Origin of the sequence: Prevotella illustrans, assembly GCF_017426725.1 — a bacterium.
Classification (GTDB): Bacteria; Bacteroidota; Bacteroidia; order Bacteroidales; family Bacteroidaceae; genus Prevotella; species Prevotella illustrans.
Genome location: NZ_JAERMS010000022.1, coordinates 1 through 44,772, shown reverse-complemented (window position 1 = coordinate 44,772; position 44,772 = coordinate 1). Strand labels below are relative to the sequence as shown.

The 44,772-nt window shown below is 51.9% G+C and carries 26 protein-coding genes; 12 read left to right on the top strand and 14 right to left on the bottom strand.

Annotation, left to right across the window (positions count from 1 at the left end; all coding sequences use genetic code 11):
• Nucleotides 1-277: 277 nt before the first annotated feature.
• Nucleotides 278-553: an HU family DNA-binding protein gene (locus tag JHU38_RS07780; protein ID WP_107581863.1), complete on the bottom strand. Its 276-nt coding sequence runs from the start codon at nt 551-553 to the stop codon at nt 278-280.
• Nucleotides 554-768: 215 nt separating this feature from the next.
• Here JHU38_RS07780 and JHU38_RS07775 point away from each other — a divergent pair, with 215 nt between their 5' ends.
• From JHU38_RS07775 to metG, 7 genes are all read left to right on the top strand, one after another.
• Nucleotides 769-1,716 (top strand): rhomboid family intramembrane serine protease, encoded by a 948-nt coding sequence (locus tag JHU38_RS07775; protein ID WP_107581862.1) that lies wholly within the window; start codon nt 769-771, stop codon nt 1,714-1,716.
• An 8-nt stretch (nt 1,717-1,724) separates the two neighbouring features.
• Complete coding sequence (locus tag JHU38_RS07770) at nt 1,725-2,807, top strand: endonuclease/exonuclease/phosphatase family protein (RefSeq protein ID WP_107581861.1); 1,083 nt, start codon at nt 1,725-1,727, stop codon at nt 2,805-2,807.
• Nucleotides 2,808-3,057: 250 nt separating this feature from the next.
• On the top strand, nt 3,058-6,066 hold the full coding sequence (secDF, locus tag JHU38_RS07765) for a protein translocase subunit SecDF (protein ID WP_107581860.1): 3,009 nt from the start codon (nt 3,058-3,060) through the stop codon (nt 6,064-6,066).
• Between the two features lie 79 nt (nt 6,067-6,145).
• Nucleotides 6,146-8,647, top strand: coding sequence for a glycoside hydrolase family 31 protein (locus tag JHU38_RS07760; RefSeq protein ID WP_107581859.1), 2,502 nt, complete (start codon nt 6,146-6,148; stop codon nt 8,645-8,647).
• 327 nt (nt 8,648-8,974) lie between these two features.
• Entirely contained in the window at nt 8,975-9,487 is a 513-nt protein-coding gene (locus tag JHU38_RS07755; protein ID WP_107581858.1) for a hypothetical protein, read from the top strand.
• A 175-nt stretch (nt 9,488-9,662) separates the two neighbouring features.
• Nucleotides 9,663-10,127 (top strand): hypothetical protein, encoded by a 465-nt coding sequence (locus tag JHU38_RS07750; RefSeq protein WP_146157006.1) that lies wholly within the window; start codon nt 9,663-9,665, stop codon nt 10,125-10,127.
• Nucleotides 10,128-10,229: 102 nt separating this feature from the next.
• Nucleotides 10,230-12,293, top strand: coding sequence for a methionine--tRNA ligase (metG, locus tag JHU38_RS07745; protein ID WP_107581856.1), 2,064 nt, complete (start codon nt 10,230-10,232; stop codon nt 12,291-12,293).
• A gap of 752 nt (nt 12,294-13,045) precedes the next feature.
• Here metG and JHU38_RS07740 read toward each other — a convergent pair.
• The 8 genes from JHU38_RS07740 to JHU38_RS07705 all read right to left on the bottom strand — a co-directional run bounded on the left by JHU38_RS07740 (nt 13,046) and on the right by JHU38_RS07705 (nt 23,875).
• Nucleotides 13,046-13,930, bottom strand: a complete 885-nt coding sequence (locus JHU38_RS07740; protein WP_107582377.1) for a helix-turn-helix transcriptional regulator — start codon at nt 13,928-13,930, stop codon at nt 13,046-13,048.
• A gap of 77 nt (nt 13,931-14,007) precedes the next feature.
• Nucleotides 14,008-15,219 carry an AGE family epimerase/isomerase gene (locus JHU38_RS07735; protein WP_199222666.1) on the bottom strand — a complete coding sequence of 404 codons (1,212 nt, stop codon included), beginning with the start codon at nt 15,217-15,219 and terminating at the stop codon, nt 14,008-14,010.
• Nucleotides 15,220-15,237: 18 nt separating this feature from the next.
• Nucleotides 15,238-16,653 (bottom strand): MFS transporter, encoded by a 1,416-nt coding sequence (locus JHU38_RS07730; protein WP_107581854.1) that lies wholly within the window; start codon nt 16,651-16,653, stop codon nt 15,238-15,240.
• Nucleotides 16,650-17,813 (bottom strand): glycoside hydrolase family 130 protein, encoded by a 1,164-nt coding sequence (locus JHU38_RS07725; RefSeq protein ID WP_107582376.1) that lies wholly within the window; start codon nt 17,811-17,813, stop codon nt 16,650-16,652. The genes JHU38_RS07730 and JHU38_RS07725 overlap by 4 nt, the downstream gene beginning before the upstream one ends.
• Nucleotides 17,814-17,835: 22 nt before the next feature.
• On the bottom strand, nt 17,836-18,921 hold the full coding sequence (locus JHU38_RS07720) for a glycoside hydrolase family 26 protein (protein ID WP_107581853.1): 1,086 nt from the start codon (nt 18,919-18,921) through the stop codon (nt 17,836-17,838).
• Nucleotides 18,922-18,980: 59 nt separating this feature from the next.
• Complete coding sequence (locus JHU38_RS07715; RefSeq protein WP_107581852.1) at nt 18,981-21,296, bottom strand: glycoside hydrolase family 3 N-terminal domain-containing protein; 2,316 nt, start codon at nt 21,294-21,296, stop codon at nt 18,981-18,983.
• A gap of 12 nt (nt 21,297-21,308) precedes the next feature.
• Nucleotides 21,309-22,598 (bottom strand): glycoside hydrolase 5 family protein, encoded by a 1,290-nt coding sequence (locus JHU38_RS07710; protein WP_107581851.1) that lies wholly within the window; start codon nt 22,596-22,598, stop codon nt 21,309-21,311.
• Complete coding sequence (locus JHU38_RS07705) at nt 22,595-23,875, bottom strand: acetylxylan esterase (protein WP_107581850.1); 1,281 nt, start codon at nt 23,873-23,875, stop codon at nt 22,595-22,597. Before JHU38_RS07705 ends, JHU38_RS07710 begins: the two co-directional genes overlap by 4 nt.
• 942 nt (nt 23,876-24,817) lie before the next feature.
• Here JHU38_RS07705 and JHU38_RS07700 point away from each other — a divergent pair.
• The 4 genes from JHU38_RS07700 (at nt 24,818) to JHU38_RS07685 (ending at nt 32,893) form a co-directional block, all read left to right on the top strand.
• Nucleotides 24,818-28,102, top strand: coding sequence for a SusC/RagA family TonB-linked outer membrane protein (locus JHU38_RS07700; protein ID WP_107581849.1), 3,285 nt, complete (start codon nt 24,818-24,820; stop codon nt 28,100-28,102).
• A gap of 67 nt (nt 28,103-28,169) precedes the next feature.
• Entirely contained in the window at nt 28,170-29,879 is a 1,710-nt protein-coding gene (locus JHU38_RS07695) for a RagB/SusD family nutrient uptake outer membrane protein (RefSeq protein ID WP_369917249.1), read from the top strand.
• Between the two features lie 18 nt (nt 29,880-29,897).
• Entirely contained in the window at nt 29,898-31,184 is a 1,287-nt protein-coding gene (locus JHU38_RS07690) for a glycan-binding surface protein (RefSeq protein WP_107582375.1), read from the top strand.
• Between the two features lie 53 nt (nt 31,185-31,237).
• A complete protein-coding gene (locus JHU38_RS07685) occupies nt 31,238-32,893 on the top strand; it encodes a glycoside hydrolase family 26 protein (RefSeq protein WP_107581847.1) in 1,656 nt (551 codons plus the stop codon).
• A 15-nt stretch (nt 32,894-32,908) separates the two neighbouring features.
• Here JHU38_RS07685 and JHU38_RS07680 read toward each other — a convergent pair whose 3' ends face one another.
• From JHU38_RS07680 to JHU38_RS07660, 5 genes are all read right to left on the bottom strand, one after another.
• Entirely contained in the window at nt 32,909-35,146 is a 2,238-nt protein-coding gene (locus tag JHU38_RS07680; RefSeq protein ID WP_107581846.1) for a glycoside hydrolase family 3 C-terminal domain-containing protein, read from the bottom strand.
• Between the two features lie 89 nt (nt 35,147-35,235).
• Entirely contained in the window at nt 35,236-37,254 is a 2,019-nt protein-coding gene (locus JHU38_RS12415; RefSeq protein WP_232369883.1) for a DUF5121 domain-containing protein, read from the bottom strand.
• A gap of 12 nt (nt 37,255-37,266) precedes the next feature.
• Nucleotides 37,267-38,793, bottom strand: a complete 1,527-nt coding sequence (locus JHU38_RS07670; RefSeq protein ID WP_107581845.1) for a glycoside hydrolase family 30 protein — start codon at nt 38,791-38,793, stop codon at nt 37,267-37,269.
• 158 nt (nt 38,794-38,951) lie between these two features.
• Entirely contained in the window at nt 38,952-40,472 is a 1,521-nt protein-coding gene (locus JHU38_RS07665) for a RagB/SusD family nutrient uptake outer membrane protein (RefSeq protein WP_107581844.1), read from the bottom strand.
• A 39-nt stretch (nt 40,473-40,511) separates the two neighbouring features.
• A complete protein-coding gene (locus tag JHU38_RS07660) occupies nt 40,512-43,502 on the bottom strand; it encodes a SusC/RagA family TonB-linked outer membrane protein (RefSeq protein ID WP_107581843.1) in 2,991 nt (996 codons plus the stop codon).
• A 350-nt stretch (nt 43,503-43,852) separates the two neighbouring features.
• On the opposite strand from JHU38_RS07660, the gene JHU38_RS07655 reads away from it, so the two are divergent.
• Nucleotides 43,853-44,764 carry a hypothetical protein gene (locus JHU38_RS07655; protein WP_107581842.1) on the top strand — a complete coding sequence of 304 codons (912 nt, stop codon included), beginning with the start codon at nt 43,853-43,855 and terminating at the stop codon, nt 44,762-44,764.
• The last annotated feature ends 8 nt before the right edge of the window (nt 44,765-44,772 follow it).

Here is a 44,772-nt window from a genome sequence, read left to right as displayed (position 1 = left end):
AAGAGTTTTTTGTTAAACAGAGATGTGTATAAAGAGTAGTCCCTTTGGGAGGGCCGGGGTGGGTCATTACTTTTGCGAAAGCTATGCTTTGACCTCCTAAAAGGGCTGCTTTTACACGCTAAAAGCTATGCTTTAACCCGCTAAAAGCTATGCTTTTAGAACGGGAAATGATGTAAAAAGTTACTCGGTTTTGCTTCGGAAAAGGAGAAATATACAAACTAAAAAAGGCGACTCCCGCAGGAATCACCTTTTTTAACCGATCGTTATCGAAAAACGATTACTTGTTGACAGCAGCGGTAAGCTCCGCACCGGCCTTGAACTTGGCAACCTTCTTGGCTGCGATGGCAATCTTTTGCTTTGTAGCGGGATTGATACCCTCACGAGCCGGACGCTCGTTTACGCTGAAAGTACCGAAACCTACAAGCTGGATTTTGTCACCGGCTACGAGCGCGTCCTTAATAGCGGCTACGGTAGCGTCTAATGCTTTCTTCGCGTCAGCTTTGCTCAAGTTAGCACCTGCTGCAATCTTGTCAACTAATTCTGTCTTGTTCATAATTTGAAGTATTAAATGGTTATGTATTAATAGTTAGCGTCTTAACATTTCGCAAATATAGGGCATTCCTTTTATAATCCAAACAAAAAAATGAAAAAAGTGGCATAATTTTTGAAAATTTGTGCTTAAAGGCCGCTATTTGCAAGCTTTATACGATATTTTTCGTACTTTTGCCCCTATCTCTTTACGGATAAAACGAAATTAAAATTACAAGAATGCGAACGATTCCTACCATCACCAAAAACCTGCTGATCATCAATGTCATCATATTTCTGGTGAGCTATTTGGCCGGTGCCGACGCTTATGGAAACCTGAGATTGAACGACACGTTCGGTCTCCATTTCTTTCTGGCGCCCGACTTCCATATCTATCAGCTGCTCACCTACATGTTCATGCACGCCACCTTCACCCACTTGCTGTTCAATATGTTCGCGCTGTGGATGTTCGGCTGCGTGGTCGAAAACGTGTGGGGCCCCAGAAAGTTCCTCTTCTATTATATCTCGTGTGGCATCGGCGCAGGCCTGTTTCAGGAAGCGGCCCAGTTCGGCCAGTTCTACCTGCTGGCCGCCGACCAGATTCCCAATTTCTCGCTCGGCGATATCGGAATGGTGGCCGACAACAGTGCCGCCCTGCTCAATCTGTGGACCACGGTGGGCGCCTCGGGCGCCATCTACGCTATCCTGTTGGCTTTCGGAATGATATTCCCCGAAGAGCGAATCTTCATCTTTCCCCTGCCTATTCCCATCAAAGCGAAGTGGTTTGTGGCTCTCTACGCGGGTATCGAGCTCTTCTCGGCCATGGCCGGTACGGGTGGCAACGTGGCCCATCTGGCCCATTTAGGCGGAATGGTGTTTGGTTTCTTCATGATTCGCTACTGGCGAAAGCACCCTACCTCGGGCTACGGACGGGCGGGTGGCGAGGCCTTTTTCGACAACCTACACAACGCTTGGGAGCGACGCAGCCACCGTTCGTCGGCCGGCAAGTCCGACCGAGAGCCGTTTCATACCGGCAGTTCGCACGACAGCGACTGGGAATACAACGCCCGCAAACAGCGGGAACAGGAAGAGATAGACCACATTCTCGACAAGATTCGCCGTAGCGGATATGACAGTCTGACAGCCGAAGAAAAGCAAAAACTCTTCGACAGCAGCAACCGCAGCTGACCACACGCATGCTCAAGCAACTCAAGCACTTCACGCTGCACGCGATAGCCGGGGCCAACATCGCCACCATCGTACTCATGTTGCTGGTGGGTTATTCCGATAGGATCAATCCCGCAGAACATAATTACTTAGCTATCGTCGGCTTGGCCTTTCCCATTTTCCTCGTTCTGAACATGGGATTTATCATTCTATGGGTAATCTTCAAGCCCCGTGGCGTACTCATCCCTATGTTGGGCTACCTCGTTTGCTACGGTCCCATCCGTATCTACATGCCCCTCAACTCCGACACGAAGGTTCCCAAGGGAGCCATCAAGGTGATATCGTACAACGTCTGGAGCTTTGCGGGCTGGGAAACGCCGCCCGGCACCGACAACGCCATCCTTTCTTATCTGCACGATCAGAAGGCCGACATCCTCTGTCTGCAGGAGTCTTCGGGCAACGAATTGGGTCAGGCCCGCGTCGACGCCGTGCTCGACACGCTCTATCAGTACAAGGATACGGCCTGCGTAGGCAGCAGCCATAGCCTGACGACCTACAGCAAGTTTCCCATCCTGTCGCGCGAGCACATCCGTTATCCGTCGGTCGGCAACATGAGCATGGCCTACCAACTGAAAATAGGGCGCGACACCGTTATCGTCATCAACAACCATTTGGAGTCTACCGGTTTTTCGGCAGAGGAGAAGGAGCAGTTCGGCACGCTCGTCAGGGGCGAGTTGAAGGTAGATAAAGCCAAGAGCGAGTCGCGTCTCATCATCAACAAACTGGCTGCCGCCTCACGGAAGCGGGCACCCCAGGCCGACGCCGTGGCCCGCTATGTCAGCAAACACAACGGACGAAGCATCATCCTCTGCGGCGATTTCAACGACAGCCCCATCTCTTACACCCGACATAAGATTGCCGAAAACCTGACCGACTGCTACGTGAAGACCGGCAACGGACCGGGAATCAGCTACCACCATTCGCGTTTCTGGGTGCGCATCGACAATATCATGTGCTCCGCCCATTGGCAGCCTTATGCCTGCAAGGTCGACAAGAGCATAAAAATGAGCGACCACTATCCCATCATCTGTTGGCTGAAGCGAAAACCCTGACAGGCGTCGGGGGCAGAAAGGAGGCGCTGACGGGCTGTTGCGTTTCTGAAAAAAGTTGCTTTAAACGGCTAATCTACAATAGAATAGCCCATAGAAGCCGTGTAAATACTTAAAAAAATGAATATTAAAGCCCATTTTTTTTAAAACTCCGAAAAAATAATTATCTTTGCACGACTTCAATATATAAGGTTTATTAAAGTTAACGAAACGTAAGATTCGAAAAACAATAAATTAATAACATAACAAAAAAATGCAAAACAAAGGAATTGTAATTTGTACAGCCGTCCTCCTGACGCTTGCAAGCATTTTCTATCTTTCGTTCTCAGTTGCCACACATTATTATGACAGTGAGGCCGCGAAGTTGAAAGATCCCATCGCCCAGCAGGATTACAAAGATTCTGTGAAGTACTTAGGAATCTACTCTTACCAGAAGTGCTTGGAGACCCAGATCGGTCTCGGACTCGACCTGAAGGGCGGTATGAACGTCATCCTTGAGATTTCCGTGCCTGATGTTGTAGAAACATTGGCCGATCACAAGACCGACGCCGCTTTCACCAAGTCGATGAAAGAAGCCAGAACCGAGGAAGAGACCAGCCAGAAAGACTTTATCTCCCTGTTCGTAAATGCCTACAAGAAGAACGCTCCGGGCCATCGCCTGGCAGAGATCTTCGCTACCCAACAGTTGCAGGGTAAGGTTTCGCCGCAGAGCACCGACGCGGAAGTCGAGAAAGTGTTGCGCTCGGAAGTGCAGTCGGCCATCGACAACTCATTCAACGTTGTGCGCACCCGTATCGACAAGTTCGGCGTCGTTCAGCCCAACATCCAGAAACTCGAAGGCCAGACCGGCCGTATCATGGTAGAAATGCCGGGTATCAAAGAGCCGGAGCGTATGCGCAAGCTGCTCCAGGGTAGCGCCAACCTCGAATTTTGGGAGACCTACAACGCCGAAGAAATCATTCCTTATTTGCAACAGCTCGACAGCCGCTTAGCCAATGGTGGCGCCGAAGCCGACACTACCAAAGCCGACACGGCCAAGGTTGCCACACAGGACGCTGCCGCCAAAGCCGTTAAGAAGGCTGCTCCTCAATTTACTTTGAAGGAAAAGAGCGGCAAGACGAACATCACGGAGAGCTCCAACGCCCAGATGGAAGCCGCCAAGAAACTTCATCCGCTGTTGGCCATGCTCCAGACCACGGGCCAGAACTCTCTGGCTTTGGTAGGTTATGCCAGCGTCCGCGACACGGCTGCCATCAATAAGATTATCTATAGCCCTTTGGCTAAGCAAATACTGCCTTCCGACGTAAAACTCCTGTGGAGCGCCAAGCCGGCCGACGGTATTCAAGCCAAGAATATCTACGAACTCTACGCGCTGAAAATAACGTCCACCAGTGGTCGCGCTCCGCTCGAAGGCGATGTTGTGACCGACGCCAGCGACCAGTTCAACCACTTGACAGGCGCGCCGGAGGTTTCCATGACCATGAACTCTGAGGGCGCACGCCGCTGGGCAGCCCTCACCAAAGCCAATGTGGGCAAAGCCATCGCCATCGTATTGGACGACGTGGTTTATTCAGCTCCACGCGTTAACGGCGAAATCGACGGCGGTCAGTCGTCTATATCGGGCAACTTCACCATCGAAGATACCAAAGACTTGGCCAATACCTTGAAGTCGGGCCGTATGCCGGCCCCCGCCCGCATCGTTCAGGAAGAGGTTGTAGGTCCTACTTTGGGCGCCGCCTCTATCCAGCAGGGTATCGTTTCGTTCGTCATCGCTTTCGTTCTTCTGATATTCTACATGCTGGCCATGTACAATATTATCCCGGGTATGATTGCCAACTGCGCGCTGATCATCAACGTTTTCTTCACGTTAGGTATTCTGACGTCATTCCAGGCGGCCCTGACGATGAGCGGTATCGCCGGTATGGTGCTGTCATTGGGTACCGCGGTCGACGCCAACGTGCTCATCTATGAACGTATCAAGGAAGAGCTGCGCAGCGGCAAACAGATGAAGCAGGCCGTCAGCGCGGGCTACGGCAACGCCTTCAGCGCCATCTTCGACTCCAACCTGACGTCATTGATTACCGGTGTCATCCTCTACATGTTCGGTACAGGTCCTATTCAGGGTTTCGCTACCACATGGATCATCGGTATTGTCTGCTCGTTCTTCAGCGCCGTATATCTCACTCGCTTGGTTTACGAGTACAAACTGAACCACGACAGCTGGATGCACCTGAAGTTCTGGACACCTATTTCAGAGAATCTGATGCAGGGAACAAACTACAAGTTCATGTCGGCTTATAAGACAACGTTTGTCATCGCGGCAGCGGCCATCGTATTGTTCTGCGGCAGTTTCGTCGTAAGAGGCCTGGCCCGAAGCATCGACTTCACCGGCGGTCGCAACTATGTGGTGCAGTTTGAGAAGTCTACCGAACCCGAACAGGTACGCGAAGTGCTGGGGCATATCTTCCCCGGTTGCACTTCGAGCGCCCTTTCGCTGGGAACCGACAACAAGACCATTCGTATTTCGACCAACTATAAGATCGAGTCGAACAGTCCGACGGTTGACGATGAGGCCGAGACCATGCTCTACAACGGCTTGAAGAAGGCCGGCATGGTGAGCCAGAAGAGCGTAGACGATTTCAAGAATCCCGACGTTCGCCAGGGCGGTTCCATCATCAGCAGTTCGAAAGTAGGTCCTTCGGTGGCCAAGGATGTGACCAATGGCGCCATTATCAGCGTGCTCATCGCTCTGCTCGCCATCTTCCTCTACATCTTTGTGCGTTTCCGCAACATCGCCTTCTCCGTTGGTTCAACCGTGGCCTTGGCCCTCGACGCCATCACCGTGATCGGCTTGTTCTCGCTCCTGCAGGGCGTGTTGCCATTCTCGCTCGAAGTAGACCAGACGTTTATCGGCGCCGTACTGACCGTGATCGGTTACTCCATCAACGATAAGGTGGTTGTGTTCGACCGTATTCGTGAGAACCTCAAGCTCCATCCGAAGCAGGATATTCAGAACTTGTTCAACGACTCTATCAACCAGACTTTGGCCCGTACCATCAATACGTCGTTCTCTACATTGATCGTATTGCTCGTCATTCTGTTCCTCGGTGGTAAGAGTATTCAGCCGTTTGCCTTCGCCATGACCATGGGCGTTGTCTTCGGTACGCTGAGTTCTATCTTCATCGCTTCGCCTATCGCCTTCCTCGTGATGGGTCGCACCATCCGCAAGGAAGAAGCATTAGAGGTTGCGGAAAGCAAATAAATTCACATACCATTATATTATCGAGCCGCATGGAATCAGTTCTATGCGGCTCTTTTGCTTCTATCAATACACAAAACACATGAAAACCTTCTTCAAATCCTTATGCTTATGCGTCGCCGTAGGCCTGGCGTCGCAGGCAGCGGCACAGCGCAACGTGGCCTATCAGGACGACAACGCCCGGATTTCGCTCGTCACCGACGGCGTGGCCCGGCTGGAATACAGTCCCCAAGGCCGCTTCGTCGACGACTCGTCGTTCGTGGCCGTCAACCGCAACTACCGCCTCGTGGCGTTCAAAGTGAAGAAAAGCGGCAGGCAGGTGACCGTCAGCACCACACGAATGACCATCCGCTACACGGCCGGAACGGGCCGCTTCACCGACCGCAACCTCACCATCACGTCGGCCCGCAATGCGGCGGTGCCCTTTCGCTGGCATCCGGGCATGAAAGACGACCAAAACCTGCTGGGCACCTACCGCACACTCGACGGCTACGACGGCAACCTGCGCCACGGCAAGCCCATGCCCATCGAGAACGGACTGCTCTCACGCAACGGCTGGACGGTGGTAGACGACTCCGAAAGCTATCTCTTCGACCACTCCGAATGGCCTTGGCTGGCCAAAAGGCCCGACGGTGACGCCCAAGATCTGTACTTCATGGCCTATGGTCACGACTATAAGAAGGCACTGAAAGACTTCACGGCCTTTGCCGGACAGGTGCCCTTGCCACCCCGTTACGCCTTCGGCTACTGGTGGTCGCGCTACTGGTCATACTCCGACCACGAACTACGGCAGCTCGTCGACCGCTTCCACACCTACAATATACCGCTCGACGTGCTCGTCATCGACATGGACTGGCACTACACGGAGCCGGGCAAGGGCGGCTGGACGGGCTATACCTTCAACCGAAGGCTCTTCCCCGCGCCCGATAAATTCCTGCGCTGGCTGAAAAACGAACAACTTCAGATTACCTTCAACCTGCATCCTGCCGACGGAATCAAGCACTTTGAGGAAAACTATCCCGCCATGGCGCGCTGGATGGGCATTGACCCTGCCACGAAGCAAGACATCCCCTGGCAGGCTTCGAGCAAGCAATTCATGACGGGATGGCTCAACACCCAACTGCGACCGATGGAGAAAATGGGTGTCGATTTCTGGTGGCTCGACTGGCAACAGTGGAACAACGACAAAGAGTTTCCTCGATTGAGCAACACGTGGTGGATTAACTATGCCGTTTTCTCCGACATGCAACGCCACCGCGATACGCGGCCCATGCTCTACCACCGTTGGGGCGGACTGGGCAACCACCGCTATCAGATAGGCTTCTCGGGCGACGCGATCATCAGCTGGAAGTCGCTTGATTTCCAACCGTATTATAACAGCACGGCCTCCAACGTGCTCTATGGATTCTGGAGCCACGACATCGGCGGTCACATGGGAGCCGACTCCATCGACCCCGAAATGTACGTGCGCTGGATGCAGTTTGGCGCTCTCAGTCCCATCCTGCGGTCACATTCCACCAAGACGGCGGGCCTGAAGAAGGAGCCGTGGGTGTTTGACAACGCGCATTTCGAGATTCTTCGCGACATCATTCGCCAACGCTACGAGATGGCGCCCTACATTTACACGATGGCCCGCAAGACCCATGACGACGCCATATCGCTCTGCCGGCCCATGTACTACGACTATCCCGAAGCGCCCGAGGCCTACACGAACAAGAGCGAATACATGTTTGGCGACCAAATGCTGGTGCAACCCATCACGTCGCCCATGACCGACGGCGTATCGGTGCAGCGGGTGTGGCTGCCCGAAGGCACCGACTGGTATGAGGTTTCCACGGGTACGCTGCTCCGGGGCGGTCAAACCGTCAGCCGCCGCTTCCGTCTCGACGAATATCCGCTCTACGTCAAGGCGGGCAGTATCATCCCGTTGTATGAGAACGCACGGAACCTGCGTGGCAACGACACGCCGCTCGTCCTGGCCGTCTACCCCGGTACGCAGGGGCAATTCATCCTTTATGAGGACAACGGCAACGATAAACAATACGAATCGCGCAACGCCCGCACGCCGCTTTCGTGTCAACGACAGGGCGACCGCCTCACCGTCGACATCGGCGCGCGCCACGGCACATACGAGAGAATGCCTGTCAGCCGTGCCCTTAAAGTGAAAGTGATGGCGTCGGCCGTGCCCACGAAGGTGACGGTTGATGGCCAACCGGCCCGCTACAGCTATGACGGCAGCCGGCTGGCCCTCACGATCGACCTGGGCAACATAGACTGCGCACAACGCCATGTGGTTGAAATCACCTATCCCGCCGACGCCGCTGACGTGGCCGACGGACTGCTGGCCCGCATGCGCCACGCCACGCAGGCCATGGAATGGCTCAAGTATCAGGACGCCGGCATCGTTCTCAACGAGGGGCTCGGCACCATGGGCTCGCTCGGCGAAGCCCTCACCTACCGGCCCACGCAGTTCAATCAGCTCGTCAACGACTTCAACACCAACTTCAATCGCCTCACCGAGCTGTTGAAAGAAAATAAAATCCGTGAGGCCACGGCTAATGAATTTATCAAAAGAATGAGGTAAAGCCAACCTTCTACTTCCGCAAGCCACCCCCTTGCGGAAGTCTTTTTATAACTCAAGACCAAACTGTCTGATTTTCAATCAACTACCCATTATTTTCCAAAACGTTCTTTTCGGCATGTCATCGTGGCCCTTTTGCAATGCAAAAGCACTGCTTTAGGCCGCTAAAAGCAGCCCTTTCGTCGGCCCAAAGTAGTGCTTTTAAAATTATTTAATTCATATTTCCCCGTACCTATTGCTTTTTTTTGTTTATTTGCGTTTATAAAGTGCTGCGGTAGCGTTCCTTTTAGTGTATTATTTATGTTTTACCTATAAAGCATTTATTCAATCATGAGACTACTCCGAATCGTTTTCTACCTTTTTGCCGCCACACTATGCCTTACAACTTTTAGCGGCTGTAGCGGCGAAGACTCCTCTTCCGAAACCCTTTACCCTCAGAAAGTATCGCCTGAGATAACGAGTTTCTTCGAAACCCACTTGCCTGTTTCCGGAAATTCAGACTGCTTCTTTAAGCCCTTTAAAAAAGAAACAGACACCGTTGAAGTCCACATTGTCAATTCAATGGCCGAGCTTCAGCAGCTTTGTTATGCCCCCGTGGAGCTGCCGCAGATTGACTTTAGCAAGTCTATATTGGTCATAGGATGGAAAGAAGTTCCCAATCTGGGTTATGAAGTGGATACTCAAAAACTGCTTGTTTCACCGACCTTTGCTGAATTGTATATAGCAACGAAGCCTTTGGGGCCATGCTATCCGGCATTTAGCCACATGTTCTTTTGGGGATTTTATCCCAAAACAGATGTGGAAAAAGTAAAAGTACACGTTAAACTTAATCATCAGAATTAGCGGTGTTTAATGCTTCATAGCCAAAGCGGAACGTGATGAATAAGCCCTCATCTATCAAAAAAAGGTTAAAAGCCGACATGTCCGACGCAAGATTCCAATTCTTTCCTGTTTCTAAAATAGAACATCATACATAGATAAAAAGGAATAACTCCTATTTTTATAAACAATAGTCGTAATGAAAGTTATAAATCATTTACACATGATCGCAGCCGCTTGCACCATAGCCGTGATGGCAACCCTCCTTTCCTCATGCGGCAATGAATATTCAGACATGAAAGTACCACTTCTGAACAAAGATTTAGTCGTAGTGACCGGCAAGGTTGCCAAAGACACGATTTATTCCATGAATGGTGTTAATTTCAACATTGGCAGAGTATGGATAGAAAAAAGCGACGGTACAAGCTATATTGATACGCAGAAAAATAACCGGAACGAAATCAGTGATGGGCAAAACATAATAGGCAAGATTGAATACGCTGGTGATGAGATTTCCAAGATAGAGATTCCCGATTGGTGCGTCATCACCCGTTTCAAGAAAAAGAAGAAACAATATGCCTATGCCATTGAAGCCCTTGGCCGCAAAGATCTGCACATGTCGCTGATTCTGCCCTATGCAGGTGGGAGCATAGAGATAAAGTAAGGGTCGGGGTAGGTCGTCGGACAGGTCATTTTTCCCCGATTCTATCGCATATTTCATTGATTTAGAGTACCTTTGCAGCTAAATCAAAGATACAAACTTAACATGGAACAGAAAAATTATAAACGCACTACCGTCACCGCCGCGCTGCCATACGCCAACGGTGGCGTTCATATCGGCCACCTGGCCGGCGTGTATGTACCTGCTGACATCTACGTTCGCTACCTGCGGCTGAAGCGGCAAAGCGTCGTTTTCATCGGCGGAAGCGACGAGCACGGCGTGCCCATCACCATCCGTGCCCGTAAGGAGGGCGTTACGCCACAGGACGTGGTGGACCGCTATCACACGATGATCAAGGAGTCGTTCAAGGAGTTCGGCATTTCGTTCGACGTCTACAGCCGCACCACCAGCCCCACGCACAACAAACTGGCCAGCGACTTCTTCCGTAAGCTCTACGACGACGGCAAGCTCGTGGAGCAGGAGACCGAGCAATATTACGACGAGGAGGCCCATCAGTTCCTGGCCGACCGTTACATCATGGGCGAATGTCCCCATTGTCACAACACGGCTGCCTACGGCGACCAGTGTGAGAAATGCGGTAGCGACCTCAGCCCCATGGAACTCATCAACCCTCATTCCACCATCAGCGGCTCCAAGCCCGTAGTAAAGAAGACCAAGAACTGGTATTTGCCGCTGAACAACTACCAAGAATGGCTGAAGCAATGGATATTGGAAGGCCATAAGGAGTGGCGTCCCAACGTGTACGGGCAGTGCAAGAGCTGGCTCGACATGGATCTGCAGCCCCGTGCCATGACGCGCGACCTGGATTGGGGCATCCCCGTGCCCGTGGAGGGCGCCGAGGGCAAGGTGCTCTACGTATGGTTCGACGCCCCCATCGGCTATATCAGCAACACCAAGGAGCTGTGCGACCGTGAACCCGACAAGTGGGGACCGTGGGAAAAGTGGTGGAAGGACGACGACACGCGCTTAGTGCATTTCATCGGCAAGGACAACATCGTGTTCCACTGCCTCATTTTCCCCACCATGCTCAAGGCCCACGGCGGCTACATCATGCCCGACAACGTGCCGGCCAATGAGTTTCTCAACTTAGAGAACGACAAGATATCGACTTCGCGCAACTGGGCCGTATGGCTGCACGAATATCTGCGCGACTTCGAGGGCAAGCAGGACGTGCTGCGCTACGTGCTGACGGCCAACGCGCCCGAGACCAAGGATAACAACTTCACTTGGAAGGACTTTCAGGAGCGCAATAACTCCGAACTCGTGGCCATCTATGGCAACTTCGTCAACCGTGCGCTGCAACTGACCAAGAAATACTGGGACGGCATAGTGCCCGCCTGCGGTCCGCTGGAGGATGTCGATCGCCAGGCCATCGACGAGTTCCGGGACGTGAAAGCCAAGGTGGAGAGCTATCTCGACGTGTTCAAGTTCCGCGAGGCACAGAAGGAGGCCATGAACCTGGCCCGCATCGGCAACAAATACATCACCGAGTGTGAGCCTTGGAAGGTGTGGAAGACCGACCCGAAGCGCGTGGAGACCATCCTCAATATCTCGCTGCAGTTGGTGGCCAACTTAGCCATCGCCTTCGAACCGTTCCTGCCTTTCTCCAGCGAAAAACTGCGCCGGCTCATCAACATGCCCGAATTTGAGTGGAGCCGGCTGGGCGGCACGTCGCTGCTTGAGCCAGGACACCGGTTGGCCGAACCCGAATTGCTCTTCGAGAAGATCGAGGACGATGCCATCCTGCGACAGCTCGACAAGCTCGAAGCTACCCGAAAAGCCAATGAAGCGGCTGCCTACAAGGCTGAACCCATCAAACCGGAGGTGTCGTTCGACGACTTCGAGAAACTCGATATCCGCGTGGGCCATATCAAGGACTGCCGAAACGTGAAGAAGAGCAAGAAGCTCCTGCAGTTCACCATCGACGACGGCAGCGGCACCGACCGCACGATTCTCAGCGGCATTGCCGCCTATTACGAACCAGAACAGCTCATAGGCAAGGACGTACTCTTCGTGGCCAACTTCGCTCCTCGCAAGATGATGGGTATCGAGAGCCAGGGTATGATTCTATCCGCTGTCAACTTTGACGGCAGTCTCAACGTCACTACGACGCTCGGACAGGTAAAGCCCGGCAGCCAAGTGGGGTAGATGAGTTGACGAGTTGACAAGTTGACGAGTTAACGAGTAAAACAAGTTGACGAGTTAACAAGTTGATAGACCGGTTGGAATAAGTTTTTCTAAAGGCTGACTTGCGGCTACCGAGCTATGATTTTCATGTTTGTAAATGGCAGGGCGTGAGCCGTAGGGGCGTGATTTATCACGTTCCGCATTAATAATCAAGCATTATTTATTAAGCTCCGCTTTGCCAAACAAGCATTATTCATCACGTTCCGCATTGCCAAACAAGCATTATTTATCATGTTTCGCATTGGCAATCAAGCATTAAAGCACGGCTAATTTTAGAAAAACTTATTTCGAACCGGCCTTTTTTGTTAGAAAAAATCGCATTATTTTAACACTTCCGCAACACGTCATCCGGCTGTCGGCATGGCGAAAAATTCCTTTGATTTGCCGATTTTCATACTCTTTTATGCTCAAAGCTATCCTTTTACCGGCCAAAAGCATAGCGATTACGCCGCCAAAGCATAGCTTTTAGCCGATGAAAGGGCCGCGATTACGGCCTGAAAGCATAGCGATGAAGGGCGAAAAAGCGAAGGGGAAACGCCATAAAAATCGCAATACTTTGATAACCAGCGCTTTATAAACTTGCGCTAAAATCGCTTATTTGCGCCCAAGTCTTTTCTTTTTCAGAATAATGCCACTTTTTTGATGGTAGATGTAAAGATAATTCAGAGTGTTGCAATCATCGACACAATCTGTTCGATGGCCTCATTCTTGCCTTAAACTATCACTTTGATTTTGCGATAGCTATTCCTGAATTCTGTTGGCGAATAGCCTTTCTTACGCTTGAAAATACGATTGAAGTTACTCATGTTGTTGTAACCGCACTTAAAACTGATCTCCGCCACCGTCTCCGTAGTATCTACCAGCATCCGCGTGGCATGCCCCAAGCGAATATCCATGATGTATTCACTAAGTTTCCGACCGGTATGAAGTTTGAAGAACCTGCAGAAAGCGCTTTCACTCATGTAGGCGAGGTCCGCAAGCGTTTTCAGGCGCAGGTCATACATGTAGTTATCATTGATATATTTCTTCACTTTCAGTATGCGTCTGCTGTCGTCTTCAATGTTCACTTTCGCGTAACTGCTTGAAGAAAGCGTCCTGACGCCCTCGCAATGGGAGAGCGTATTGAGAATATCCAGAAACTGCATCAGCGCGCCGAAGCGGTCAGTAACCTTGCTCAAAGTGTCAAGTTTATCGTAAACACGCATGATGGCAGACATGGGAAAACAGAGCCCTTTTCGCGCTTCTACCATCATTCGCCTGATACTCGCGAAGGGAGTCTTACCAAAGAAAATGTCGTCATCGCCCATGCCGAATTGAAATTGTATGGTGATTTCTCTCACTTCCTCACTCCGGCATTGATGTTGCTCCCAAACATGTTCAAGTATCGGACTGGTAATCAACACCAGGTCATAGTCGCCTATGATCTCGCTGCTGTCGCCTACGATGCGCCTTACTCCCGCGGCATGTTCCACGAAATTGAGTTCAAACACGTCATGGTTATGTACAGGATAAGAGAATTCCTTCTTGATACGGTCCGCGATGTAAAGCGCGTCATTCTCCATCAGGGGCGTTATCTCATGCAATACGTAACCGTCGATCATACTGTAATATCTTCATTAACCAAGTACAAATATATGGTGTTTTCATGAAAAACATCCACTCTTAATGCCATATTTCATTTCGCGCGGCTCTCTTCCGAAGGCGAAAACCTTTCTATCACCTCCAGACACATTCTCGCGTTATGGTACGGACATTTCCAGAAGCCGGCTTTGTCGCCCTTTTTGTTTGGCTTTCCATTCTCATCGCAGCTCCAGTACCACTCCCCATTCACGTTATCGATGAGATGGGTCTTTGTGTAAGTCCAGCATTGCCGGGCGATGTCGAGCGCGCGCGTGTCGCCGAAGTGTTGGTAAAGGTCTAAGTAACCGATAACGCTTTCGCACATCACCCACCATTGGCGTTGCGTGTCGACCGCTCCCGTATCTGTCCACCGCTCGTATATCATCGAGCCGTCGGGCCGCAAGCCTTCTTCCGCGGCAGCTGCAATCCGGCGTATGGCGTCCTCTACCCTTGCGAGCAAGGCCTGATCTTCCAATACAAGCGCTGTTTCGTGCAGGAGCCATACCGCCTCTATGTCGTGTCCGAAGCTCTGAATGTTGCGCTTGCCTTGCCATTCGTCATCGAAAAACAAGTCGAGATGCGATGTTTCCGGATTGAGAATCTTGTCGAGAAAGATGTCGATGAGGTTGCGAAGTCGTTTCTCAAGCGTCTTGTTTTTCCATATCCTGTACAGATTGGTATAAGGTTCGATGACATGCAGGTGCGTGTTCATCGTTCTCGAACCGTTTTCGTCCTTCTCGCTCAGACGCATGTCCATGATGGGTTTCCATTCGCGTGTGAGCGCTTCCACATAGCCATTGTTCTTCGCGTCGAAAGCCTTTTGCTCAATGTCGTAGTACAATCCCACGGCCGTGTCAAGTGCCACGGGGTCGGCGGTGGCTCTGGCGTATTCGCTAAGACCATATATGGCAAAGCCTATGGCGTAGGTCTGCTTCTTGCGGTCGGCGGGATTGCCCCGCGCGTCGACGCTCCAGAACACGCCGCCATATTCCTTATCGATGAAGTGTCGCAGTATATAGTCCTTCGCCCGTGTTGCCGCCGCCAGGTATTCGGGCTTCTTCTCCACCCTGTAAGCGGCTGAGAAAGCCCATAGAATGCGGGCATTCAGCACGGCACCCTTCACGGCTTCAGGCACCACTCGGTCGTTTCCGTCAATCTGTCCGTAAAATCCGCCGTTCTCTTCGTCCCGCATATTCTTCAGCCAATAGCCGAGAATGTTGCTTTCGAGCGTTGTCCGCATCTCCTGTTTCAAAACTTCCAATGTCATCATTGCCATCCTCCGGTTTTATGTTTTCTGTGTTTGTTGCTTTCTCTTGCTTTCCAGTTCGGCCGAAATCTCCCTCATTCTGCTTTCCGACAGCGGATAGAAATAGATGAATACAAAGCTCAATAAGGCTCCGGCGGCCGGCAGATAACTCAAGAACATCTTGATACCTTGGATGGTTTCCGCGCTCTGTACGCCGTTTGCCTCAAAGCCGAATGCCGCCAACATCCATCCCGTTACGGCCGCGCCGAATGCCCAACCTATCTTTTGGCTCATGGATGAGGAAGAGAAGATGAGTCCGGTGGCCCGGTTTCCGGTTTTCAGTTCGCTATAATCGGCACAGTCGGCATACATGCTCCATAGCAGTGGGAAGATGCTTCCCGCGCAAATACTGATTAAGGCTTGGAAGATGAAGATGAGTACGAGCTGGTCTTTGTCAAACTGAAAGAAGATAACGCTCAGTACCGTTGCGGCAACCATCGACAGCATGAACGTGCGTCGCTTGCCGATGCGGTTGCTTACAGGCGCGGCAAGTATCACGCCCATAATGTTGGCAGCTTGCCCTACGGCCAAGTAAAGTCCGCTCAGGACAAACGAAATGCCTAAGAAGGGAATGTCGCCAAAGGCGGACTCGTCCACGAAATACTTGAAATAATAGACCGTGGCACCGTCTCTTATCGAGTTGAAAATCAGCGAAGCCACGCCCGCCCCAAGCAAGATCCACCACGGTTTGTTGTGCAACAGGTCGCTCAAGTCTTCTTTCAGCGATGTCTTTGTTTCCTTCACGGGCTTCACTCTTTCACGGGTAAGGGCAAAGCAGCCCAAGAACAAGGCAGAGCAAGCGATGCCGATGACCACCACGGCCATCATCCAGCCAAACTGGGGAGCCGTGAGCCAGCCATACGTCATGCCGCTATTGTCTTCCCCTCCGAAGGCATTGACCAACGGTATAAAGAGCAGCAAGGCGATGAACGAACCTAAATAGGCAAACACCATGCGGTAGGTGGCAAGGGTATTCCGATCCTTGATGTCGGCACTCATCACGCCCAAGAGCGACGCGTAAGGCACGTTGATGGCTGAATAGACCATCATCATCAGCGCGTAGGTGACAAAAGCATATACCACTTTGCCCGTATTGCCCAACGGAGGAGTGAGGAATGTCAGTACGCCGATAATGCTGAAGGGCACTGCCAGATACAGCAGATAAGGGCGAAACTTGCCCCATCGGCTTTCGGTTCGGTCGGCAACGACCCCTACGATAGGGTCGAAGAATGAGTCCCAGACGCGGGTGATGGCAAACATCGTACCGACAACGGCCGCTGATATGCCGAATACGTCGGTATAAAAAATCATGAGGTAGGCGCCAAACAGCTTCCAGAACATCGACGATGACATATCGCCCAGCCCGTAGCCCACCTTTTCTGTCCATTTAATCATAATCCTTTGTTTTTATTGACAAGCCGCTTAATGGTCTCCACACTGGCAGCAGTGGTAAATCCGTCTTGCGGCGTGTTCATGCAATAGTCTGTCAGTTGGTCGATGGTAGATGTCGCCACGTGCATCCTTGTGTCTGAAGAAGCGTAATAGATGAACACCTTTCCGTCTTCGTCGGCAATCCATCCGTTGGAAAATACCACGTTCATCACGTCGCCGATATATTCTTCTCCCTGCGGCACGAGAAAGTAACCGCCGGGTTGGGCAATGACCTTTGTGGGGTCTTCGAGGTCGGTCATATACATATATAATACGTATCTCAGTCCGCTGGCACATCCTCTCACGCCGTGAGCGAGGTGCAACCACCCCTTGGGCGTTTTGATAGGATGAGGTCCTTCGCCGTTTTTCATTTCCATGATGGTGTGGTAGTGGCGCGCGTTGATGATGATTTCATCCTTTACTTCGGCATGGGTGATGTCATCGACCAATGCCCAACCGATGCCGCCACCCGAACCGGTGTCGATGAATCCGTCCTGCGGGCGTGTGTAGAACGCGTACTTTCCGTTCACAAATTCAGGATGAAGCACCACGTTACGCTGCTGGCTGCGAGTTTTCAAGTCGGGCAAACGCTCCCACGTCTCCAAGTCTTTGGTACGTGCTATAGCTGCCGTCGCGGTGGCAGCCGATAAGTCGCCGGGGAAGTTGTCATCATGTCTTTCCGCGCAAAACACCCCGTAGATATAACCATCCTCATGTGCCGTGAGACGCATGTCGTAGATGTTGGTTGCCGGTTCTTCCGTGTCGGGCATGGTGATGGGAAGCTCCCTGAAGCGGAAGTTGTCTATCCCGTTAGGACTTTCGGCGATGGCAAAGAAGCTCTTGCGGTCGGCTCCTTCCACCCTGACTACCAAAAGATACTTTCCCCGCCACTTCATGGCACCGGCATTGAGCGTGGCATTCATCATGATACGCTGCATGAGATAGGGATTATCCTGCTCGTTGAAGTCGTAACGCCACTCAAGCGGGGTGTGCTCGGCCGTGATAATGGGATGCTGATAACGTGTATAGATTCCATTACCCTCCGCGATGGGAATATTGGTACGTGTGAGCAATGCTTCGTGTTTCTGTCGAAGCGCTTTTACTTTTGATGAAAAATCGTCCATGATGTTATTAGTGTATGTATTATTAGTCATTTTTATAGGCTCTACCGCCCACGTCTTTGAGAAAGAGCAACGCCCTTTCGCGGTGAATTTGCCGAAAGTTCGCGGCACAGGCCTTGTCCGGAGCGGGCCCGAAGTTCTCTTCCTTGTTGTCCCAAGCGTTACGCCACAGGAGGACATAGCACGGAACGAACCCTTTAAGGGCGGGAAGCAGGGTGGAGGAGTACCATTGCGGGTCGGGCGTATTGCGGTATCCGCCTTCCGTCAGCGCGTACAGTTTGTTGTGCTTTGCCGCGTAATCGTGCATGATACGCATTTCCTGTTGTCCCTGTTTGATAAATTCGGCCTGTGTGGTATGTTGGTATAGGTCTACCCCTAACAAGTCTACGTATTCGTCTCCGGGGTAGAACGTGAGGAATTTTTCCGTTGTATCGTCAGACGAGGCATTGGGCGAATAACTCCATACGATATTGGTCAGGCCCGCCTTGCGGAAGTTGTCGACCGTCATCTTGAAGAGTTGGATGTATTGTTGGGGCGTACACGACTTGACACCCCACCAGAACCAACCGCCGTTCATCTCGTGCCAAGGTCTGAAAATAACGGCTATCGGCTTGCCGTCTTTTGTCTTCAGCGACTTCATGAAGTCGGTCAGGCGCCGCAGCCATAGGTTCATCTTCGCGTGTTCTCTGCCTCCGGGCAATGACGCCGCTACGGCTTCACCCTCAATCATCCACGCGTTAGCGCCGGTAACGGGATTGTGCGGATGCCAGCTTATGGTGATAAAGCCCCCTCTTTGATAGTGGGCCTGTATCTGTTCTCTTATCTTGTCGAACGGCACACCATCGATATTCTTTTCGTTTCCCAGTTCCAGACCGCCCAGTTCGCAGCCCAATACAGCCGGATAGTCGCCACAAACATCCTTGACGTCGCTTCTTCCGAACTCCCATTTCCATGTGGTTCCGTAGAAGAGCGCGTCCTGATGGCCCATCATGATACCTTTTTTCTGCCATTTGGCCAGTTTCTTGATAAGTTTCTGCGCGGGCGTCTTGGCGTCGGCATTCATACCCATGTAAAGAAACAGAGCCGCTAATGTCGTTGCTATCTTTTTCATTTTGCTGAGTTTTTTTGTATTCGGGGAGATATTATATTTCATTTTACCGCCTCGAATCTTTATTTTACCGCCTCGAACGTGGCTTTTTTCAAGTCGGAATCCTTGCTGCTACCGCCTACAAGTACCTCGAAGACGCCAGGCTCCACACCATATTTCATGTCGATGTCGTAGAAAGCCAGTTTCTCTTGCGGTATCTCGAAGGTGATGGTCTTCCGCTCTCCCGCCTTCAACGCCACTCTCTTAAAGTCTTTGAGCTCTTTGACAGGCCGCGCTGCCGATGCCACCACGTCGTTGATGTAAAGCTGACAGATTTCCACGCCGTCTCTCGTGCCCGTGTTTTCTATCGTTATCGTCGCGTTCACGCTCTCGTTGCTTCCAGCCTTGATTTTGGTCTTGTCTAACGAAAGGCCGGAGTAAGCAAACGTGGTGTATGACAATCCGAAGCCAAAAGGATAGAGCGGTTCGCTGTTTCCGCATACCACAGGATGGAAGAATGCCGATTTCTTGTGGTTGTAATAGGTGGATATCTGTCCTACACCGCGCGGAATGGTCATCGCGAGTTTGGCGGAAGGGTTCACTTTGCCGTAGAGTATCTCGGCAACAGCCTGTCCGCCGAACTGTCCGGGTTCCCACGCGTTGATGATAGCGGGTACATGTTCTGCCGCGTAACGCACGCTGAGCGGTCGCCCGCTGATGATGATAAGCACGGTAGGCTTGCCCGTTTCGTTCAATCTTCGGATAAGTTGGTCTTGCAATCCCACCAAATCGAGGTTGTCACGGTCGGTATCTTCGCCCGATGTACGTTCGTTCCATCTGAAACGCATCATGTATTCGCCGCAGCAAACGATGTTCAGGTCACAACTTTTGGCAGCTTCCACCGCCTCGTCCACCTTCGCCTGCGACATATTGCGTGGGTCCCAGCCTTGGTCTACGAATTGGAAATCGGTGGAAGGAGCGATCTGTCGCAAGCCTTTCAATACCGTACTGACCTTCTCTTCCGGTTGCAATTCGCTCCAGTCGCCCATGATATTCTGGTCGTTGGCGTTGATACCGGTTACCAACACACGCTTGTATTTCTTCATATCGAGCGGCAACAGGTTGCCTTCGTTCTTCAACAGCACGATACTGTTGCGTGCCGCTTCCAATGCCGTTTGCTTGTGTACGGGATTATTGATGACCTTGTCGCGTGTCTTCGCGTCACCGTAAGGTTGCTCAAACAGGCCTAACCTGAACTTAACGGTGAGGATTCGGCGCACGCTCTCATCGATTCTGCTCTCCGAGATATGTCCTTCCTTCACCAATTCCACGACCGATCGCACCCATTCCGGACCGTGCATGTGCATATCCATGCCGGCCAAGATACTCTGTTTGAACGCTTCCTGATGGTCGGTGGCGGTGCGATGCTGGTCTACGCAATGCTCTATGTCCATCCAATCACTCACCACAAATCCCTTGAATCCCCACTCCTTGCGTAGGATATCGGTCATAAGCCAACGGTTGGTGTGGCAAGGAATGCCGTTCAACTCATTGTGCGACATCATCACATTCCAATCGCCACCCTGCTGAAGGGCAGCCTTGAACGAGGGGAAGAAGACCTCTCTCAACGTTCTTTCCGATAAATCGGCAGGCGCTCCATTGGTTCCGTTGATAGGTTGGGAGCCGCCCACGAAATGTTTGACGCATCCCAGCACGTCCTCCGCGCTATCCAAGTTGCGTTGATAGCCCCTGTTGGTGGCTACCCCCATGCGTGTTACAAGGTAAGGATCTTCTCCGAAGGTCTCTCCGCAGCGGCCCCAACGGCCATCGCGAGCCACCTCCACATTGGGATTAAACGTCCAGTGCATGTTCATGGCCCGCATCTCCAAAGCCGTTTGGCGTGCAATGGTGTAGGCCATGTCTACGTCGAACGACGACGCCAAGCCTATATTGGTGGGATATACCGTGTTGTCCTTACACTTGGCATTGCCGTGTATGGCGTCAATGCCGATGATAAGAGGTATCCGCAAACGGCTTTGCATGTTGAGACGTTGCAGGTAATTGGCCTCCTCCATGGTGAGAACGTGGAGGAACGAAGATACAAGTCCCTTCTTAGTCCACTCTTCCATGTCCTTGACCGTTACTCCCGGATAGAACGCGTTGGCCGTGTTGGTGGATAGATCGGCAGTCGACATCGTCGCTGAATTTTCCTTGAAGTGCGCGATACCCACAAGTTGGTTCATCTGTCCCACCTTCTCTTCCAATGTCATTCTGCCCAAGAGGTCTTCCACTCTCTGTTCGATGGGAGCCTTCGGGTCTTGATATACCGGTTTCTTTACCTTTCCTTGCATGGTTAATGTCATGGTTGCCATGGATATAAATAATGCTAAATGTTTCATATTCGACAGTGTTTATTTAATTTGTTTTCTTATTCGCTTGATTTGTCCGGATATCGTCCTGAGGGTACTCTTGTCGCTCATGAATACCGAATTGAGTCCTTGCGCTTCCTGGGCAGGGTCTCCTGTGTAGTCGTCTCCGGGTTCCCATTGTTCGTGTCGAGGCTCCGCGTATCCGCCCCAGCCCCAGAAGTTACAACCGGCAAGAATGCTTCCTCTTGCCGCGTACTCCCCGATGAGGTCGAAGACGTGGCGGTAATATTCATCCCTGCTATCGGTCGCGGATGACTTGGAGAAAGAGAAGCCGTCGCGAGGGAAGCCGAATTCTTCCAAGACAAGGGGCTTACGCAATTGCTCGCAGATAGCGATGTGCCTCTCAATATACTCATCGGTATTCCTCTTTGCCCTTTCCAAGTTGGCAGCAAGCGAGTCTTTCTTCGCCCACCCCCAGTTGTATGGCCATATATGTATGTTGCAATAATCCACATTCGGGTCCGCACAGACGCGTCTGTACACGTCGTAACTTCCTTCGCATCCATGCGCTCCTTCCGACCCTATTGATACCAAATGATTCTTGTCGATACGTTTTATCAAAGCCGAAGTTTCGCGCAGCCAGCGCTCAAAGCCCGGTAACGCGGCCTTTGAGAAAGCTCTCGGCTCGTTGCCTATCTGCCACGACATGATGGAAGGCTCATCGCAATAGCGTCTTCCGGTGTATCTGTTGGTGCGCGACAGGATGAACCGCACATGATCGTAGAACAATCGCTGCGCCTTTGGGTTGTCGGCAAACTGCGATGAATACTTCTGATAAGCCTCATAGCCTGCCTCATCGGGTCTCACGGCTTTGCCCGCGCCCGCCTGTTCGAGATAATAGCCATAGCCGCCGCTCCATTCCCACGCGTTGTTAAGGTAGAGAATGGCAAGCATTCCGCGGCGTTCCATTTCCATGAGCAGATAATCCAGTCCGTCGAGAATGGTGTCGTTATACACTCCGGGCGCCCGTTGCAGCACAGGTTCAACCTTGGTTTTCACACCTTCCTCACCATCGCTGCCCACCATAATCCGCAGGTTGTCGATGCCCATGCGTTTCATCGCGTCGAGTTCTCTCTTGAGCCGCTGCCTGTCTCCGCCGCGTCCTGTCGAGCCAAGGATGGCTCCGTACCAGAAGTTCGTGCCGATAAAATAATACGGTTTGCCGTTACGGACGAACTGTCCGTCCTTCACGCTCACGAAGACATCTTGTGCGGCGAGCGATGACGCCATGCCGATGAAAAGCGCGGTTAATAGGAGTCTTATCTTATTCATTGCTTCACGTTGAGTTGTTTGAAGATCCATTGTTGCCATTCGTCCCATTGTTCTTGGAACCAGAAGTGCCCCGTGGCTTGATAAAGGCTCAACGCCTTGTTGCCGGGCACGATATTATAGGTGGCGTATGCCGTCGTGGGCGGCACCACTTCGTCCACATATCCGAAAGAAAACCAACTGTCGCAGCGGATTCTCTTCGCGAAGTTCACGCCGTCGTAATATCCGCTTACCTTCACCTTGCGTTCGTCGGGTTGTTTCTGTCCATAGAAATAATGTGGCCATCCGCACGCTCTTCCACGCAGCGAAGCCGTGTGGTCGCACATGGCGGCATGCACTACGCCGATGAAACTCACTCGCTTGTCCAACGCGCCGCATACGAGCGAGAGCATGCCGCCTTGGCTCGACCCCGTAACGCCCAATGTCTTGCCATCCCATTGGGGCTGGGCGGCGATATAGTCGATGGCTCTCAGGGCCCCGATAAAGACGCGTTTGTAGGCCATTTTGTCACGGTCGTCAGTGCTGAAGTCCCAATATCCGTTCAACGCTCCCGCCGCCAAGTCGTCGTAGACGCCCTGCGGCATGGTGACGGGTATGCCATGGATGCCTATTTCCAAGGTGATGACGCCTTGTGAGGCGGTTCCTATGTCGCCTTGATAAGGACGTACTCCCGCCCCGGGCACGCGCAACAAGGCCGGATAGCTGCCCGGTTTGGCGGGCACGCATAGGATGCCGTATATGCGACTTCCCCATTGGTTGTTGTTAAAGCTCACCTCGTAGACGTTCACTTGGTCCGTGCATCGCTCGGGCAGGAGCCTCTTGCGACCTTCCAAAGGCACGTTCCGCGCGTCGGTCAACGCCTTTTGCCAAAAACGGTCGAAGTCGGACGGCTCTACGGCAGTGGGTCGCAGACGCTCGGGCGAGAACCCAACCGTGCACAGACCTTCATATTTCTTCCCGTCGATTTCGCCGCCGACCTTCAGTCTGTAGAAACCCGGCAGCCGCATTTTGGCTTTCCATGTCATCGTGCCGTCTTTCAATACGACACCTTGTTTCTTTACTTCGGGATACATTTCGGGACCCGCTTCGTAGTCGACCTTTACGCCTTTCAGCGGGCATCGGCCTTTCATGACCGACACCTTGAGCACCACTTCCTCGCCCACCCGATAGTTCCAGTCGGAATGATCGGGCGATACGACGATTTCTATGTTGCTGCCTCTGATTTGGGCAAGGCTTGTAATCCACGCTAAGAGTAAAAAGGTTAAACTTATTTGTCTCATCAGCACCAAATTGTTTTTAGTTATTTAACGATGCAAAGATATGATTTAAAACAACAACTTATTAATACTATTTTGATAAAAACTGATACTTTGTCGCACAAACGTATATAGATGGCGTGTTTGACGCGGAATGACGAGGCGACCAAAGGGAAATGACGACGAATCATATTTACGGCCGGACAAGAAATTAACTTAAAAACTGCCTTGAAAAACATCATCGGCAAAACGATGAAATAGAAAAAGAACGGCATTGAATCCGCTCTTTCACGATGGCAAACCACACTCTTTTGAGGCGAAAGAGCCACTTTGGAAGTGTCAAAGCAGCCCTTTCACAGGGTCAAAGTGGCCCTTTTATAAGGTCAAAGCATAGCTTTGGCGGCCAATTCAGGCTACATTCAGCCGTGTTTCAGCCTATATGACGCTCTTTTTCCGTTGACTTTATATTATCGGACAGTATATTTCGCTGATAATCAGCCATTTAACAAAACAGCAGAAAAACGGCTTATTTGAAGCCAAGAAAACGAATGAGCCAAAAGAACGCAAGGAAAATGGGCGAGAATTAATATTTAAAGCAAAATTAGTTGTATATTGAGAGCTACGCGGTTTAAGCGGTTTTCGCCCGTTTGTCTTCCGCGGCATCTATATAGAAATAGGTGTCATTTCCTGATGAGAAGCCCCGGTGAAAAGAGGATTGTTATACCCGTTTCCGTCATTTGACAACATAGTATTATAATGTAATAAAAAAGTATTAACACAATACAAACATAATACTCTATCTTTGCAGCGGATATTCTTAATTGAAATAATTGAAAGTTAATTTATCTTCCCTTTAAAAATCAAACGTGCATGCAAACCTAAAAAAGTAAATGTCACATGGGCCTGCCGCCAAGCGCTGTCATCGCGGCGGTATAAATAAAATTTAATAACCAACCTAAATAACAAATGAAGATCAATCGCAGTAAAATCGTTTTGCTTGCAGGAGTTCTGTCGTTGACACCTGTCGGATATTCCGCACAAGTCTATGCCGGCAAAGGCAACAACATGTTCGCCGCTACGCAACAAGCAAGAAAGGTTACCGGTAAAGTAACCGATGGAACCGAACCAATCATTGGCGCTACCGTCAAGGTGAAGGGGACAAACAATGCCACCATTACCGATCTCGACGGTCGTTTTTCCCTAACCGTCTCTGAAGGCTCCGTTATCGAAGTGTCGTATGTGGGCTTTGTCACACAAAGTGTGAAGATTACAAGTAAATCGGAATATACCATTGTGCTGTCGGAAAACAACACCTCGCTCAGCGAAGTCGTCGTGGTGGGTTATGGCTCGATGAAGAAGAGCGACGTTTCCGGCGCCTCGGTCACCATGGATGAGAAGAAGCTACGCGGCTCTATCGTTACGTCCTTGGACCAAACCTTGCAAGGACGCGCTGCCGGCGTAACGGCCGTAAGCACCTCCGGAGCCCCCGGCACGTCGTCAAGCATCCGTGTGCGTGGGCAGGCCACCATCAATGCCAATGCCGAACCGCTATATGTCATCGACGGAGTCATCATGCAAGGCAGTGGCGCCAGCGGTTCCTCGCTCGGCTTGGGCGACGCCTTGGGCAATGGAAAGGTTTCTACCGTTTCGCCCCTTTCTACCATCAACCCCAACGATATCGTTTCGATGGAAATCCTTAAAGACGCTTCCGCGACAGCCATCTATGGCGCGCAAGGGGCCAATGGCGTTGTCCTGATTACGACGAAGAGGGGAAAACCGGGAGAAGCCAAGTTCACATACGACGGCATGGCGGCCATCAGCAGACAGACAAAACGTCTCGATATCATGAACTTACAGGAGTTCGCGAGTTATTATAACGACTTCGTCAGTACGGGACAGATAAACGCCGCCACCGCCGATACCCACTACGCCGACCCTTCTATCCTGGGTAAGGGAACGAATTGGCAGGACGCGATCTTCCAAACCGCTTTCCAACACTCGCATCAGGTGGCGGCACAGGGAGGTTCAGACAAGGTACAGTATTACGTATCGGGCAACTTCATGGAGCAGGAAGGTACCATCATCGGCAGTAAGTTTGACCGTATGGGCTTGCGTACCAACCTCGACGCGCGACTCAAACCGTGGCTGAAATTGGGCATGAGCGTCAATTTCTCCAACACGAGCGACGACCTGAAGTTGGCTGACAGCGAGCAGGGTATCATCAACTATTCGCTTACCACGCCGCCCGACATCCAAATATATAATATAGACGGAGGCTACTCGTCTATCTCACGTCAAGGCTTTACCAACCCCAACCCTATCGCCATGGCGATGCTGAACGAAATCAAGCTCGAGCGAAAGAAGCTCAATGGTAACCTTTTCTTTGAGATAACTCCTATCAAAAGCCTTGTTTGGCATGCCGAAGTGGGTTACGACCTGAGTTCGGACAGAGCGCGCAACTTCCTGCCGACAGTGGATCTCGGAACATGGAAACGCAGCAAGAACTCGGCTTCCGTACAGAAATCGACAGGTACGTTCTGGCAAATCAAGAACTATCTTACCTATACCAACACGATCGACAAGCACTCTTTCTCGGCCATGCTCGGTCAGGAGGCTTGGGAAAGCAAGTACGATCATAACAGAACATCCAATACCGACCTGCCCTCGAACACCGTAAACAATCCCGCGTTGGGTACAGGCACGCCTTCCATTAACGTGGGATTCGGCAGTTCCGCCATGGCTTCGTTCTTCACACGTCTTACCTACGGCTTCGATAACCGCTACAACGCGACCTATACTTATCGTTATGACGGCAGTTCCAACTTCGGTCCTAACAAGCGTTGGGCAGGTTTCCACTCGTTTGCGGCTTCATGGAGGTTTATCAATGAGGCTTTCTTCCAGAAGAGCGCGTTAAGCAAGATTGTGAGCAACGGTAAATTACGCGCGGGATGGGGACAGACCGGCAATGCCAACATCGGTTCTTACAAATGGGGAACCCTCATGACCGCCATCCCTACGTTGTTAGGCAAGTCTTACCGTCCGGCCAATATTCCTAACCTCGACGTGCAATGGGAGAGCCAGGAGCAATGGAACATCGGGCTTGACCTCGGTGTTCTCAACGACCGTGTAAGCGTCACCCTCGACTGGTATCGCAAGGAGTCGAGAGACATGTTGATGCCTTTGCAGTTACCTTCTTACATGGGAACGTCGGGCAATGTTTCTTCCGTGCTCGCCGCACCCTACGGCAACTACGGCACCATCCGCAATACCGGTTTTGAATTGACGGTTAACACGCATCCGCTCACGGGAGCTTTCCAATGGGATTCCGAATTTCAGATTTCGTGGAACAAGAACAAGTTGGTAGCCCTGTCGGGCACGACAAGCGCGGCAATCGTGGGCTACGGACAGTGGAATGACGTGGTGAGCATGTCTAATGTGGGCGAATCGCTTTACAGCTTCTATGGCTTTGTTACCGACGGCGTGTATAAAGATCTCAAGGATTTGGAGACATCGCCCAAGACTTCCAAGTATCCGGCCGACGGAAAAAGCTTCGATCGCAATACGACACCGTGGATCGGCGACTTGAAGTTTAAGGATCTTAGCGGACCTAACGGTGTTCCCGATGGCGTGATCGACGACTACGACAAGACCAATATCGGTTCGCCCATGCCTAAGTTTACCTTCGGATGGACCAACACTTTCAGGTATAAGAACTTCGACTTGAATGTATTTATCAACGGCTCTTACGGCAACAAGGTGTTCAACTATATGAAGATGAGACTCACCCGCATGAATACCTTGTGGAGCAATCAGCTCACCGATGTCAACAACCGTGCCCGTCTTGAACCTATCGACGCCGCCAAAACCTATCCCGCAGGCAGCTATTGGTACACGGACGCGAGCAACATACGTGTGGCTAACCCGACAACCGGCATACCGCGCGCAACCATCACCGACCCCAATGACAACGACGTCATCAGCGACAGATACGTCGAGGACGGGTCTTATATAAGGCTGAAGAATATAGCTTTGGGCTATACCTTCCCCAAGAAGTGGATTTCAAAGTGGGGAATTGAGAACTTACGTGTCTATATGAACCTCCAAAACCTGATCACCCTTACCGGATATGATGGCTATGATCCCGAAATCGGCGCCAGCACGTCAGACATTACGGGTTATGTTTACGGCTTGGATAATGGCAGATACCCTTCTCCTACAACTTTTTCTTTTGGCTTGAATCTTACTTTCTAACTTAAATCATCCGCAAATGAAACTGCATAAATATATCAATCGTATAGCGTTGTCGGCAGTATTGAGCATGTCACTTGCCTCATGCAGCGACTTTCTTGACCGTCCGGCAGAAGATTCCTACAACGCGGGAACATTCTATAAAGACGATACCCAATGTATTCAGGGTGTCAATTACCTGTATAACTCTCCCTGGTACGACTTCCAACGTGGCTTTATCAAGGTGGGTGAGGTGATGTCGGGCAACTATTACTGGGGCTCAAGTCCCTACATGACGCTCACTGTAAACGGCACTGACGAAGACTTGGTCAACATGTCATACTCGCTATGGTCGGTCATCGGCCATGCCAATACGGTCTATAACAATCTCAAAGGGGCCACAGCCTCTGCGGCCGTGAAGAACCAGTGCATGGGCGAATGCCTTGCTTGGAAGGCGATGGCGTATTTCTTCCTCGTGCGTTCGTTTGGAGAAGTACCCATCGTACACGACAACTCAACGATGTTGGCGGACGGTTCGTACAGCAATACGCGGAAGGTGGAGAAGGCTGACATCTACGAATATATCATCATGACATTGGAAAAGGCGATGGAACTGCTTCCCAAGTCAGGCTCACCGGGTCGTGTCGACTACTACGCGGCAGAAGGATTGCTGGCGAAGGTGTATCTTACGAAGAGCGGTTTGGCGACCAACGGAAACGGACAACGCAATGCCGAAGACCTGGCAAAGGCGGCCATGTACGCAAAAGACGTGATAGACAACAGCGGAAGGAAATTGATGACGACTTATTCGGACGTCTTCCGCTTGCAGAACGCGTTCAATAGCGAGGCGCTGTTCTCGTGGCTTTGGACCGCCGACACGAGTGTATGGACGGTTCAAAACACATTGCAGAGCGACTTGGGAATGCAAGGCTTCGACGAGTTTGGCGACTGTTGGGGTGGCTATAACGGTCCTTCCATCGACTTGCAGGAGGCTTTTGGCGTGTCGCCCATCGACAATCCCGATGGCAGGGCAGACGTAGATGTACGCCGTAAGGCAACCATGATGATGGCAGGCGACTTCTATGAGTATTTTTGGACGGACAAGACCGACAACAAAGGACGCAAAGGCTTTAATTTCCTGCAGTTCTTGTATGATTCGAATGATTACGGAAGCGGCGGTCCCGGACTGCTGCAGAGCGCGACGGGCGCCAACTCCGTGAAGCATCTTTATGGCGACGCTTACGACCATAAGACGTATGCCGTCGACGGCATCTCGGCTTCCAACATGCACAGCAGCCTTTCGACGCCTATCCTCCGGCTCTCTGATGTCTACCTGATTTACGCGGAAGCCGTGATAGGAAATAACGGAAGCACCACTGACGCGAATGCCATTGACGCGTTTTATGCCGTGAGGTCACGGGCCATCAAGTCGGCCTCACGTCCTACGAGCCTCACCTGGAGTGACGTATGGAAGGAGCGTCGCCTCGAATTGGCGATGGAAGGCGACCGTTGGTACGACTTTGTACGCCGCAGCTACTATGACCTTTCGGGAGCGATCAGCGAACTGAAGCAGCAGAAACGCAATGCTTATTTCGGCTTGGACGCCCTTTACAAGAATTATTATACGAGCGGCTCATGGAATGTCAATACCACAGACATGAAGTATGACACCGATACACAGGCTCCGAATGTTACACAACAGACATTCACCATGCCTTATCCTACCCAGGACGTGGTATTCAACCAGCGCTTGCTGGATAACGCCATCCATGTGGATGTACGTGCAACCTATTCTTATTAACCCCCAATCATGAAGTATATGAAACGTAACAGATATTCCAATTGGCTGATGTCGGCCCTCATCTTGATGACCGGAATAGGCTTCACGGCCTGCGAAGATCAGCCCGATAAATATGAATCGACAAAGGGAAGTCCTGAAGTAAAGTATATCAGGCTTCCCAAAAGTGCGGACTCTATCATTACACAAAGTTATATGGAGACCACCATCTGCTTGGTAGGAAACAATCTGAAGAGCATAACCAAAATGCTTTTCAACGACCAGGTGGCGGTGCTCAATACCAGCTATATCACCGACAACTATCTTTTAGTGGATATTCCTGACGAGATACCTACCGCGGTAACGGACAAAATCTATATGATTAATACGGTCGGCGACACCACTACGTATGACTTCCACGTCATCGTGCCGGCTCCAACGGTGTCGGCCATGAGCAACGAATATGCCGAGGCGGGCGAGGAAGTGACCATTACGGGCGACTATTTCATCCAAGACCCCTACAAACCCTTGGAGATTCTGTTCAACGACAGTACGCTGGCAGCGACCGATATCAAGCAAATCACCAAAAACAGTGTGACCTTTACAGTGCCTACAGGGGCGACTCCGGGACCTGTTTACGTGAAGACGGTGTATGGAACGAGTCGGTCGCAGTTCCATTACAAGGACACGCGCAACATCCTCTTCGACTTTGACGGAAGTCATGGTGGGCTGACGATCGGCAATGGCTGGCGTCCGGGCGTTGTCAAGACCGGTGGCATAGATGGCGGTTACCTCTATTTCGGAGGCGTTGCCATGGCCGGTAAGGTAGGAGCGACATGGGCCGAAGACCAGTTCTGTATGAACTACTGGCCCGATCCTGACAATGGAAAGCCGGAACTCTCATCCATCCGGAGTTTTGCTGAAATCCTCGATACATGCGAAATCAGCGAGATGGCCGTCAAGTTTGAGTGTCGTGTCCCCTCAAGTTCGCCCTGGAGTTCGTCTGCCTTGCAGATTATGTTCACCGGAAACAGCGACGTGTCGGGCACAAACCAGAACAATGGCTACTATACCAATACCGATCTGCCACGCGGATTGTGGTATCCTTGGCTCTCTACAGGCACTTATACGACGGGTGACACATGGGCGACGATAACCATTCCGTTGTCATCTTTCAACAAGACCCACGAAGGTCAGACTTCCGGAAAAACCATCACCAAGAACCGTATGACGGGTTTGACGCTTTTCGTATGGCAGGGTGGTATTGAAGGTACCGACTGTAATCCTGAGATTCTCATTGATAACGTGCGTGTCGTACCCATCAAATAAAAGTAGCAAATATGAAAACAATAGATTTGAAAAACAATAAATTCTTCCACGAAATGGTCGTGGCGATCGCCTTGACCTGTTCGTTTACCGCGTGTTCGGATGAAGTGGAGCATAACATCGCAGCTGTCGACGCGCCCTCTTTCGTGGGTGTCAGTCCGCAGAAAAACATCAAAGCCGGATTGGATTCCATTCTCGTGACTTATGATAAGAACATCTTCTTCGCGTCAGAAGACTATACCAAGATTACGCTGAATGGCGAGCCTGTGGTGAGCGCGCACGTGCCCGGCTCGTCCAATACGCTCCTGATCATGGCTAATATCAAGCGTGGACAGACCTACGATCTGCGGATTCCCGAAGGATTGGTGACCGGTCCTAACAGAATGCCTGTGCCTGCGGTGAGCCAGACCTTGACGGCACAAAGCCAAACCATCGCTACAGTGCCGGTCAACGCTGATGCCACGGCCGAAACAAAGGCTTTATATACCAACCTGACAAGTAACTATGGCAAGAAGACTTATTCCGCGACGATGGCTCAAGTGGCCTGGAATACGGACGAAGCCGAGAAGGTTTATCAACTCACGGGTAAATATCCTGCCATCAACGGTTACGATTATATCCACCTCAACGCGACATCCGAGGGTGGCTGGATTGATTATAGCGACATCTCGCCCGTCAAGAACTGGCATGACGCAGGTGGTCTTGTAACCATCGGTTGGCACTGGAACGTTCCTGTTTCCAACCCCAACGCCTCTACCGTTCCCGTAACCTTGTATGACGGCGAGGCCGTGGATATGGACAACTGGAGTAATTATCTGCAGCTCACCGACCGGACTTATAAGGATATTCTTGCAACGGCGTCTATCGGAAGCAAGCTCACCGTCTATATCAGCAATGTAGAAAGCGGTGCCCAAGGTTCGATTAAGAACAGCGCGTGGGCCGGCTTCGTAGATGAGAGCGGAACGAGTTGGGAATATTTCTCCATCAGTGGCGACTCTTATTCCATCACGCTCGACCAAACAACGTTGAACGAGATGAAAGCCAACGGATTGATTTTGTCAGGAAAGGGATATACCTTGACGCGCGTAACCGTTGAGGCTGCCGGAACGGTTTCGTACAGTTTCTATGCCGACAAAAACGATTTCAGCGTAGACAATGCCGTGACGGAAGGTACATGGGAGAACGATTTTGTGAAGAGCGACTTGGAGAAAATCACGACCTACCTGTCGCAATTACAGCAAGCGGGCATTCCCGTGCTTTGGCGTCCTTTGCACGAGGCTGCCGGTAAATGGTTCTGGTGGGGCGCAGGCACAGCTGAGTCTTATAAGAAATTATGGATTCTGATGTACGACACGTTCAAGCGGAAGGGTATCAACAACCTCATCTGGGTTTGGACATCCGAAGGCAACGACGACGCCTGGTACCCGGGCGACAACTATGTCGACATCATAGGCACCGATCTATACGGCCACGACGGCCAAGAGGTGTCGGCCGATGAGGCCGCCGCACGCTTCAACGCCCTTGCCTACCGCTATTCGCAGAAGATGATTGTGCTGAGTGAATGCGGAACGGTAACGGACATTCCCGCGCAGTGGAAGGCCGACGCGCAGTGGGGATGGTTCATGCCATGGTATAGCTCGGGCGATACGGTCCATGCAACCGATGTCTGGTGGAAAGCCGCCATGGGTTCTGAGCATGTCATCACCCGATAGCGGTTCATAAAGGAATTAGTGGAGACCGTCTGTCAACTTAAACCTTACTTTCAGATTCGGCTTATCCGACGTGTTGCCCACGAGTGCTTCGAAGTCGCCGGGTTCCGAAGTCCAGACTCCACGGCTGTCGTCGTAGAAACTGAGGGCGGCGTTGTCGATGGTCAGCGTCACGTCGCGGCTCTCACCTGGCCGGAGCGACACTTTCATAAAAGCTTTAAGCTCTTTCACGGGACGGGGCAGGCTCGACTGTAGGTCGCTGATGTAGAGTTGAATCACTTCGGCACCCTCGCGCTTGCCCGTGTTCGCCACGTTGACGGTGAAGGTGAGCTTGCCGTCGTGCGTCATCGTGGTCTTGTCGACCCGCAGGTTGCTGATTCTGAAAGAGGTGTAGCTCAGTCCGTGACCGAAAGCGAAGAGCGGGCGTGTCTTGTAACGGTCTACGCCACGGTAGCCCACGTAGAGTCCTTCCTTGTATTCTTCATCGATAATCTTGTGATCTGGCCGCCAAGTGCCCGGGTAAGTGCCGAGTCTGTGGGCCGGAACGTCGTCGAGCGTGCGGGGCCAGGTGAACGGCAGTTTGCCCGAAGGATTGACGCGACCCGTCAGCACGTCGGCCAAGCAGTGGCCGGTTTCGGATCCCAGATACCATCCTTGCACGATGGCGTTCACGCGGTCGGCCCACGGCATGGCCACGGCGTTGCCCGAGATGTTGACGACAATGAGATTGCGGTTGGCTTTAGCCAGCGCTTCGATCAGACGGTCTTGGCCGTAGGGCAGGCCATACTCCTTGCGGTCGTGTCCCTCGCAGTCCTGATAGTCGCTCTTATTGAGGCCGCCGAAGAACACTACGTAGTCGGCCTTGCGGGCCTTGCTCACGGCGTCGGCAACGAGCCGGTCGGGCGTTCGACTCTCGCTCAGGTCTTGTCCGCTCGTCACGCCGTTGAAAGAGCCGTTGGTGTCGCCTACATAACCGCGTTCCCATACGATATTGACGCCCCGTGGAGCCAACGTCGCGCGCAGACCGTCGAGCGGTGACAGCTCACGCTGCACTTTCAGCGACGACGAGCCGCCGCCCACGGTCATCATCTTGACAGCGTTCTCGCCTACGACGAGGATGTTGCGGGCCGTCAGCGTGTCGATGGGCAGCACGTTCTGCCGATTCTTGAGCAACACGATACCCTCGTTGCCTATTTTTCGAGCGGCGTCGTAGTGAGCTTCGGAGCAGAGAAAGCCTATGGGCCGTTGGCGGTTCATCGTGGTGCGGTAGAAGAGTCGGAGCACGCGGCGCACCTTATCGTCGAGTTCCCGTTCGGTGTAGCGGCCCTCGCGGATGGCCCGCTTGTAAGCGTCGGCCAGATAGTAGCTGCTGTAGGCGTTGGTCTTACCCATCGTCAGGCCGTCTGTCCAGGTGCCGAACTCCATGTCGAGTCCGTTCCTCACGGCCTGATCCGTGTCGTGGCAGCCGCCCCAGTCGCTGACGACAACGCCGTCGAAGGCCCAATCGCGTTTCAGAATTTGGTTAAGCAATATGGCGTTGTGGCAGTTGTGCTGGTCTTTGTATAGATTGTAGGCTCCCATGATTCCCCATACCTTGCCCTCGATGACGGCGGCCTTGAACGCCGGCAGATAGATTTCGTGGAGCGCGCGGTCGCTCACGACGACGTTCACCTGGTGGCGGTATTCCTCGTCGTTGTTAAGCGCGTAGTGCTTCACGCAGGCCGCCACGCCGTTGGCCTGTAATCCCTGTACGTAGGGCACCACCATGCGGCCGGCCAGATAGGGATCTTCGCCCATGTATTCGAAGTTGCGCCCACCCAGCGGCGTGCGATAGATATTGACGCCCGGCCCCAAAATCATGTCTTTGCCTCGATAGAGCGCTTCCTCTCCCAAGCTGTGACCGTAGAGGCGGGCCATGGTTGGGTTCCAGGTGGCGGCCAGACAGGTCAATGCCGGAAAGGCCACACACGAGTCGTTGGTCTGTCCGGCCTGCTCCCATTCGTCCCAAAGGACGTCGGGGCGAACGCCATGGGGGCCGTCGTCGGTCCAGAAGTCGGTGAATCCGAGTCGTTTCACGCCCGCCGACGAGAACTTGCTTTGCGCGTGAATCACGGCGATCTTCTCATCGAGCGTCATGCGTTTGAGCGCGTCCTCGACGCGCTGTTCCACAGGCTTCGTTTCATCCAGATACACCGGCCTCTGGGCTTGCGCGCCCAACGTCAGTGTCAGTGTAGTTGCTAATAAAAGAAATTTCATTGTTTTGGGTGGTGAAGAGTGATAATGAGATGTGAGGGCTAATGAATCAGACCGGTCAGTCAAGTCGGACCGGTCTGATTAGTCTTATCTTATTTTTTAATAACGGAAAGGGTTGCCGGTTTCATGCCTTTACTGCAATCAATGGTGAACACATAGGTTTCGCCATCAACCAGTTCGACACCTTCGGCCAGATAGATATTGCCGTTGTCGTGACCGCCGGTTCCATTGCCGATAAGGAATGTCGTGCCGGCGGTAGTCAACAGATGGTCGTGGTCTTTGCCCTTAAACTCCGTACCCCAGCCCGCTTGGCCGAAGAACTTGAAGTTGATACTCTTGCCGGCCTTGAGCTGCTTGCCTACGGTGAGTGTCACTTGGTAAACTTTCGGCTTAACGGGCGTCATGCAAAGCGCGTGGTCGGTGTCTGTCCACCAGTCTTGGGCATCAGCCGTCGTCGGTTTGCCATAGACCGCGGAGCCGATAATCCAGATGGCCCCCGTGCCGTCGTCGGCCAAGGATGCAGGTTTGTTTCCGGCTTCGTTCATACGATGAATGCGGAAACCTTTCTGTGACCACACGGCCTTGATGGTGTAGTTGTCCGTCACGGCGTTGAAAGTGTAGCTGCCGTCTTGATTCTTGATAAAGAAGTCGGTGTCGTAGAACCAGTCGTTGGCACTGAAGGCGGCATCACCCGTTATCTGATAGATATTGCCTTGGATGAAACGCCCCGTATAAGTACTGTTGGTCTGAGTGATTTCTATCGTCGGGTCGTCGTTCTTTTCTACCTTGAGCACACCCTTGTCGCAACCCTTCGTTAAGTCGATGGTGAACTTAAAGGTTTGTCCCTTTTTCAGAGTTACGCCGTCTTTTAGTTTGACGTTGCCGCTACTTGGGTCTATATTAAACCAAGGATTATCCGTTGTGAGCGCGTGGTCGCCGTCGGCTTTGAATTCCGTACCCCAGCTCGGTTGGCCGAAGAACTTGAAGTCGAAGTTCTTGTTGGGGTCGATTTGGCGACCTACGGTCAGTGTAACCTGATATGTCTTCTCGGCTATGGGAGCCATGCAAACATCGTTGTTGACACCCGTCCACCAGCTGTGGGCCGTTGCGTAGGTAGGTTTGTCGAACATATCGTTACCGATAATCCAGATGGCGCCGGTGCCGTCGGCATTGAGTTTCGTGGGATTCTTCTCGTCGCCGGCGTAGATGCGGAATCCATTCTGCGCAAACATGGCCTTGATGGTGTAGGTGCCGGTGAGCGCATTGAACAGATATGTGCCATCGGCATTACGGGTGAAGAAGTCGGTGTCGTAGAACCAGTTGAGCTTCTGCACGGCTTCGTCGCCGATAAACTTGTAGCTCATGCCCTGCGTGAGAGTGCCGACGTAGGAGTCTTGGCCCGCAATGTCGCGGAATTCAAGCGGTTGGATGTTAAGTTCTTCCTGTGGCGCAAAGGTGAAGTCACGCGTATTGAACGTCACTGTTACCTTACCCAGCTTGTTGCTCTGGAGCGACAGGTAACCCTGCCCGTTCTCGGCCACGTCGTTCTCGGCCCAACCGAAGCGATATTTGCCGTCAGCCGTCCGGAAATATCCCTTGAAGGCATTGTCGCTGATGTCAAACAGGCAGGTATAGGTGTAGTCTTCGCCCTCGGTCATGGCAATCCTGTCGCCGTCGGCCGTGACAAACTCAAGATTCTTGAAGTGAGGACGTTCCACCTGAAGATCGATGTTCTCAACCGTCTCCCGGGTAGTTACGTTCTGAAGCGTGAGGCGTACCTGTGTGGTTCCGTTGGGAATGAAACGTAAGAACGGCACGTGCAATCGTATCTTGTAGTCGCCCGGCGTCTTGGTACGGACGGTAACGGCATTCACCGGTTCACCACTATAGCACATTTCGGCTTTAAGTGTCGATAGGTCATAGCCTTCGGCGTCGCTACAGTTGACCGTCACGTCGATAGAGTCGCCCATCACGGCATTGCTTGCCATCGACGCTTTGATAATGGGAGTACCCTTAGTTTCCAAATCTTGGTAATCGAAATCCTTGCAGGAACTCATGCTCCACACGGACAGCGCTACGAGCATGACGGAAAAATATCTGATGGTTTTCATATCGGTTCGGTTTTATTTCCACGTTGTTGAAATCACACCTTGGGCAGGAACCTTAACAGAGAAGTAGCTGTTGTTGTCGCTGATGGTGACATTGAGATCATTGTCGCCCGCGTTGAGCATGACAACCGCTTTGGTGCCGTCGGGATTGATGAATGCGGAGTAGATGAGGTTGCTGCTCTTGTAGCTGCGCAGCGCCGTGCCGATGCGCTTGGCACCCGGACGAACGACGCTCGACAGGTAGCAGATGATGTAGTAGTGGGAGTTATATTTCAGCGTCTGGTAGTTGTTATAGATGTCAATGGCACCATAACAGGTCTGGCAACCGCCGTCGAGATTGGGCCCCATCTTTTCGTCGAGCATGAGGTTCCACACCAGTACGGCCTTACACCACCGGTTTACCGTGCCGAACATTACGTTCTTCATATCTTCCATCAGGCGCTTTCCGAGGTTGCGACCGTCGTTCCAGACACCGATACTGCTTTCGGAAAAGATCAGTTCTTTGTCCGCGGCCTGATTGTGAATATCGGTCAGCTCTTCGTTGTTGCCACCATAGTCGTGATAGGCTGCGCCCACCACTAGTTCGGAACCTTCGAAGTTTTTGCCCAGCGCGTTATAGATCTTGATAGGATAGTCATTCTGTTCCTTGTCATTGCTGTAGTCATAGTTGTGATCGTAGACGTAGATCTTTGTGCTGAGATTGTTCTTCTTGAACGCGGCGGCCAGTTCCTTGACAAACGCGGCTTCCTCGTCCCATGGCATATAGAGCGAGGCGCAGTTGGCCTTGTTGAGCGGTTCGTTTTGCGGGCTTACGGCATAAATGTTGATACCTTCAGCTTTCATCTTTTCGATGAACTTCACGAAGTAGTTGGCATAGTCGGTCCGCAGGTCGGGATTGAAGTGTCCGTCAGTCCACGAATCGAAAGCAGCCTTGGTCCTGAGGTCTTTCACTTTCATCCATTTGGGGCAGGTCCAGGGAGCCGCGATAATCTTCAGATTGGGATTGATGGTCAGAATCTCTTTCAAGATGGGGAGCACGTAGTCGGTCTCGTCTTTGTAAAACGCGAAGTTCTCCAGCCCTTTCGTGTCACACAGGGTGTATTCGGTGCTGCTGAAGTCGTTGCAACCGATGGAGATACGGGCATAGCTTACACCGTAACCTTCGGTCTGCGAATAGGTCTTCTTGAGAAGAGCCACGCGATCTTCAGGCTTCATCATGAGCAGGTTATAGCACGTAGAGTAGGTAATGGCAAAGCCGAATCCGTCCATCGTCTGATATTCTTTCGAGGGATCCAGTTGAATAGTGGTCGGTGCCATTGATGTGCCGGTGGTCAATGCGCTGCTACCCTGCTTGAACATGGTGTAGCCGTTAGCCATCGACGTGAAGGTACGGGCCTCTCCTGCGGGAGGAATAGGATTAGGGAGCGTATTTTCTTCGGGAGCAGGCTTGATATCGAAGCCGCTGTCAACGCCACAGGCCGTGAGAGCCGACATGGTCATGCTTAAAAGCAGTGTTGTGATATACATATAATTCTTTTTCATAAGGATGTTCGTTAATAAATTATTTTCGGAGTAAAAGGAGTTAGCGCTCGTTTCACTTGCCAAGGAGTTAAGACAGATGTCTTTCTCATAGAGTTTCAGAGTAGTCGGAGCAATGTCTTTATTCCCTTTAACTCCTTAAATGACTCCTTGTATATAAGTCAATACCCCGGATTCTGCTGTAAGTTTTGGTTTTCGTCGAGTGCAGATTGCGGAATCGGCATGAGGTACTGGTTCTTGTCGAATTGTCGCACAAGCGGTAGGCGGCCTACGTCGCGGCCCGTCAGCGTGTTCATCACTTCTTCCACCTTGTCGTAGCGGCAGAGGTCATACCAGCGTTCGCCTTCCATGGCCAATTCGAGACGGCGCTCGTGAAGCACGGCCTCCAGCATTTTTTCCTTCGAGGCTGTCTTGTCGGCCGTCAGAACCTTCAGTTTAGCCCGCTGACGAATCATGTTGACCAGTTTGGCACTGTTCTGCGTATCGCCCTTGGCGGCGTAGGCCTCGGCTTCGAGTAGGATGATGTCGGCCAAACGCACCACGTACTCGTTGTTATAGCCCGAACGAAGCTTGTACATGAAAGCGTAATGTGAGGCGGGATAGTAGTTACTCCAGCCGCAGCTATAGTAGACCACCGTCTGGTTAAGGCGTGTGGTGTCGTTCTCATCGGTGAAGTCCTTTATGAGATCGCGCGACGGAGTCACCCACTTAGCCCAGGTGAAGGCATTGTTATAGTCTTCCAGACTGCGCCCATACATCCAGCTTTCCCAGTTGCCACTACCTGGCAGCCAGTGCACTTCGAGAAGACCTTCGCTTGTGTTACGCTTCAGGCAGTCTTTCTTGGTGTCGTCCCATCCCCAAAGCGTCTTGAAATCAGGTTCCAGTGCCACGCCGGTCGTGTTGCGCACTTTCTGGGCGTAGGCAATCACTTTGTCGTAATCCTGTACGGCCTTCTCTGCGTAAACCTTGCAAAGCAGTGCCTGAGCCACGGTCTTCGACATGATAGTGCGGTCGGTGGTCGAAATGTCGGGCGCGTTCTGATCGGCATACTCCAGGTCGCTGATGATCTGTCGGTAGCATTCCTCTGTGGTGGAGCGTGGCGGGAAGTAAGTGGGATACACCTCTTTGATATTTGCCGATGTAATCGTCTTGGCCACTTTGGTGATAATGGGCAGCGAACCCCACATACGAACCATGCGGAACATCATCAAAGCACGGAATATCTGACCTTCGGCGCGCCATTGACGATAGTCGTCGTCACGGATTTGTCCGTTTTCTTTCAACTGTTCGACGCCGTTGATGAGCACGTTGGCCTTGGCTATGTCTTCCAGATAGCGGCTCCAGTCACGTCCCAAAGTTCCGGTTGTGGCATCGAGCGCATTGGTTTCAAGGGGAATGGTTTCCTGCCCCGTCGTGCCGGCATAGGCATTGTCGGCATGAGCCTCGCCCAACAGCACGTAGTCGAGGTGCATGTGTTCCTGTCGGTTTCTGAACAGCTGATAGAGGACTGTGCGCTGACTGATAGCCGCTTCACGGTCTTTCAATACGGCAGTCGTCGTATCGGTCTGTCGTCCTTCCGTCAGTTCGGAAGGCGATGAGATGGGTTCGGTGTCGAGAGAGCAAGCTGTCAGCGACGTGGCTACGACTCCCATCACCATGAATTTGATATATTTTGTTTTCATATCTTCGGAATATTTTTTGTTTTAACTCCTAAAATAATTTCAGAATTCCACTTTCAAACCTACGACGAACGAGCGGTTTAACGGATAGGTTCCCCAGTCGATTCCCTGCACGGCACCACTGTTGCCATACTGGTTCACTTCAGGGTCGCGACCACTGTAGTTGGTGAAGGTCAGCATGTTGCTGAGAGAGATGTAAGGCGTGAATCGTGTGAGACTGATTTTCTTCTGTACACTTTTGGGCACGTTGTATGCCAGCGTGATATCTTTTATACGCAGATAGCTGCCATCTTCCAGATAGTAGGTGGAGTTTTTCTGGTTGAAGTCTACACGAGGAACCTTCGTTTTCTGGCCCGGCACACGCCAGCGTTCCAGCACGCGGGTCGATTGGTTGCGGCCGTCGAACATGCCTTCGCTGTCCATGCGCGACACATTATATATATCATTGCCTACGCTACCTTGCAGGAGGATGCTCAGGTCAAAGCCCTTGTACGAGAACGTATTGGTCAGACCGAAGATAAAATCGGGATTCGGATCGCCGATATAGGTGCGGTCGTTGTCAGAAACGCGACCGTCTTCGTTCACGTCCTTATAGATAAGGTTACCTGTTTCGGGATCAACGCCCTCGGAGATGTAGCCATAGAATGCGCCGAGCGGATGGCCCACGGCATTGCGTACCACGGCTTCGGCTGCCTTGCCGCCTGTGCTTGCGTTCCAATATATAGACACCAGGTCGAGCTTTTTAACCTTGTTGCGGTTGAACGAGATATTGAAATCGGAGTTCCACTTCAGCTTATTCGTCAGGTTTTTCGAGCTGATGGTCAGTTCAAGACCCTTATTGACAATCTCACCGCCGTTGTAGGTAAGGTTGCGTGCGGGAGCGCTACCGGCCGGAAGCTCGATGGAAATGAGCAAGTCGCTGGTCTTTTTATAATAAATGTCGAAGAAGAAAGACAGTCGGTTGCGCAAGACGGTGAGGTCAAAACCGAGGTTCGTCTGGCTGGTCGTCTCCCAAGTGAGTTCGGGATTGCTCAAGGTCGACTGGGTTCGGGTGGCGGTGGCATGCTCCTGCCCTTGCTTCCACCATTCGATACGATTGAAGTTGTACATGGCCAGATAGCTGTAATCGCCCAGTCCGCTTTGGTTTCCGGTCTGTCCCCATCCGCCGCGAATCTTCAGATCGTCAATCCACGTAATGTTCTTCATGAACTTTTCGTTCGATACACGCCACGCGCCGGAGAACGAGGGGAAGTAACCCCAACGATGGCCGGGGGCCAGACGTGAACTGCCGTCGGCACGGAGGTTGGCCGTGAGCATGTAGGTGTCGTTCCAGTTGTATTGCAGTCGGCCGAAGAAAGAGAGGATGGCCCAGTCAGCAGCCGACGAACCGGTGCCGGTCCAACTGATTTTGTTGGCGGCATTGAGTGTTCGGGTGTCGTCATTGACATAGTCGGAGCCATTGATGTAGTTCTGGCTCCAGTCGCTATGGGTCCATGACGATCCGGCCATGACGTCGAGACCGTGGCGTCCGAAATTCTTTTTCCAGTTCACGATATTGTCGAATGTCCACACGGTGCCGGTCGAACGGCTGTCGTAGCCGGTGCCATGCTGATTGCGTCCCTCACGAGTGAGCCAGGGATCGAGGAAGTTGGTAATTGTTCCGCTGCTGCGGTCGAACGAGAGAGTAGACGTCCAGATGAGCTCGGGCATGAATCTTACGATGGCTTTACCCGATGCCAGCAGTTTGTTATACTGACTCTTATTGTCCTTGGTGCGGGCAATGTTCTCTAACGGACCGTCTACATTGACACCGTAGAAGTCGGAATAGTATTGTCCGGGATTGTCTTTGTCCCATACGGGGCCATAGGAAGGTGTGCTCAAGATGGCCGGCACCACGCCGCCGCGGTCGGCGCCGGTACCCGAAATGATACCTGTTCCTTTATAAGTATAATCCGAATAAGCTATACCGGCATTGATGGTGAGCCATTCGTTGATGTCGTTCTCGATGGTTCCGCGCACATTGTAGCGCTTAAAGTTTGAATGAACGATGACTCCGTTCTCGCCCGTGAAGCCACCCGAAAGGAAATAACGCAACTTTTCGGTGCCGTTGGTGATGGAGAGTTGGTAGTCTTGTACGTTACCGGTACGGTACACTTCTTTCTTCCAGTCGGTTTGATCGCGGAGGTTATCGGGCAGAACGAGCTTGAGAACACCTTTCTCATTCATCTCGTTGATGAGATCCATATACTGCTTAGTGTTCAGTGGATTCTGATTGTCGCGCACGGTATTGAAGGCATAGTGGGCGTTGAGGCTGACCTTGGCCACGCCGGCCTTGCCCTGTTTCGTACCGATGATGACCACGCCGTTGGCCGCACGGCTACCATAGATGGCCGCACCGGAGGCGTCTTTCAGTATCTGAATGTTGTCGATGTCATCGGCCGAGAGGTAGTCGATGTTGTCTACGGGCACGCCGTCAACTACATAGAGTGGGTTGTTCGATCCGTTGAGCGACGTCGTACCACGCACACGGATGGTGGGTGCCGAGCCCGGCTGACCGTTGGCCTGACTGATTTGCAGTCCGGCAGCCTTGCCTTGCATGCCCTGTACGGCGCTGACGATGGGACGGGTGTCGAGATCGGCGGTGGAAACACTCGATACGGCGGTGGTCACGTCCTTGCGCTTCACCGAACCATAACCGATTGTCACGACCTCTTCGAGCATGTTGGCCTCTTCTTCCAGCACGATTTTCATGCTGCTTGTGGCCTTCACGGTCTTGGTTTTATAACCGATGTAGGAAACGCGTAGTGTGGCGTCCTTGTTTACTTGAATGGTAAAATGGCCGTCCGGGTCGGTCGCCACGCCGTTGGAGGTGCCCTGTTCCAGCACAGAGGCGCCGATGATAGGCTCATTCCGGCTGTCGGTCACGGTGCCACGAACGCTGACCTTCTGGGCGAAGGCCGTAAGCGAAGCGCACATGACCAGCAGGAAAACGAAAAGACGCTTCATCACTGATAAATGGTTGTTTGCTTTCATTGTGGTTTAGTTAGAATTTGTTTACGTTATTATTAGGTTTTTCCGTGCCTGCTTCGCCGCAGGCTACATCCGAATATTAGGTTTGTCTCGGTTTCCGAAACCTTTCAATGCAAAGATAGCCCTTTTTCAGTCCTATGATATTGATACAAAGCAAAGGATGTAGACTTTTATAGCTCTATAAAAATATAAAACCGTTGATAATCAGACAGATAGTTCTTTATAAGGGTGGCTGAAAATATAGATTTCCGTATATAAAATATAGATAAAATACAAGGTTTTTTACTTGCTGGTGTTTGGAAGGAGAGCAAAGATTCCATATCTTTGTGAGGTGATAGAATCAACGGTTGATTATGAAACAAATATTCCTTACGATCGCTTTTGTGATGTTGTCGCTCACCACTATGGCACAACAGATGAACCTCGATTCGCTCTATCGTTGTCTGGACAGAGAAATCAGCAAGTCCGACAATTACATCTTACGGCGTAAAGTCCGCATCAATGACATTCATCGTAAGTATCTTTCAGCCCATGGATTGATGAATCGTCATCAGTTGGCATGGGAACTTTTCAAGTCTTATGAGTCTTTTATGAACGATTCGGCCATCCATTACCTGAATATATGTATCGGATTGGCACGTCAAATGCGGCAGATTGAGGTGCTGCAGAGCGATTATATCGCCCTGACGCACCAATATGCCGCCACGGGATTCTATCCGGAAGCTCTCGCTTATCAGCGTATGATCGACCGGCACCTGCTCCGTGGGCGACAGTTGATAGACTACTATGACTGCATGAACCATCTTTATGGCGAGATGAGCTACTATTCCAAGGACAAAACCATCCGACGGGAGAGCACCGCCTTGGCCAACCTGTATCGTGATTCGCTGTGCAGTTTGCTGCCGCCGAACGACAATCTGTACCTGTGGCGTAAGATAGGACAACTCTACTCGGCCGCCGACTATCGGGCCGCGCTGCGACTGTCGGACTTGTGGCTCAACCAAGTGGAGAACGATACGCCCGAGTTTGCCAACATGGCTTTCTTCCGTTCGGAAATCTATAAGGGGCTGGGCAATGTGCCGTCACGTAAGTATTGGCTGGCTCGGTCGGCCCTGAGCGACATCCGCAATGCCGTGATGGACCAGGCTTCGCTGTGGAGTCTGGCGGGGCTGTTGAGCCAAGAGGGATGTTTGGAGCGTTCCAATCGCTATATCGAATTATTGCTGTCCGGTAAACATTTTTGTTATATAAAAGTTAAGGGCTAAAATCCTCA

Coding starts and splice junctions, on each gene's coding strand:
- JHU38_RS07780 (WP_107581863.1), bottom strand. CDS start 553: ATGAACAAGACAGAATTAGTTGACAAGATTGCAGCAGGTGCTAACTTG.
- JHU38_RS07775 (WP_107581862.1), top strand. CDS start 769: ATGCGAACGATTCCTACCATCACCAAAAACCTGCTGATCATCAATGTC.
- JHU38_RS07770 (WP_107581861.1), top strand. CDS start 1,725: ATGCTCAAGCAACTCAAGCACTTCACGCTGCACGCGATAGCCGGGGCC.
- secDF (WP_107581860.1), top strand. CDS start 3,058: ATGCAAAACAAAGGAATTGTAATTTGTACAGCCGTCCTCCTGACGCTT.
- JHU38_RS07760 (WP_107581859.1), top strand. CDS start 6,146: ATGAAAACCTTCTTCAAATCCTTATGCTTATGCGTCGCCGTAGGCCTG.
- JHU38_RS07755 (WP_107581858.1), top strand. CDS start 8,975: ATGAGACTACTCCGAATCGTTTTCTACCTTTTTGCCGCCACACTATGC.
- JHU38_RS07750 (WP_146157006.1), top strand. CDS start 9,663: ATGAAAGTTATAAATCATTTACACATGATCGCAGCCGCTTGCACCATA.
- metG (WP_107581856.1), top strand. CDS start 10,230: ATGGAACAGAAAAATTATAAACGCACTACCGTCACCGCCGCGCTGCCA.
- JHU38_RS07735 (WP_199222666.1), bottom strand. CDS start 15,219: ATGACATTGGAAGTTTTGAAACAGGAGATGCGGACAACGCTCGAAAGC.
- JHU38_RS07730 (WP_107581854.1), bottom strand. CDS start 16,653: ATGATTAAATGGACAGAAAAGGTGGGCTACGGGCTGGGCGATATGTCA.
- JHU38_RS07725 (WP_107582376.1), bottom strand. CDS start 17,813: ATGGACGATTTTTCATCAAAAGTAAAAGCGCTTCGACAGAAACACGAA.
- JHU38_RS07720 (WP_107581853.1), bottom strand. CDS start 18,921: ATGAAAAAGATAGCAACGACATTAGCGGCTCTGTTTCTTTACATGGGT.
- JHU38_RS07715 (WP_107581852.1), bottom strand. CDS start 21,296: ATGAAACATTTAGCATTATTTATATCCATGGCAACCATGACATTAACC.
- JHU38_RS07710 (WP_107581851.1), bottom strand. CDS start 22,598: ATGAATAAGATAAGACTCCTATTAACCGCGCTTTTCATCGGCATGGCG.
- JHU38_RS07705 (WP_107581850.1), bottom strand. CDS start 23,875: ATGAGACAAATAAGTTTAACCTTTTTACTCTTAGCGTGGATTACAAGC.
- JHU38_RS07700 (WP_107581849.1), top strand. CDS start 24,818: ATGAAGATCAATCGCAGTAAAATCGTTTTGCTTGCAGGAGTTCTGTCG.
- JHU38_RS07695 (WP_369917249.1), top strand. CDS start 28,170: ATGTCACTTGCCTCATGCAGCGACTTTCTTGACCGTCCGGCAGAAGAT.
- JHU38_RS07690 (WP_107582375.1), top strand. CDS start 29,898: ATGAAACGTAACAGATATTCCAATTGGCTGATGTCGGCCCTCATCTTG.
- JHU38_RS07685 (WP_107581847.1), top strand. CDS start 31,238: ATGGTCGTGGCGATCGCCTTGACCTGTTCGTTTACCGCGTGTTCGGAT.
- JHU38_RS07680 (WP_107581846.1), bottom strand. CDS start 35,146: ATGAAATTTCTTTTATTAGCAACTACACTGACACTGACGTTGGGCGCG.
- JHU38_RS12415 (WP_232369883.1), bottom strand. CDS start 37,254: ATGAAAACCATCAGATATTTTTCCGTCATGCTCGTAGCGCTGTCCGTG.
- JHU38_RS07670 (WP_107581845.1), bottom strand. CDS start 38,793: ATGAAAAAGAATTATATGTATATCACAACACTGCTTTTAAGCATGACC.
- JHU38_RS07665 (WP_107581844.1), bottom strand. CDS start 40,472: ATGAAAACAAAATATATCAAATTCATGGTGATGGGAGTCGTAGCCACG.
- JHU38_RS07660 (WP_107581843.1), bottom strand. CDS start 43,502: ATGAAAGCAAACAACCATTTATCAGTGATGAAGCGTCTTTTCGTTTTC.
- JHU38_RS07655 (WP_107581842.1), top strand. CDS start 43,853: ATGAAACAAATATTCCTTACGATCGCTTTTGTGATGTTGTCGCTCACC.